Raw genomic sequence first — 57,671 nt, 5'->3', positions numbered from 1 at the left:
GGGCGCGCCATGTCTCGTCGCTCGTCGCCGCCGCGAGGCGTGCCAGCACATCGAGCGTGACGGAATGGGCGTTGGGAATGGCGTCGTCCGACGTCGGCGTCAGGCGGATGACAATATCGCGCGCGTCGTCCGCCGCCATCGCGATGAGACCCGTCTGCGCATCGATATGATGACGGGCGATCGCCTGCGTGAAGGCGATGGCGTCGGCGAGATAATCGTAAGATGCGAGTTCAGCGCCCGTCATATGCCGCGCTTCGTGCAAGGTGAGAGCGGCGCGCGCCATCGCCGCATGATCGAGCGCGAGGCCGGGCTTCACGACGACACCAGCGCGCGTGCTATGGGCGAGACGCCGCGCGCCATCGTCATCGGTGAATTGCAGACGATCGACGATGTAATGATAGGCTCGCGTGGCCAGTGCGATCCAGCGCGGTTCGCCGAATGTCGTCGCCGCATGGACAAGCGCGGCGATCATCAAGCCGTTCCAATCGGCCATGATCTTATCGTCGAGGCCGGGATGCACGCGCGTCTCGCGCACAGCAAAGAGTTTTTGCCGGAGCGGCGCGAGGCGCGCTTCCTCTTCCGCCGTCGGCGGCGTTTTCAGTTCGAGACGATTGAGAATCGTGACGCTTTTGCCATGCTTTTCCTCGGCCCAATTGCCGATTCGCGAGGCATTGTAGAATTTGCCGAAGAAGGCCGCGTCCTCGGCGCCAAGGACTTCGACGAGTTCGGGCCAGGTCCAGACATAGAATTTGCCTTCCTCGCCTTCGCTGTCGGCATCGAGCGAAGCGCAGAAGCCGCCGCCGGCATTGGTCATCTCGCGCGCGAGCCAGCCGACCGTCTCGTAAGCGCGCTGACGAAAGAGTTCGTCGCCAAAATGCTGCCAGGCGAGCGCGAGCAATTCGAGAATCTGCGCGTTGTCGTAGAGCATCTTTTCGAAATGCGGCACGAGCCAGCGGTCGTCAGTCGAATAGCGCGCGTAGCCGCCGCCGAGATGATCGTAGATGCCGCCTTCCGACATTTTGGTGAGCGTCAGACGCACGAGATCGCGGTAGGTTTTGTGGGCCAGACGATCGTCAGCCCGCCAGAGAAATTCGAAGATCGCCGGATTGGGGAATTTCGGTGCGCCACGCAGGCCGCCGTCAACCGGATCGACATAATCGGCCAGCTTCGGCGCCAGAGCGTCGGCGAGGGCCAGGCTCAAGGGAGCTGCGTCTGCCAAGATCGGCTGAACCTGGCCAAGCGATTGCCGCACAGCTTCCGCATTTGAGGTAATTTTACCTCGATCATCGTGAAAGGCTCGGGCGACGCTGCGCAGCACCGTGACGAAAGCCGGGCGGCCGTAGCGCGCCTCTTTCGGGAAATAGGTGCCACCCCAGAAAGGCTCGCCGCGCGGCGTCAGGAACATGGTCATCGGCCAGCCGCCGTGCTCGCCGAACGCATGCAGCGCCTGCATGTAGATATGATCGATGTCCGGCCGCTCCTCGCGATCGACCTTGATGTTCACGAAAAGCTCGTTCATGACCGCTGCAGTCGCAGCATCCTCGAAACTTTCGTGTGCCATCACATGGCACCAATGGCAGGCGGCATAGCCGACCGAGAGCAGGATCGGCTTGTTGGCGCCCTCTGCCTCCGCGAGCGCCGCGGGGCTCCAGAGCCGCCAATGGACGGGATTGTCCTTATGTTGCAGCAGATAGGGGCTGGCGGCCTTGGCGAGTTCGTTGGACATGAGGGGCCTTGAACTGAGCGGCGCAACATCTGCGCCGGAGACGATCTATGCACTCGCCTCGGGAACGGGGCGCGCGGCACTGGCGGTTTTACGCCTTTCCGGTGCCGGAGTTCCGAAGATTTTGGCGGCGATTGTCGGGAAAGTGCCCCCGGCGCGCAAGGCGAGCTTGGCGACATTCGCCGATCCTGCAAGCGGTGAGCCGATCGATCGCGGACTTTGCCTCTATTTTCCGGCTCCGGCGAGCTTCACGGGCGAGGATTGCGCCGAATTCCATGTTCACGGGGGTCCGGCGGTCATCGCCGCTCTGCTGGCGGCGCTGGCCAACTTTCCGAAGACGCGTCCGGCGGAGGCCGGTGAATTCGCGCGACGCGCCTTCGAAAATGGCAAGCTCGACCTGACCGAGGTCGAGGGCCTCGCCGATCTGATCGACGCGGAAACCGAAATGCAGCGCCGTCAGGCTTTGCGCCAGACGCGCGGCGCGCTGCGCCATAAGGCCGAATCCTGGCGGTCTAAGCTGCTGGAGGCCGCCGCGCTCCTGGAGGCGGAGATTGATTTCGCCGACGAGGCGGATGTTGCGCCGCTGGCGCGGGAGGCACTCGCGGGCCTGCTGGCGCCGGTACGGGAGGATCTTGTGGCGGCGCTGGCGCAGGGCCGGGCGGGCGAGATCATCCGGGAGGGCGTCACGGTCGTGATCGCCGGGCCGCCCAATGCTGGCAAATCCACATTGCTCAATGCGCTCGCCCGGCGCGAGGCGGCGATCGTTTCGCCGCTCCCGGGAACGACGCGCGATGCGATCGAGGTCCATCTCGATATCGGCGGCTTCGCCTTCGTTTTGATTGACACGGCGGGCCTGCGCGAGACCGCAGACCCCATCGAACGCATCGGGGTCGCGCGCGCGCGCGCCCGCGCTGAAGCTGCGGACCTCATTCTCTGGCTCAGCGAGACGGGCGCGCCGCCGCCGGCCGATCTCCCTGTAGAGGTGCCGGTCTGGGCGCTGCACAGCAAGAGCGATCTTGACGGCGGCGCGACACCGGGTTTTCTGGCGATCAGTGCTGAAACCGGAGCCAATCTCGGTCTCCTGACGGAGAAGCTCGCCGGTTTCGCGCGCGCCGCTGCGGGGGAGGCGGAATCCGGCGTCATCACCCGCGAGCGTCATCGCCGGGCCTTCCTGGCGGCCGCAACGGCGCTCGATCGGACGCTCGCAGGCATCGGTGGTCCGGTAGAATTGCTGAGCGAAGATCTGCGTGCGGCTATCGAGGCGCTTGAAAGTCTGATCGGGCGGATCGATGTCGAGGACGTCCTCGGCGAAATCTTCGCCCGCTTCTGCATTGGTAAATGATATGTTTCACGTGAAACATTCCTGGATGAGCCTGTGAGCGCGAATACCTTCGACGTCATCGTGGTGGGCGGCGGCCATGCCGGCTGCGAGGCTGCGGCTGCGGCCGCGCGCCTTGGCGCGCGCACGGCGCTCGTCACCCATTCCGTCGCCGGGATCGGCACCATGTCCTGCAACCCGGCCATCGGCGGTCTCGGCAAGGGCCATCTCGTCCGCGAGGTCGACGCGCTCGATGGGTTGATGGGCCGCGTGGCGGACGAAGCGGGAATCCAGTTCCGCGTTCTCAATCGCACCAAAGGCCCTGCCGTGCGCGGCCCGCGGGCGCAGATGGACCGTAAGCTCTACCGCTCGGCCATGCAGGCGGCGCTTGCCGCTGTGCCGGGCCTTACGATTGTCGAGGGCGAGGCGGCGGAAATCCGCACTGGCGGAGGCCGCGTCGCCGGCCTCGCGCTGGCGGACGGGCGGATTCTCGCAACCGGCGCTCTGGTGCTGACCACCGGCACGTTTCTGCGCGGCATGATTCATATCGGTACCGAGCGTATTCCCGCCGGCCGGGTCGGGGAACCGCCGGCGCAGAAGCTCTCGGCCAGCCTGTTGGCGCATGGGTTCGCCCTCGGCCGACTGAAAACCGGCACGCCGCCGCGCCTCGACGGGACGACGATCGATTGGTACATGCTGGAGCGCCAGCCCGGGGACGAAGAGCCGGAGCCTTTCTCCTTTTTGACGCCCGCTATCACGACCGCACAGGTCGATTGCTTCATCACCCGGACGACCGAGGCCGGGCACGAGCTGATCCGCCGGAACATCGGCCATTCGCCCGTCTATTCCGGCGCGATCTCCGGCCGCGGCCCGCGCTATTGTCCATCGATCGAGGACAAGGTGATGCGCTTCGGCGACCGCGAGGCGCACCAGATTTTCCTCGAGCCGGAGGGCCGCGATGATCCGACGGTCTATCCCAACGGCATTTCGACGGCGCTGCCGGCCGATTTGCAGGATGCCTTCCTGCGCACCATCCCCGGCCTCGCCCATGTTCGTATGCTCCAGCCGGGCTATGCGATCGAATATGACTTCATCGACCCGCGCGAGCTGACCCCGGCGCTGGAGACGAAGCGTGTCACGGGCCTGTTCCTTGCCGGGCAAATCAACGGGACGACCGGCTATGAGGAGGCCGCGGCGCAGGGGCTTGTCGCGGGACTAAATGCGGCGGCGCTTGCCGGTGGCCGGCCACCGATCGGCTTCGATCGCTCGGAGGCTTATCTCGGCGTGATGATCGACGATCTTGTCACGCGGGGCGTGACCGAACCCTATCGGATGTTTACCTCACGCGCCGAGTACCGGCTGACCTTGCGGGCCGATAATGCCGATCAGCGGCTTACCGGCAAGGGCATCGAACTTGGCATGGTCGGCAGGGCGCGGTCGGCGGCCTTCAGGGTCAAGGCGGCGGCGCTGGAAGCAGCGCGCGCGCGGCTCGAAAGCCTGGCGCTGACACCCAACGCGGCGGCGCGGCACGGCCTCAAGATCAATCAGGATGGCGTCCGCCGCACGGGTTTCGACCTGCTCGGCTTTCCGGAGATTGATTTCGCCGTTCTGCGCAGCATCTGGCCGGAGCTTGGCAGCGTCGACCCGAAGACGGCGGCACAGATCGAAATCGATGCCAAATATGCCGTCTATCTGGACCGCCAGGCCGAGGATATTGCGCGTTTCCGTCGCGACGAGGCTTTGCGCCTGCCTGATAGCCTCGATTATCGAATGATCTCCGGCCTGTCGGCCGAACTGCGCGATAAGCTGGTCGCCATCCAACCGCAGACTTTGGGGCAGGCCGGCCGGATCGAAGGGATCACGCCCGCCGCGCTGACCCTGCTCGCCGCTCATGCCAAATCCCACGCGAGGCGGAGCCGCGCGCTTGCCGAGTAAGCTGCCGAGCGAGCTACAGCGTGACCGGGACGCGGCGCTGGCGTTCTTTCCGCTGCCGCCCGAGATCGTCCACCGCCTCGATATCTACGCCGAACTGCTACGCAAATGGCAGAAAACGATCAACCTCGTCGCCGCTTCCACCCTGCCGCATCTCTGGACGCGGCATATCGCCGATTCGCTGCAAGTTCAGGCCGCGGTGCCGCAGGCCAGGCTTTGGGCTGATCTTGGTTCGGGCGGCGGCTTTCCGGGCCTCGTCACGGCGATCCGGCTCGCTGAGACACCCGGCGCGCGGATGCATCTCATCGAATCGGATCAGCGCAAATGCGCTTTCCTGCGCGAGGTTTCACGTGAAACATCGGCACCGGCCGTTATTCATAACGCTCGGATTGAGAAGGTCATCGATCATCTAGGCGATCCGATCGAGGCTGTGAGCGCGCGAGCATTGGCGCCGCTGCGGGTTCTTCTGACCTATGCCGAAAATCTGCTCGCCAGGGGCGCTGTCGGCGTTTTTCTGAAGGGACAAGACGCCGATCGGGAGCTCAAAGCCTTGTCCACGACGGGCCGATACCGCATCATGGAGAAATCGAGCGTAACCGCGTCGGTGAGTCGGCTGCTTCTCGTCTATGACGAAGGCGCCAAAGCCGCTTCGGCGCGGCGGGGGTAAGTTGCAGCGTAACCCGCGAAAAATCTTCTAAAACAGACATTTAGAGACTCGCATGGCTGCGCAGGCAATCGGTTTTCGGAGACGGCGCGTGGCTTATTCTCCCGATCTTCGCGTTTTGGTCCTCGCCAATCAGAAGGGCGGCGTCGGCAAGACGACGACGGCGATCAATCTCGGCACTGCGCTGGCCGCTATTGGTGAGCGGGTGCTGATTATCGACCTCGATCCACAGGGCAACGCCTCGACGGGCCTCGGGATCGATCGGAAGAATCGCGCCGTTTCGACCTTCGACGTGATGATTGGCGAGGCGCCGCTGCAGGCAGCGGTTCAGCCGACCGCCGTGCCACGCCTCTCGATCGCGCCCTCGACGCTCGATCTCCTCGGCGTCGAACTTGAGATCGCCTCCGAGAAGGATCGTGCCTACCGGCTGCGGAATGCGGTGAAAGCCTTTGCCGACGCGCAGACGCAGCTCCCCGAACTCAATCGTTTCACTTATGTTCTTATCGACTGCCCGCCGTCGCTCAACCTTCTGACGATCAACGCACTCGCCGCGAGCGACAGCGTGGTCGTGCCGCTGCAATGCGAATTCTTCGCGCTCGAAGGTCTCTCGCAATTGCTCTCGACGGTCGAGACGGTAAGGCAAACGCTGAATGCCGATCTTACGATCCACGGCATCGTGCTGACGATGTACGACCCGCGCAACAATCTCGCGACCCAGGTTGCCGCCGATGTGCGTGGCTTCATGGGCGACAAGGTCTACGAGACGATCATCCCGCGCAATGTGCGGATTTCCGAGGCGCCGTCCTACGGCAAGCCGGTTCTGCTTTACGATCTCAAATGCAGCGGCAGCCAGGCGTATCTGCGGCTTGCCTCGGAGGTCATCCAACGCGAGCGGCAATTGCGCGCCGCGTGAGCGCGCTCAAAATTATGGTTAAGCGAATATGAAGGCGGCGAATATGGCAGAAGAATCCCGGCCACGGCTCGGCCGCGGGCTGGCGGCGCTGATCGGCGACGCCGGCGAGGAAGGGGCGGCGATCGCACGCTCGCGCGGGCAAAAAAAGGTTCCGCTCGCTTTCCTGCGGCCCAATCCGCGCAATCCGCGCAAGGCTTTCGACGATCAGGATCTCGAAGACCTCGTCGCCTCAATCCGCGAGAAGGGTATCATCCAGCCGATCCTCGCCCGCACCATCGCGGGCCTCGCGGACATTTACGAGATCATCGCCGGCGAGCGACGCTGGCGCGCGGCGCAGCGCGCCGGCCTGCATGATGCGCCGGTCATTCTCGTCGAAGCGGACGACAAACAGGCGCTCGAACTTGCCATCGTCGAAAACGTCCAGCGTGCCGATCTCAATGCACTCGAAGAAGCGCTCGGCTATCAGCAACTCGAAAACGAATATGGCTATACGCAAGCCGATCTGGCCAAGGTCATCGGCAAGAGCCGGAGCCATGTCACCAACACGCTGCGCTTGTTGAAACTGCCGGAGAAGACAAAGCAGCTTCTTGCCGAAGGCAAATTATCGGCGGGCCATGCGCGCGCGTTGCTCACCCGCGCCGACGCGGACGAGATCGCTGCGCGGATCGTCGCACAGGGCCTCTCCGTGCGCGACGTCGAAAAGCTGGCACAGAAAGCGGCGCCGCAGACCAAGCATAAACCCGCGGCCGAGGAGAAGGACGCCGATACGCGTGCCTTGGAGAAAGATTTGGGCGAGGCCCTCGGGCTTGTCGTCGCCATCACCCATCAGGGCGAGGCCGGCGAATTGCGTATCCGCTACAAGAGCCTCGAACAGCTTGACGATCTCATCCGCAAATTGAAGCGGTAGGCGCGCTTAACCCGCTTTCCGTTTCGCTTGCATTGCAATCGTCCACAGCGCGCGCATGCCGATCTGATCGGCGAGCTTGGGATCGCGCCGCGCCTTGCCGATGGCTTGGTTGATCGCGGTGATTACACGCGCGAGGCGTTCCGAGGACCAGTTGCGCACATGCTTCTCGAAGGAGTCGCCGCGCCGGCCGCCAAAGCCCGAACCCATACCTCTCCGGCCGGCCTCCGCATCGAGCCGTGCCCGATGCAGCATCGTCGCATGGCGCAGCGCCGCGCCAAGCAGCGCGTTATAATCGCCACCTTCGGAGAAGACGCGCTCGGCTGTTTTTTCTACGGCGGCGAGATCGCCCTCGAAGGCGCCGTCGACCGCTGCATTGAGCGCGAGGCTCGACGCGTCGGCAACGATGGCGGCGACATGGTCTTCCGTGACCGTGCCCGCGCCGCGCGCGTAGAGCGCGAGCTTCTGGATCTCCGCCCGCGTCGTCAGCCGGTCTTCGCCGAGCAGTGAAACAAGCAGCTTTTTGGCGTCGGGATCGATCGCGAGATTGTCGGCGCGCAATTCGGCCTCAACGAGCTGTGCGATGTCCTTGGCGGAATCCGGATAGCATTCGATCGCCACCGCGTGCGCGTTGGGCTCGCAGAGCTTGCGCAAGGGTGCATCGCGTTTCAGTGCGCCGGCCTCGATGATGATGGTGCAATCGAGCGGTGGTTTCGCTAGTACCGGTTCGAGCGCCGCGACGAAGCCCTTGCCCTGGGCGTCGATGGCGATGGCGCGGCGGCCGCCGAACATCGGGATCGTATTGGCCTCGTCGGCAAGACGCAGCGGATCGGCGGCGAGGTCATCGCCCGACAGCCGCAAAAACTGGAACGGGTCCTTCGCGTCATCGACGCTGTGCGCGATGATCTTGCTCGCGCGCTCGGCGACAAGGCCGGCGTCCGTGCCGAAGACGAGATAGATGGAAATATTCGGCGGCGGGCGGCCGATGAAACGATCGGCTTCGCTGTTTTTGACGGCGACCATTCAGTTCCGCGAGGCAAGTTCGGCGGCGACCTGGGTCGTGATCTCGTCGGCCAACCGCCGCGCATCGCGGATTTCCGCGTCGCGGGCGGCGCGAACATTGGTAAAGCGGTTGATGTTGCGGTCATAGCTCGCCGCGACATAGGCCTTGCCGACGAAAACCTTTTCATTGGCGGTCGGCACGAGGCGGAAACGGGCTGTCGTGACGATGGTTGCCGAGGTCGCAAGGCCTTCGACCGTATCGATCAGCGGCGTCTCGGTGCTTTCGGTGAGCGTGATGACGAGATGATATTTCGGATCGGTCGGCTCGCCGGTCCCGTTGAGATCGAGCTTCAGATTGTCGCCAAGATAATGGCCGAGGCGGCCGGAAATCTCATCGACCGCCACCGATTGCATCTTCTCGGCTTGCGCCCCATTGGCGAGAAAGCTGCCTGAGCCGTAGAGCGGGCGCACTTCCTCAATGCAGCCGCCGAGCCACAGCAGCGGCAGCAGCAGGCCGAGGCGAACGAGAACGGGGCGGGGATCAGGCAACGACATTCACGATCCTCTGCGGGACGATGATGACTTTCTTCACCGCCTTGCCCTCCAGGGCGCGCTGAACCCCTTCGAGCGCCAGAACGGCCTTTTCGATTGCCGCCTGGTCGGCATCGCGCGCGACGACGAGATCGGCGCGCTTGCGGCCGTTCACCTGCACCGGCAGGCTGATCGTATCTTCAACGATCAAGCTGCGGTCCGCAACGGGCCATGATGCATTTGCGATCAAGGTGTTGTGCCCAAGCCGCACCCAGGCCTCCTCGGCGAGATGCGGCATCATGGGCGCAAAAAGCTGCACAAAAATGTCCGCCGCCTCGCGAAAGGCATAGCGCAGGTCGGCGCCGATCTCGGGCGTCGCGATAGCGCCGACCGCGGCCGAGAGCTTGTTGGCGAGGTCATAGAGCTGGGCGACGGCGCGGTTGAAGCGCAGCCGCAGAATATCTTCCTCGACCTTGACCAGAGCCGCGTGCGCCAATTTGCGGACTTCGGCCGCCGGAGCGGAGAATTCGGCCGGCTTCACCGCGTCGAGGGGCGCCGCAAGGCCTGCGAGCTCATCGACAAGCCGCCAGGCGCGCTGGACGAATTTCGCCGCGCCCTGGACACCCGCATCGGTCCAGATCACGTCGCCCTCGGGCGGCGAATCCGAGAGGACGACCCAGCGGGCGGTGTCGGCGCCATAGGTCTCGATGATCTCGTCGGGGTCGATCGTATTGCGTTTCGACTTCGACATTTTCTCGATCGGGCCGATCTCGACCGGCGCGCCGTCGGAGAGGCGCGTCGCACGGCGGCCTTCCGTCGTCGCGTCGATCCTGATCTCCGAGGGGGCGACCCAGCCGCCGCTCGCATCGTGATAGGTCTCGTGCACCACCATGCCCTGAGTGAAGAGTCCGGCGAAGGGCTCCTTCAAATCGTCGGCGTGCTTCGTCTGCTGCATGGCGCGGGTGAAGAAGCGCGCATAGAGCAGGTGCAGGATCGCGTGCTCGATGCCGCCGATATATTGATCGACCGGCAGCCATTTGCGCACCATCGCATCGTCGGTCGGCGCGTCTTTGTCCCAAGGGTCGGTGAAGCGCAGAAAATACCAGGACGAATCGACGAACGTGTCCATCGTATCCGTCTCGCGCCGGGCCGGTCCCCCGCATTTCGGGCAGGCGACATGTTTCCAGGTCGGGTGGCGCTCGAGCGGATTGCCCGGCTGGCCGAATGTGACGTCCTGCGGCAGTTCCACCGGCAGGTCGGCGTCCGGCACCGGCACGACGCCGCAGGTCGGGCAATGGATGATTGGGATCGGGCAACCCCAGTAGCGTTGGCGCGAAATGCCCCAATCGCGCAGCCGGTAATTGACCTGCCGCTTGCCGACCGGCGCGCCGTCGAGCCTTTCGGCTTCGAGGCGGCGCGCGGCCTCCTCTTTCGCTGCCGCGATCGTCAGTCCGTCAAGGAAGCGCGAATGGATCAGCGTGCCGTCGCCGTCATAGGCCTTGTCGGTGATGATGAAGCTCGTCGGATCGACGTCCGGCGGACACACGACGGGCGTGTTGCCGAGGCCATAGGTGTTGGCGAAATCGAGGTCGCGCTGGTCATGCGCCGGACAGCCGAAGATGGCGCCGGTGCCGTAATCCATCAGCACGAAATTGGCGACATAGACGGGCAGCAGCCAATCCGCATCGAACGGATGGCGCACCTTCAGCCCCGTGTCGTGGCCTTTCTTCTCCGCCGTCTCGATGGCGGCTTCCGAGGTGCCGCTCCGCTGGCATTCGGCGATGAAACGGGCCAGCGCCGCATCCGTCCCCGCGAGCTTGGCGGCCAGCGGATGGTCGGGCGCAAGCGCGATGAATTTGGCGCCGAAGAGCGTGTCCGGCCGCGTCGTATAGACGTCGATCTCGCGCGCGGCGACTTTGTCGGTCGGCGCGAGTGCGAAGCGCAGATGCAGGCCCTCGGATTTGCCGATCCAGTTCTTCTGCATCAGCCGGACTTTCTCCGGCCAGCGCGGCAGATCATCGAGCGCGGCGAGCAGATCGTCCGCAGCCGCCGAGATTTTCAAGAACCATTGCGTCAGTTCGCGCTGCTCGACCAAAGCGCCGGAGCGCCAGCCGCGCCCGTCGATCACCTGCTCATTGGCGAGAACGGTATGGTCGACCGGGTCCCAGTTCACCTTGGACTTCTTGCGATCGACAAGGCCGCCGGCGAGAAAATCTAGAAACAGCTTCTGCTGATGCTTGTAATAGGCCGGGTCGCAGGTCGCGATCTCGCGCGACCAGTCGAGCGACAGGCCCAGGGATTTGAGCTGCGTCCGCATCGAATCGATATTCGCATAGGTCCAGGCGGCGGGATGCGTATTGTTCTGCGCGGCGGCGTTTTCCGCCGGCAGGCCGAAGGCGTCCCAGCCCATCGGATGCAGCACATTATGGCCGCGCGCACGCCTGAAGCGGGCGACGACATCGCCCATCGTATAATTGCGCACGTGCCCCATGTGGATCCGGCCGGACGGATAGGGAAACATCTCGAGGACATAATATTTCGGCCGCGGATCGTCGTTGCGCGTACGGAAGGTCTCCGCGGCGTCCCAAGTCTGCTGCCATTTGCGTTCGGCTTCGAGGGCGTTGTAGCGCTGTGCGTCCATGCTATCAGATTTGGTGCATCGGGTCCGGGCGGGTGCGGATGTACAGCATTATTGGCCAGACCGGTCAATGATTTGCGAAGATGCAGGAGAAGGCGGCGTGGCGGGAGAAAATGTTGAGCCGCAACAAGGTGCTGTAACGCGGCTCGGGGAAATCCGCGACCGTATGGGCCGGGCAGAAGCAGACGCCGGCCGGGAACCCGGCTCGGTGACGCTCGTCTGCGTCTCCAAGACCTTCGACGCCGAGGTCATCCGGCCCGTGATCGTGGCGGGTCAGCGTGTCTTCGGCGAGAACCGGGTGCAGGAGGCTTTAGGCAAATGGCCGGCGCTGCGGGCCGAGACGCCGGGCATCGAGCTGCATCTCATCGGCCCGCTGCAATCCAACAAGGCGCGTGAGGCGGTCCAATTCTTCGATGTCATCGAAACGGTCGATCGCGACAAGATCGCGGTCGCGCTCGCCAAGGAAATCGCGGCCGTGGGACGCGCGCCAAAACTTTATGTGCAGGTCAATACCGGCGCCGAACCGCAGAAGGCGGGCATCCTGCCGGAGCAAGCGGACGACTTCATCGCCTATTGCCGCAACGATCTGAAGCTCGATGTTTCGGGCCTCATGTGCATCCCGCCAGTCGAGGAGCAGGCCGCGCCGCATTTCGCTCTGCTCAACAAGATCGCCGCGCGCAACGGAATCAAAATCCTGTCGATGGGCATGAGCGGCGATTTCGAAATCGCCATCGAACTTGGCGCGACGCATGTGCGCGTCGGCAGCGCAATTTTCGGCGCGCGTTAGCACGTCATGGCCGTGCTTGTCACGGCCATCCACGCGATGACGCTGCTACGTTATCGCAATGGTTTCAGCGATGTCCCGGCGTGGATGGCCGGCACGAGGCCGGCCATGACGGCGTGATTAAAAGCGACCAACGCCATCGTCTTATGCGCTGAATCGGAATCCGTTTCCGCATGCTCTCAGTGCTGCAGATCGGCCGGCACTTTGCCGCCGTTCTTCACAAGTTCGGCGATCACCTGCTTGTGCAGCCAGATGTTCATTGCCGCCGTGTCGTGCTCGTCGCCGGTATAATGCAACTCGGTGGCGAGCGCGCGGCGCGCCGTCAGGCTGCTGTCGAGATTGAGCACTTTCAAAAGATCGACGATCGAATGTTTCCAGTCGAGCCTCTCGTGATGCTGGGCGGCGAGCGAGGTCAACACCACGTCGATATCGACGGGCGCAGCCGGCGTCGCCGAGGCGCCCGGTGCAGGGCTGGCCGGCGCAGCCTGAGGCGCTGCCGGCGCGGGCGTGGAGGGCGTTGCCTGCGCTGTTGGCGAGGGCGTAGCGGAAGCGCCGCCGTGGCCCAAGATCGTGGAAACGATGCTGCCGAGAATACTCATTCTGTCTCTCCGGTTACGCTGTCCTATCCTGCGTAACGTTTATGACGAAGGAAAGTCTTCAGGCTGTGCCAATCTTCACTTCAGCGGCTTCCAATATTCGCTGAAGAAGCCGCGCGAATCGACCTTTGCGACGGGTGCGCCCGGTGTTGCGATGCCGTTGACACAGCGCCAATTGTAGATCGTGTCATGGCCGGTCGCGACCATCGGGATGAAATCCGAATTCGGATTGTCCCCGCACCAGGCCGTCGCGCCGTCGAGACTCTTGCTGAGATTGGCCTTGCCGCATGGCAGGTTGGCGCCGACGTTGCAGAGCTTCACTTCGCCGTCGGCGCAGCGATAGAACGTCGTTTGCACGGCCTCGGCACCGCTCAAGTTGAACAGATGCTTGATCGCGCCGGCGAGCGAAGACGGCGCCGGGTGCAGCCGGTCGTCGTTGACGATATGCGCACAATACGCGCGCGGCGCGGCGGCGTGTGCGCCAGCGAGCGGAAGAACAAGCGCGATAACGCAGGGCGCTGCACGGAGGCCAATATGAAAAGCGCTCATCTCTCGCTCCTAAAATGACTCTATCTTTTGACGATCAACACGGCGTCGCGTGCGAGGCGCGGCAAGAGTTTGCGCAAATCCTCAGGGCGAAGCGCAATGCAGCCTTCGGTCGGGGCGAAACCGGGCCGCGCGCAATGCAGAAAGATCGCGCTGCCGGCGCCTTTGCGCCGCGGCACAATGTTATAATCGAGCACGATGACAAGATCATAGAGCCCGTCATCGCGCCATAAATCCTCGTGCCTCGCGGTGATCGGCAGATGCACAAGCCTGTTGTAATTCCCTGAGTTAGGATCGTCGCACCAGCCGAGAGTTCGGTTAACGGGGGAAAACCGCAGCGCTGTCCGCGGGCGTCGGCCGATTAACGGCTTGAAAAAGCCGTCAATCAGCCGAAAATAACCGGCAGGCGAAGCATGGTCGCCTTCGCGCTTGCGGTTGCTGATACCGGCTGCCCCAATCGCGCAGGCGATCACCGTTTGACCTGCATGCAAGCGCCCCCGCGCTCCCGCTGCATATCGCGGCACTGCGGTTGCGACGATTCGGCTGATCCGATCCGCCGCGCGCTTTGGCTGTATGAGGCCTTTGTGGGGTTTTGCCAGATGCGTCGAGCGGGACGTCCGCGGTTTCGGGGGCGTTGTCACGAATATTTGTCCGAACGCCGCTGCGGCGGCAGGAAAGCATAGGACCAGCCATGACGCAGGTTCGCAAGATTTTGATTGCGGATGACGACGAGGAACTTCGCGGCGAGCTTGTCGAGCAGCTTGCGCTGCACGCCGAATTCGAACCGGCTCATGCCGCAACGGCCGGCGCGGCGCTCGCCGCGGCGCGCGACGGCGCACCCGATCTCATCATCATGGATGTCGGCCTGCCCGACATGGATGGCCGCGAGGCGGTGCGCCAATTGCGGAACGAGGGTTTCAAGAATCCGATCATCATGCTCACCGGACATGATTCGGAGGCCGAAACGGTCGAAGGGCTCGAAGCCGGCGCGAATGATTATGTGACGAAGCCCTTCCGCTTCTCTGTGCTTCTCGCGCGCATGCGCGTGCATCTGCGCCAGCATGAGGCGAGCGATGATGCGATGTTCCGCATCGGCCCCTTCACCTTTCAGCCCGGTTCCAAACATCTTATCAGTGAGAAGGGCAGCAAGCTGCGGCTCACCGAAAAGGAAACGGCGATCCTGCGCTTTCTTTATCGCGCCCGTCAGTCGGTGGTGACGCGCGACGTGCTGCTGAAGGAAGTCTGGGGCTATAACGCCAATGTCACGACCCACACACTCGAGACGCACATCTACCGCTTGCGGCAGAAGATCGAGCGCGATCCGGCCAAATCGCAGCTTTTGATCACCGAGGCAGGCGGCTATAAGCTCTTGCCCTGATCGCTGATGCGCGAAGCTAATATCGGCCCGGAAAGCTGCAGACTTTTCGGATTGGCTCAATCAACCGGACGGTAATCATGGCCCGTGACGACGATCTCCATGATCTCACCCGCCATCCGGTTCTCGCCGCCCTGGAGCCGGAGGCGCTACGCTTCCTCCTGCGCGAAGCCTCGCAGCGAATCCTGCGCAGCGGCGAAATTCTCTTTCGTCGCGACGAGCCTTCCGATGGCGGTTATTTTCTGCGCTCGGGCTCCGTTGTGCTCGAGGCCACTGAGCCGGGACGCGACGAGAAGATCGTGCGTCCGCCGACGCTCATCGGCGAAATGGCGCTGATCGCGCCGACACGCAGGCCGGCGACGGCGGTGGCGCGCGAGCCGTCGGGTGTTTTGCAGATTCCGCGCAGCCTGTTCCAACGCGCGCTCGCCGAATCGCCGCGCAGCGCCGAGCGCTTGCGCCGGCTGCTTGAGAAGCGCCTGCACGGCTTCGCGCAGGAGCTTAATGCCCTGCGCGAATCCGCCTTTGAAGATCATGATTGAGGCATCGGGTTCGTCCGAAAACCGCTTCGCGCTTTTCGGTCCGATGCTTTAAGCCGCGACGCCGGTGCCGATCTGGCAGGCAACGCCGGTGCCGCCGAGGCCGCAATAGCCGCTCGGATTTTTCGCCAGATATTGCTGGTGATGATCCTCGGCATAGTAGAACGGGCCGGCCTCCCGGATCTCAGTCGTGATCGGGTCCAGTCCCCGCGCCTTCAAGGCTTCGCCATAGCTCGCTTTCGAGGCTTCCGCGGCCCGATGCTGCGCTTCGTTCGTGGTGTAGATGACCGAACGATATTGCGTGCCGACATCATTACCCTGACGCATGCCCTGGGTCGGATCATGCGCCTCCCAGAAGGTCTTCAGCAAAGTCTCGTAGCTGATTTCCCTGGGGTCGTAGGCGACGAGCACGACTTCGGAATGGCCGGTCTTGCCGGAGCAGACCTCCTCATAGGTCGGGTTTGGCGTCACCCCGCCGGCGTAGCCGACGGCGGTGGTGAAAATGCCCTTGCCGAGCTGCCAGAACTTGCGCTCCGCGCCCCAGAAACAGCCGAGGCCGAAAATAGCGAGCTCGATCCCATGCGGGAACGGCGGCTTCAACGCATGCCCGAGGACATAGTGCTTTTCCGCGGTGGGGAGTGGATAGGGGCGGCCGGGCAGGGCCTCGGCGGCGGTAGGAAGAGTCAGGGGTTTGCGGAACGAGAACATAATGACCTCCGCGATTTTGCTTGTTCAGAAATGGGGCGCGGCGAAGCCGGAAACAACACCCGGAAAGCCATACGCAGCACCCGCCCGCGGCGTTACGTCTATTCGCGGTTGGAATAGCCGATTTTGGGCCGCCGCTTCTGCGCCGCCAGCAAAACCAGCGCGCCGAGCGCGCCGGCGACGAGCGAGGTCGGCGCTGTCAGGAGATGGACGATCAACGGGTCCCAGACAAAATGCGGAACGTGGTGCTGCAGCTCGGGCTTCAGGGCGGCATATTTCTGCGGCGAGAGCCAGGCGAGCGTCTGCGCCAGCGGCGTCAGGGCCAGCGCCCCGCCGGCGATGCTGCGCGTGCCGTCGATGACCAGCGCCGCGAAGGCGCCGGCCAGAAGCAGCAGGCCAAGGAGACGAAGAACGAACCGGAACATGAAAGACCCGAGCCGCGAGCCGCGTGGCGGAAAGGTACCATCCTCAAGATGCGCCGCGAATTCGACTGAATTATGCGCGCCACGCCACTGCGGCAACGCTGCTTGCGCTCGGGCCTTTGCCGACTATAGTGCGCGCCAATCGTAATTGCTTGGCGGCTAGCCACCCGCCGCGGGCGAGACGAGAGGAGGGGTGGCCGAGTGGTTGAAGGCGCACGCCTGGAAAGTGTGTATACGGGAAACCGTATCGCGGGTTCGAATCCCGCTCCCTCCGCCAAATTATGTTATTTCACCATATATATCAATTAATTATACATATCGCGAATAGCTATGTACAAATCTGCGCACGTACGGAATGCAGTAAAAGCTGTTTTCCTTGTCGCGGGTTGCTCGACCCCGCGGCGGCCGATTTTAAATTATCGCTCGGAAGCCGGCGCATATTCCTTGAAGCGCCAGCCCGAGCCGAGCCAATTCCCGGAAATCAGGAAGACCGCCGCCTCGCAGCGCTGCGCTGGCGCGGATGCCTCGCTCGGGCGCAGTCTGCTAGTCCAAATCTTCGACGTTTGGGTGTTCGGAGAAGGAAGTGATCGCGTTTCGAACAAGCTGCTTTAATTGTTCATCGAGTCTATTCGCGTCATCCCAAATCTCAGCAACATAGCTGTTCCCTCCACGAGTTCGGCTGAGTAGTCGCAGAACCTTTTGATCAATTCCGGCGTTCAGAGCCGCAAGCATCAGATTAGAGGGCGGCCAATCAGACGACATGAACGTTTCCACGAGCTCTTTCCGCGCGGTTTTTGCTCGGTCCCAATCGGTAAAAAACGTCAATGGCAAGAGCAGCAGTGACGGGATGAGTCCAAAATCGCTCCCGCCCTTTGAGGCTAACAGCTGCCGATAGACAGGCGCGAACGAGACGACAATTAAGCTGCTCAGCGGGCGGCGCGGATGTCGGAGGGCATAGGAGAGAATCTCAATTGATGCTCGAAGGTACGCCTCGGGCGAGTCCGCGCGCGACTCTTCAATCAGACTAGCCCACTGACTATAGGTGCTTTCGCTGAAACCGTGGGTCCCTCGGGAAATGAGCTGATTGGTCAGGCGATCGACGCGAGAGGCCACCTTACGGCGGATCGATATAGACGACGAGGAGACTGCGGCAATGTTCGCGGCAATCCGGTTTACAGTAGCGCGGGGTTGCGTAAGAAGAAGAGCCAAGTCACTAGAATCTACTTCACTTGCCGTATCTGCAAGGATCAAACTTACATCGATAGTGCTGTTGGCAGGGAGTTCGCCGAGACTTCGCCTCAGCAGATCTGCGGCGATCCGACCTTTTTCTGGATACGAGAGGTGTGGATACACCTGCAGCGCACTGGTAACGAAAGTCAGCGCGTCCAGCCTACCAGATAGCAATAGTCGCGCGATTTGAGGGGCGTGCCCGGCGGGTTCGGCAAGAAGAGTATCGAGCGCCATAGAGACAGATCTCTCATCTCGCCGAAACGATTGAAGCGATCCGTCATCCGCTCGGTCCACAATCTGTCCAAGAATGGAGCGTCCCCGCCCAGGCGGCATATTCGACAAAAGCCACGCGACGTCCTTGGCTTCGAGCCGAAGCGTGCCGAGGAGGAATCGGTCCGCGCCAGCTCCGGGCGGCTGGTCAAGGATCGCCTCGCGGAGGTCCCGGAGCGCGTCGTCTCCCCGCGCCGCCGCCGTCAGCGGCAGATCAAACTCCTCGACTTGGAAGCTAGTTACCCTCCCGATAGTACGCACCGCGGCGGCCAATTCGCCGTCCTTCAGTTCCGTCAGAAGGGGCGGAAGCAAAGGTGCGTGCTCTGCTGCGTCGAAAGTTGGAAGGAGATTGCGGCGCGCGCGCCTGATCAGATCCGCATCAGGCGCCTCAAATGCGTTGACGGCTGCCTGGGTCCAGCGTTGAGAACAGTCCCGAATCGCTTTGGCCAATGAAGAAGAGAAGCGCTTGCTGTAGGCGACGAGTTGGAGGAGAGGTAGGCGGCCGACCTCTATCGGTTCAAATGCGGATTTAGAGCAGAAAGGTGAGTGAGAAAGGCCGTCCCCAATACCCGCGGCGAGCACGACGGGAAGTTTCCGTCCCTGATCCTCCAGCTCTTTCAAAAACGAGACCGCCTTGTCGGGGTGAGCAATTGCCAATTGGGCGCTGGAGTCACGCAATTGTCGAAGCAAGGTCGGGCGTGGCGGCTTGTCTGAAAATTTGCCCAGAAGATGGAGATAGAAACGCCATACTTCATCGGGCGCAGGCTGCTTCGACGCGAGGCTGATAGCGTTCATTACCAGCGGTTCGAGGCGAGCCAGCGCCTCGGCGGGACGAACGCTGTGCGAGTTCAAAATATCCAACATTCCAAGAACTGCGTTTGGCGTTGTTCGAGCCCGTGCTTGCAGCTCTCGCCACATCAGCGAGAGACGAAGTGCGCCTTCGTCGCCGACCTGATCGCCGTTGAGAATTTCAAGTTCATCCCACGTTCGCAAACTGGGCCGGGGATCTACAAAGACCTCCTGTACAAGATCGGCTGTCCATCGGTGCCTAGCTTCAGGCGGTCGACTCGCGACTTCAATGCGGCGACCGCCCCAGTCGCTGAATCGATTCCGAGCGTCGCGTGGAGCGAAGACAAGATCGAAATCCTTACCTTTTAGTGTTCGCGGCGCTGAGCACCAGGTACTTGTCGCAAACGTCCGTCGTCGACTTGGCCACAGCGCCGTTAGGACGCGAAGGGTGATGTTTTCAGGATCCGGTGAATCAAACATCACAATGGGGCGTCGGCTCTCCAGAAAGAGTGCTTCGACAAGTTCAGACAAACGTTGGTCACGGACGGCGCCGAAAGTTTCGTTCCCTTCTGGCAATTCGATAGGAAGTAGAGCATCCGGCTGAGACGGATGCTTTATAGCGCGTGCGAAGGCAGAGGCAGAACTCGTCCGCTCCCACATATCCATGGGAATGAAAAGACTACGTGTCCGTACACATCCTGCGCGCGGCGCTTCCAGGTCCTGCCAGGTCCGCGCGACAACATAAAATCGTTCGCTCGGAAGTGGGTAAGTTGTGATATACGGGTCAAAAGTCTCACCGGGCCGCAGCGGGCCCGCGATATCGGAGAGTCGGTCGACAAGATCTTGGTCGTTGCGAGCTAGGTTGACTGTTCTGCCGAGCAGTCCGTGCCCGCTCTGGTAGCCATGCACCTGCTGCTGGATTGCGGCATTACTCATCGTCAGGGCCGGTTACTTCCGATTACCCAGGCTATAGGAGCGGTAATATCCTTTTCTACTCGTTGGTCCCTCCCGGCGCCGGTAGTGACGAAGCCTGACTCTTCCCCCTTAAGAAATCGCTCTTTGAAAGCCGGGTCGGCGAAATCCCCGCCCAGCGCGCTAACACCAAACACTGCCAACTCAAGACGCTCCACATCATCTAGGCGCCCCGCAAACATCGGATATTCATGTCGAAGATAAGCGACTGGGCCTTTGGCCGCAGTCGACGCATCCAGTAAATCCCAAGCAGCTACCACGATCGCAACCCGAGGGCGTCTGCCGCCCTTTCTATTAGGCAAGGTCAATTCTAGAAACCGCAGTAGCTCGCAAAGAGCAACCTGCGTTGGAAGGCTTCTTGCCCTCTTCTCATCGGCGGCGGTGAATCGAGTGACCATCAGCAGGCGATCGGTTGTAACCCAGTCCAGCGGGCTGACATTCTCCTTTGATAGTACCCGTACGAACAGGATTGCGCCGGCGGCGGCATTGAGCTCTTCCATCCACTCGGGAGCAATCTCTGTTGTTTCAACCGCAGTCTTCCAAAGCTCTCCAGTAATATCGGGGACCACAATTTCCAGCAGTGCGCTGTCAGGCGGGTTATTTAGCTTGACCGAAACGGAGAAGTCTCTGCGACTTTCCTCGATGTTCTTATCGGATCGCGGCGCAAACTGCCCCCGCGATTGGAAGGCCAAGGCCTCCTCGACGTAGGTTATTTCGTCAGGAAGCGCAGGTGCCGAGATCTGTCCTTGACCAACGCGGAGGTCGTTCCACAGAGCGGCTAGATAGTTGGTCTTCCCAGAATCTGGCCAGCCAACCATGACAATCGAGCCCTTGGTCATCGAGCACGCCTCATCGAGGTGTAACGAAGGATCGATCGGGCCTCTAGAGACTGATCTATGTCAGGCCAGAGCTTGGGCGGCTGCCTCGGTGCGCCGAGAGTCTCGGAAATAAGATCGGCTATCCCGAAACCGGCTGCGGTCAAGCCGCCCCTGCGCCTGAAGGATGCAATTGAGACGACTGCTAGATCGATCCCCTTCCGGGCGGCGGATGCTTTTAATTCCTCGATATCCCGTGCATTCGGCTCGCCGGAATCGCGGTGCGAAAGAACGAGAAACACGGGTACGGGCCGATTCATAAACGTGGCTGCCCGAGCCAAGAGTAAATCGAGCCGCCGTAAGGTTGTAAGACGGCTCTCAAGGGATGCTAATTGGCGTCCATCCGCCATGATCCAAACGGCATCCGCTGCCTTGAGGAAATTTAGTCGGTCGGTGCGGTTGCGGTCAATGAGGGTGTCGGACCATTCGCCCGGCAGGTCTGGTAAGAGGAAGTCGAACGCCTCGCCATCCTTGCTGCGCAGGCGCAGGTGCAAGAAACCAGCCTCTCGGTCGTCGGCTAACTTCGTGTGCGAAGTCATTTGCTCCGGCGGGGCACCGTCGTTCCAGCGTCGTGCGCCTTGCGAAATCTCGTTTAGTGCCCTGATTGTGCGGCTATCGGCGAAGTGGAATCCCGAAAGCTTGTCTCGTGCCAGCAGCATGAAGAGGCTGGCAATTGAGGCAGTCTTTCCGGCATCAGGGGCCCCGAGGATCCCGACGATATGGCAGTATCGGCCCGACATAAGCTGAGCTGCTTCAGCCATGCTCATGGTAAGGCTAGATGGAAATCGCGGTTTTTCCGCGGGCGCCAAGAGGGGCGGGGCCGTCGCTTCGCCATCGCTCAAAATCCCCATCACCGGAGACTCGAGTCGGTTCGGGCAATTGTCGGGCGGATTATTCTCCAGGCAAACCCCAGTTTCGGCGAAGGTGCACTCTGGAATACGGCATCTTTCTGCCATTTAAACTTTTGCCCCAGGAAGAAGACCGACGATATGGAGCAAGCCGGCTTCAAGAAGCGCGCGAACCGCCCAATCCTCAAGCGACAACTTCTCCGCCGGCCCTTTGGCTGCTTGTCCCTGATCAAGCGCCGCGAGTAGGCCAAAGACTTCGGGAAATTTTCGAACCGAGGCATTCTCATAAGTCGATGCGAAGATCTCACGGTTGGCGCCGATATTTTCGATGAGCCCGCTGAGCGTTAGAGGCGGATGTTGGCGAACGTGCCTAAGGACAATGTGCTTGTGCGCTTCCGCGGGGATTCGCCGAAGTTTTTCAGCCGCTTCGACCCCCGCGGCCAATGCGGCTACAGGCGGAGACAGGGTTGATAGCCGAGCTTCCGCGAGGGTGCTGTAGTCGCTAAGAGCCCACCAAAGAAAATCGATCTCCTCTCGATCCAATATCGCATTCTCTTGCAGCGCATGGATGGGTGGGTTGATCGCCGCCGTCAACTTAGGGGCGGCGTCGGCCGAGTCTTGGGCGAACTTGTCGAGTTTGATATCGTCGACCACTAGCCGTTCCCGCGATCGGGCTGCGCTTCTCAAACAGAGCGACCGCGCGTTGCCGAGTAGCTCCGACCTTAGGGCCTCAATCTTCGGCTCGGCACGAACCGGCTGAAATCCGAGCGCGAGCCAAGTTGAGAAAGCCAACAAATCGTAAATCGAAATGCTGGACCTATCCGGCTCGGCGCCAGCGATGACCTTGTCGAGAGCAAGCATGGCCAAAGCCAGCAGCTGGAGTTCATTTCCAGTTCGGACGAAAGAGGTGCTCTGTTCCCGGACAGCGGCTTCGACCAGCACCGTCAAGCTCTCAGGCATCGATCCACCCTTCAGGCATGCATTCGCAATGCCTTGCACGATCGAAATGAGCGCATCAACGTCGTTGTTTTCGATGAATTTATCCGCGAGATCATCTACAATAGCTAAGCGTTTTGTGACAAAGTCATCCGAAGGGTCCGGTTCAAAGATGCGTACGTGTGTTGCGACGTCAGCCATTCGCTTAGCTTCTCCCATCGTGATCGCTTGAGATCACCCAATCGATTGCCTGTGAAAGTTCATGCAATCTGTCAGCGCTTTCAAGTTGATCGACGACTTGGCGTTCGATGCCATGAGACAGATCCTCCGACCAATCGGAAGGAAGCGCGCCCAACCGAACGAGAACTCGCACCCGCTGGCCGGGGGATAGGTCGCGGAAAAACCGCAACAATACGAGAGCGAATTCGTCAGACATTTGTTCGGCTTCGGCCTTACTAGCTTGCTCCTCATGCGTCGACCTATCTGACAAATCAGGCTCTTGCGCGCCATGGCTGTCGCATGTCGAAACGTCGGCGAGGGGCGCACCAAAATTCGGACAGCGAAGAATAAATGTTGGTCCTTTACCTTGGAGAGGTGAAGAGTCTTCCGTGAAGTTCTTCTTGCTATCCTGCCAAGATCGAGGGTGAACTGTCACAAGCAACTTCTCGCCCGAAGGGTCGAGGTCAAACTCGATGATGTTATAGATATAGCGCAGGGTTTCGGTCGAGGGGGGGACGGTCGCTCCAGCGGCCAAGATTAGGAGATCGCGACCATCTTCAGTAGACTCGGCCGTCACGGCAGGATTGTGCTCGTGGCCAGTGATGAGAACTCGAGCGCGATTTCGGATATAGGCTAGAGCGTCCCGTCCATCTTGGAGCCATGCCATTGGGTGGTGCGCCAAGACAATTATTTCTTCGCCATGCTGTTGAGGTAGAACGCGCTGCTTTGCGCCCACCACCAAACGACCTTCTTCATTTTTGCCTTTCGAGCAGGTTAGCGCGGTATTGAGGCCAATAAAGCGAAGCGTTTTGCCGTCCCTGAGGGGCACAGGCTTGTCGCCCGCGAGCCCGCCTTTGCCATCGAGAGCGCAATTATATGCCTCCGCGAAAGGTATATAGGCAGCGAAGCGGGCGTAAAGTATCTTTCGATCGTTAGGATTTGCGAGGCATTGATCGAGCGTTGGCTCGCCGTCGTCTGCAATTTTTTGAAGCAGCAGTTCGACGGCGTAAGAGATTTCGGAACGGTCGACATCGTGGTTGCCAGGCACCAAATGCACGGATGGCTTCTGGCAACCAACGGCCACCGTCATTCGGTCAAGCCACTTCCCAGCTTCTCTGTATTCTTCGGTTTTTCCTCCATAGGCCACGTCGCCGCTTACCAGTATGCCGTCGGCAGGATATTTATTTAGCGCGCGGAGGACTTTTCCCGCGTCTTCGATAAGTCGCTCCCTGACGTCGTCGTTTACGTACACCTCGCCGGCGCGCTTTTCCTGACCGAAGTGGATGTCGGAGATGTGGACGAAGGTAGGCATCGGCTCCCCAATCAGAAGTTTACCATAGCCGATGTCTAACGGCGCCGCGAGAGCGGAGGCTGAGCCTCAAGCTAAGATCTGGTCTGAATCGGGAAATCCGCTGCCCAGGGCGAGGTGACTGGAGTGCCGCCAGGGCTTGGCAAGCCGAACTCGGCCACTTTCCCGACGCCAAGCGCGGCATGACAAATCGCGTGCGGGCGAACCTGAATTATCTGCTAGGGAGTGGGGATTGGTGCGGAAGGAAGGTGACAGGCTGAGCGCCAAATGGTCGCTTCTAGGGTGGGACTGAGACCAAATCGGCGGCTTCAGCCCTTCGGCGTATCTCGATTACTTTACCGGGGTTTTGCTTCCAATAATCGCAAGCACCCGGCAATTTTGCCTTTGTCATACCGGCATCGGCGGCGGTTCTCGCCAATTGGCTGATATCCCATTCTTGAAACCCCAAAGACTGAGCATCATCCCATAGGAGTTCGCGCTGATCGCCTATCATTCCATCGATCGCACCTTCGTCAGGAAAGACTTTGCAGCCAAGCGCAAAAAAATCGTTGGTGACTTCCTCTGAGAAATTGGCCCGTGCGATCCTGACTTGATAAATCTTCGACTGCTTCGTGCTAGCGGCATATGGGTCGGTCCATCCCGATTGGGCCATCGCTGGCGAAATAGCGAAGAAAAGATAACCGAGCGCGAGATAGCGGCGCATTGGCGACTCCCCTCTGGTGATCGGGGAGTTGAGAAGCCGACACGAGGAAGGCCGCACACGCCTTTAGGCTTTCGCCCTATTGCATAACGTATGCCTCCCCGACCATGGTCGAGGAGTGCTGTTGCGGCCGCACTAAGACGCCGCTCGTGTCGGGGTTCTCACGCCCCAGGACGGATAAGCCGTCCATGAGAAATAGTTCGCATAAGCCGCGGCGTTCTACAATAGGTGAGAGGCCCTCTTGCTCCGGCTCAGAGGGCGATCCCGCCTGACCACAATTTCCTTAACCTCAGCAACTGTGTGCCCGCGCTGACTTTCACGAAAATGGCCTTTTATGTTAATGATTACAACTATTTGGGCTTTAATGGGGAGATACCAAAAGGGCGCGGTTTGGCATTCCGCGTCAGAATAAATCTACATAAAATATTCCCTCTGACAGAGCTGAGGAAAGCTGTCAGCGAATAGTCGTAACCGGCGATGCAAAACATATCGGAATTTTTATGCCTTGAAGCAATTTTGGTCGGCTCGGGCGCATCGCGTACGATTTTCGGAACGCTTCTTGATCATTGCCAGTGATAGCTGCGCCGAGCGCCGCACGCTCGATATAGTGGACGCGCAAGGAACGTTGGTCAGTCGACGCAAATGCCGGAAAAAACGAACAATGATCCGTCAGACATCGTCAACCTGTCTGTATTTAGCAATGCGCGTATAGGGCTACGGTCGATCTAACCAAATGAAATAATTAATAGACACTCGGAGATCATCTCCGCCGTTGGTTCGCGCCGTCAAAATCTTAGCGATCCCCGCATTGCGCGATTCGACTGCGTCGTTCGTGCTGCAAGCATGAAACCTCGTTATGACCGGCTTGGGCCGGAAGCAGCAAGTCCGGTCTGCGCATCTAAAGGTTAGAAGCGGATGCGAAAGATCAGGAAAGAAATCTTACCAGGCTAAATTCCAAAAAAACGATGTCCAAAGTCACTTGCGCGGCCCATGATCCCAGCAAAGGCTGTGCCGGACAGAAAACGAGGCACTTCTTGCTGGATTTCGAAACTGCTGCCTCGAAGAGGGGAAAGGCACCGAAAGTCGGTTGCGCGGACACATGCGCCGAAAGTCCGGCGAAATTTTTTCCCCTAAGCTACTGAAATGAAAAAATTTTCTTGTCGCGTCAAAATCCGGCTGATTGTATGGTACGTCGCAATAATTTACTTTCCGATTTAAGCCTGCGGGGTCTAAGCTTGACCATCGCGGGAGCGCGGATGACGGGCCTTAACGAAAACATTTACCTCGCGGGAGATGATGTCGCGCCAGCCGTGACAATCGATGCTGATATCGCGCACTGCTTTACATACGCATCTTACCAAAACGCTGTCCCTGTTATCCGCTCTATAAGTCTTACTGGATCAGCCGCGGCGAATTTCGAAGGTTGCACACTTGAGCTGACGTCCGCGCCACCCTTCTTAAGGCCAAAGACATGGACCATCGATCGAATAATCGCTGGCGATGTTGTCCGCTTGTCCGATCGAAAAGTCGATCTCGATGCAAGCTATTTGGCAGGTCTTAACGAAGCTGAACGTGGTGAGATAACACTGCGATTCATCAGTAAAGGCGCTGTCGTTGCAGAGCAGCGTAGATCTGTACGTCTGCTCGCGCGCGATGAATGGGGCGGCGTAGCTGACATGGCCCAGCTATTGCCGGCCTTCGTCATGCCCAACGACCCTGCGATCGCATCGCTACTGCGTTCAGCCGCCGATAGGTTATCAGCTCACGGTCAGCCAAGTGCTCTGGATGGCTACCAATCGGGAGATCCAAAACGCGCATTCTTCATTTCGGCGGCGATCTATTCAGCTATTGCAGAGATGTCGCTGTATTACGCTGAACCGCCTGCTAGCTTTGAGAGTCGCGGGCAAAAGGTCAGGCGTCCAACAACCATCGACGCGGAGAAATTAATTACCTGCCTCGATTCGAGTCTTCTCTTTGCTTCCGCGCTCGAGGCGGCGGGCCTTCACCCTGTAATCCTGATGTTTCAAGGCCACGCCGCGGTTGGCGTGTGGCTGGCGCCTCGAACTTTCGCAAACACAATCGAATCCGACCTCATGGAAGTGCGAAAAGCTTTAGCTTCCCGAGAATTGATCGGCATCGAAGCAACCAGCATCGCGCAACGTCCTCCAATGACCTTCGAAGGGGCGCGGCGCGCTGTGGAACACCGCTTTTCTGAAGACCAAACATCGAATTTCATAGCTGCAATAGACGTCCGTCGGTCGCGAAGCACCGGCATTACGCCGCTCGCGTCGCACGAACCAATTCGAAGGGCCGCAACATCCGAGATCGTCAACGCGGATGTTACAGTGCCTTTACCCGGCGCCCCGCCAGTGATCGAATTGCCCATCGAGATCGCTGAAGTCAAGCCAACTACGGCCGCCGGTCGGATAGATCGTTGGCAGCGAAAACTGCTCGATCTGACACTTCGCAACAGGCTCCTAAATTTTCCAGACTCCAAAAAGACAATACCCTTTCTTTGCGGTGACCTGGGTTATCTGGAGGACCGGCTCGCGAGCGGTGCTTCGATACGCATCATTTCCCTTCCAGAACAAAACCCACTGGGAGAGCGAGACCCAACGATATATCGCGAGGTCCATGGGCGCGATCTTAATAGCGGCTTCGCCGCCGAGGCGCTGCAGCGGGACGAGTTATCATCGACATTGGACGCCCGTCAGTTGGAAGCCAGGCTCGTCGAGCTCTATCGTCAGGTGCGCAACGACTTCGCTGAGGGAGGAACCAACACTCTGTTTCTGGCCGTCGGTTTCCTACGCTGGAAGAAGAAACCTGGAGATGTAAAGGCCTATCGAGCGCCCCTGTTGCTTGTGCCAGTTACATTGGTGCGGCGTAGCGCCAGCTCACAATTTACTCTGCAATTCCACGAAGACGAACCGCGCTTCAATGCAACCCTTTTACAGTTTCTAGAGCGCGACTTCGACCTGCGTTTGCCCCAGTTCTCCGGCGCGCTTCCAATGGATGACGCAGGTGTCGACGTACCCCGTCTACTAGTCATGATGCGGCAAGCCGTCCGTGACGTTGCGGGAATGGAAGTGGTGGACGAGACGGCCTTATCGACCTTTTCGTTCGCGAAATTTCTCATGTGGAAGGATCTCGTCGAACGTACAGAGGCGCTTCGAGAGAACCGTGTCGTCCGACATCTTATCGATTCTCCTGAGCAAGCATTTCCGAGTGACAACCAAGAGAACGCGTTCTGCGATGAGCGAGATCTAGATCGGCATTATAAACCAGAAGATATTGTCTGCTTGTTGCCTTCGGATTCATCGCAGACTGCGGCGATCGTCGCCGCAGCCGAGGGGCGTGACTTCGTGATCGTTGGACCTCCTGGAACCGGGAAGAGCCAAACGATCACAAATATGATCGCCAATTGCCTCGCCGTCGGTAAGACCGTGCTTTTTGTTGCCGAGAAGACCGCCGCGCTTGACGTCGTTTATCGCCGATTGTGTGAGCATGGTCTTCGTCATCAATGTCTTGAACTGCATTCAAACAAGGCGGACCGCCGTCGGTTTTTTGCCCAGCTGCGAGGGTCTTGGGAAAGCACATGCGATGCCGGCAATTCCGAGTGGGTCACGATCAACGAGCGTTTGAGAATACGTCGTGATGAACTGAACGCCTACGTCGAGGCGCTGCACAGGCGCTACAACAACGGCTGGACGCCCTACCGGGCAATGGGCATTGCGCTCAAAGGTCGGGACAAGGATGTGCCGCAGCTATCTTGGTTTTCCCTTGATGCCCACGATCAGAACGCGTTCTCCGAACTTGATCGGCTCGCCAGCGACCTTGGATTGACTTTTCAATCGGTAAAAGTGCGTCCCGCCTTAAACATGGTGGACGTCGCGGAATGGACATCGAATTGGCAGGACCGCCTTTTAGCTGGGACTCACTCGCTTAGAGCGGCAGCTGAGACTTTTGGCAACGCGATCGCTGCGTTTCTTGTGAGTGTTGGCCTACCTCCGAAGCAGGACGCATCCCAGGGGGAGATTGATTCACTTTGTTTCTTCGCCGCCACGTTGGTGGAAAGCGCCGGCCACGACCTCATGATCGCGTTTGACCGCGATTTCGAAAAGCTGCGCCCAGCCCTGGCATCCTTGAAACAAACCATAGGAACCGGCCTCGACGCGAAAGAGCGATTGCAGGCCACCTACAACATTTCGAATCTCGGAAGCCTTGATCTGGATTCCGTTGAGCAACAGTGGAAACGAGCAACGAATGCCTACTGGCCGAATTCAATGCTCGGAAAGCAGAAAGTAAAGAAGTGGCTGCAAGCCTTGGTAACGAATGGCCAGCCCGACCCTGATAACGATTTACCGCTTCTTCGCGTGATCCGGGATTGCCAAGCCGCTATCGCAGGTAATCTGCTGGCTACAAAATCAATCCCGATCGCCGGTTTTGACACCAACGTCGCCTACCTGGAAAATATCCTGAATCTTTCCGATCGGATGCGCGCCGCTATTCGACTGCCTAATCGGAATCGGGAGGAAATGAGGCTTGTACTTCAGGCTATCCTCCCCTTGCTGCGCGGTGACATTGATTCCAATCAAATACGTGCATGCGCCGAGAGGTTGGTCGCCGCAAGAGGTAGTTTCGTTTCAGAGCAAGAGGAATTTGCCAAGCTCGCGGGGAAATCTCCTGTCGCAACTGCAGAAGACAGGCCCCTCGCGGCGCTGTTTAGTGCGCTCGACGATCTGCGAGGAGTTCGCCATCTCCTGCGCGATTGGTCGACCTGGTGTCGCATTCGCCGACGCGGCATCCAGTTCGGCCTGGGTTCTATCGTTACGGCGATCGAAACAGGTGTTCTAGCGCCTGGCGACGCACAGGAGGCGTTTCGACTTGCTTATGCTCGTTGGTGGCTGCCGAACGTTATCGACAATGACTCAGCCTTGCGAGACTTCCATCGCTTCCAACACGAGAATGCAATTTCGGATTTTAGAGAGATCGATGACCTGGTTCGAGCTTGCGCAGCACGGCGCGTCATTCGCGCGATTGCTCACGGCTTACCCTCAGTCCAAAGCGTGCCCCGGAACTCAGAACTCGGGCTCCTGCGCCATCAAATGGAACTTCAACGGCCCAGCCGTTCGATCCGTGAGATGATCAGCGCATTGCCGAACGCCTTTCCGAAGCTCGCGCCCTGCATGCTGATGTCTCCAATTTCGATCGCGCAATATCTGCCTCCGGGCCAGGCTTTGTTTGATGTCGTTATTTTCGATGAGGCGTCCCAGATCACCACTTGGGATGCGGTCGGGGCGATCGCGAGAGGGCGCCAGACGATTATTGTCGGCGACCCGAAACAATTACCGCCAACAAACTTCTTCGGAAGAAATGACGAGGACGATGATGCCATCGAATACGAGAAAGATCTTGAGAGCATTCTGGACGAAGCCAAAGCGGCAGGCATTCCTCTGAGAGATCTACGTTGGCATTACCGTAGCCGGAGTGAATCCCTCATCGCTTTCTCAAACTATTATTATTACCAGAATAGACTTATTACCTTTCCCTCACCGTCGGTCGACGACCGCGCCGTTCATCTCCGGAAGCTCCCGGATGGTGTCTACGACAGAGGCAAAAGCCGAACTAATCGCATTGAGGCCGAGGCGGTTGCGGCGGAAGCCGTCGCGCGGATGAACGCATGGTTGAAGCTCGGTGAAAAGGCCCGTCCGACACTTGGCATTATCACTTTCAATGCGCAGCAGCAGTCACTCATCTTGGATCTTTTGGATCAGGCGCGCAGGGCTCAGCCAGAGTTAGAATGGTTCTTCGCCGAAGAGCAACGGGTTGAACCGACGATCGTCAAGAATCTTGAGAACGTTCAAGGAGATGAGCGCGACGTCATCTTATTCTCAATTACATTCTCGAAGGACCAAGCCAACAAGCGCCTCATGGATTTTGGTGCGCTGAATCGCGAGGGAGGTGAGCGGCGTTTGAATGTGGCCATCACCCGAGCGCGCCAGGAGCTTATCGTCTTTTCCGGCTTCACAGCCCCACAGATCGATCCTGCGCGAACAAAATCCACTGGTGTTCAGCACCTTAAGGCATTTCTGGATTACGCCGAGCGAGGCGCAGTGGCGCTTCCCGCCCAAAGCGAGGGATCGGTTGGGGCGTTCGATTCACCTTTCGAAGAGGCCGTCGCCTCCCAGCTCGAGCGAAGGGGCTGGATGATAGTGCCCCAAGTTGGCATTTCAGGGTTTCGCATCGACATCGGCGTACGCCACCCTGATCTCGCCGGCGCCTATCTCGCGGGCGTTGAGTGCGACGGTTTCACCTATCACAGTTCAGCCACGGCCCGTGACCGGGATAAGCTCCGCGAAGAGGTGCTACGGGGCTTGGGATGGAACATTTTACGCGTCTGGTCGACCGACTGGTGGTTCGACTCAGATTCCTGCGCGCAGCGCCTGCACGGAGAACTGCAGGAAATCCTTCAGAAAAGCAGGGAAGACATATCCTTGGAGAGCTTCGATGGCGCAGCAGCTGAAGCCGCGGCGGTTGAGACATTCGGTCCTTCAGAACAACCCACCGCCGAGGCCTCGCCGACTCTAGTTAGGACTGAACTGATCAAGGCCTCACCGATATCAGCTGCAACATCCGAGAATGACAGAGAGCCGGTCGCGCCTCCGCCCGAGCACTCTGTCGAGGCCCAGGCAACAAATGTGTATCGAATTACCGATCTTTCAAGCTTTCGCGCGGAGCCCGAACGATTTCACGATTTTGATTATCGCGCGACGCTCAGAGCGATGATTCAAGCAGTCATCGATCAGGAAGCGCCTCTAAGAGCGGACGTCCTTGCTCAACGCATCGCGCGGGCGCACGGCTGGCTACGCACGGGAGGCAAGATACGCGACCGAATCGACCTTCATTTACGTGAGGTCGATCTCACTTCGGAGTCTAGCGGGGATTTCGTCTGGAAGAAGGGAAGTGTCACAGAATTATTGGATTACCGATCGCCGGCGAGCTCCTTGGCTCGCCGCGCGATTGCCGACATCCCGCTCGCAGAACTCACTGCAGCTATCCTGGCCAACAGAGAGGTCCTCGATGAGCCCGATCCGGCGATCGAGCTGGCACGCCTTCTTGGCGTTGAGCGGCTCGCAGCCGCGTCACGCGCACGTCTTGAGGAGGCTCTAGGCCGCGCTCGCGCGCACGGGAAAGGGACGGAGCGAACGAGATAGCCATGGTCCGATTCATACATGCGAGCGATCTGCATCTCGGACGACGCTTTGGCAACATGCCTGAGGACTTGCGCGGCCGCCTGCGTGAGGCTCGCCATACAGCAATCGGAAAGTTGGCCGCCTGCGCCCGTCAACACGACGCGGCCCTCGTCCTGCTCGCCGGAGACACGTTTGATACCGAGACGCCCACACCGGCTATCCGGAGGCAAGCCATCGCGGAAATGGGACACAGCGCTCCCCTCCGGTGGGTGCTTTTGCCAGGCAATCACGATTCATTGCAGGCTGCACAGCTTTGGAACGCGCTCCGGGATGAACTTCCCCCGAATGTCATTCTCGCAACGGAGCCTAAGGGCATTTTGGTCGAACCAGATGCCTTGCTACTGCCCGCACCGTGTACGACTCGACGGCCTGGGCGCGACCTCACCGAGTGGATGAGCGGGGCTGAAGCGAGCGAAGGCGCGATTCGAATTGGGCTTGCTCACGGTGCCATTCAGAGCTTTTCGGAAGACGCTATTGCTGCAGACATCATACCGCCGGACCGAGCGGCACGATCTGGCCTGGATTATTTGGCGCTCGGAGATTGGCACGGAACGACCGAGGTCAATGCGCGCACCTACTACAGCGGCACACCAGAACCCGATCGCTTTAAGCATGACAAACCGGGCCAGGTTCTTTCCGTAGCCATTTCCGCACGGGGAGCGCCGCCGGAGATCACCGTGGTGCAGACGGGAACATTTATGTGGCAGACTCTTGCCGTCCGCTTCCTCTCTCAGGAAAATAGTACAGCAACCCTGGCGGGGCTACTTCCTCACGGGCCGCAGCGGCGACAAACCCTGCTTCGAATCCTCGCCTCGGGGCGCACGAAATTGGAGGAGCGCACCGCGCTCAGCGCCTCCGTCGAGCAAGTCAGCCCGGAATTTGCGTATCTGGAGTTGAACGACAGAGATCTCTCGACGGATTGCGAGGCTACCGATCTCGACCTGATCGACCGTACCGGCGCACTGCGCGAAGCGGCGAACGCGCTCATGGTGGAAAGCGTCGACGAAAATTCGTCCGCTTCCGACAGGGAGATTTCGCAAGCAGCCTTGATACGACTATTCTCTTACTGCCAGAAGGTCTCCAGATGAAAATCTCCGCCCTTCGGCTGTACAACGTCAAGCGGTTCGCGAAACGTGGCGTCGCGATTGAAGGGATTGGCGAGGGCATAAATGTCCTTTGCGCCGAAAACGAATTTGGCAAATCGACCAGCTTCGAAGCTCTACATGCCTTGTTCTTCCAGCCGCATACGGGTGTCCCGAAAGAAGTGCGACGTATGCAGCCCTATAGCGGTGGAAATCCCCTCATAGAGGCTGATATTACCACCGGGACAGGTCGATACCGCCTGAGCAAACAGTTTATCGGAGGCAAACGCGCGACGGTTATCGATCTTGAAAACGGACGTCTTGTCGCGCAGGCCGACGAGGCCGAGAACTTTATTGCCGGTCTGATTAACGGAGGAGTGGCTGGTCCAGCGGGACTCCTGTGGGTTCGCCAAGGCGTAACCGGCATCGAGGATCGCGAAAAAAAGGAGGAGGAAGGCGAACGAAAGATTCGCGAGAGCCTTCTGACGTCGGTTCAAGGAGAGGTCGAGGCGATTACCGGCGGCCGCCGTATGGCTGAAATCATCGAGGCCTACGAGGATGAGTTGTCTCGTCTCATCACCGCTGGTGGCAAGCCCAAAACCGGTGGTCCCTATTGTGCGGCGGTCGACGAACGCGACCACCTGACCGGCGAGGAAAAACGTCTCCGTGCTGACGTTGTGGCATTGCGTGACGCACTCGACCAACGGGCAATCGCACAGAGACGCCTCGTCGAATTAGAGGATCCGAACGAGCGAGCGGCTCGTCACGTTGCGGTTAAAGATGCCGAAACGGCATTCGAGGCGGCGAAGGCCCACCGGGGCACGTTGAACGCACGAGAGGCTGAGACTGCTCTCGCTCGCAACGAGCTTGATGCGGCCGGGTTGAAACTTACGGAATTTCGCAGCTCTTTGAACCGTGTGAACGAACTTCGCGCAAACTTGGAAAAGGCCGAGCAACACCGCGTGGATGTCGTTGAGCGTCGAGGCAGGGCTCTATCCGAAATCGAAAAGGCCACGGCTGATGTGCGCGTCGCGGAAGATGCCGAGCAGGCAACGCGTGATCTGTCTATCCAGTTAGATACGGTTGCCAAGGCGCGGCGCGCACGGCAGGAGTTGGCCTCTTTGCAAGGACGGCTCGAGCAGGCGGAAGGAATTCGGAAAAGCTTGGAAGTGGCAGAGGCCGAGCTAGCGCTCCTCGCTGTGTCGCCGGATACCGTTGAGCAATTGCAGGCGTTGGAGATCAAGATCGCCACTCTGCGCGCCGCCGAAACAGCCACCCGGCCGACAGTCCGGATGGCGTACAGTACGCCCGGCGGACTCGGCCCACTGATTATGGACGGAACACCGCTGCTCAACGATAAGAGTCGCACTTTTAAGGACCTTGCCAATATTCAAATCCCCAATCTGGGGACTTTGACTTTGCTGTCGAAATCGCCGGACCGCGGTGATGATTCTTTGGAAGTAGCGGAGGCGAAGAAGCAAATTCTGCTTTCCGCCATCGGCGTCAAAAGCCTGCTTGATGCGCGTAATCGGCAGGCAGAGGCACAAGCAAAGTCCGCTGGACGCGACGGCATCCGATTGCAGCTAAATCAGGTGGCCCCGGACGGGATTGCTCGCCTGCGCGAGCAAATAGCATCCTGCTGCAATCAGCAACTTGACGTTCCAGAGATTGATGGGGACCCCGAAGAGGTACGTAGAGAACTCGCCGCCGCGAGTGATAAAGTGCGGGCCGCTCGAAACAGGCTCGCAGAACTTGATCCGGAGCGTAAGCATACGGACGGGGAAGTCATAAAGGTTGAAGCCCTGTGCGCCACGCTTGGGGCGGAACTTTCGCGTTTTGAAGCCTTGGTCGGGCTCGAGGGGGAGCGCGCCGCAAAGGAGCAGGCGCTTGTCGCCGTCCGGAATGAGAAACAAGAATTATCCGATAAGCTCGAAGGCATAGCCGCACAGCTGCGTAGCAATTCTCCCGATCTTGAGTCTGTCGAAGCGACACTGCGCCGTAAGAGATCCGTGGAGGAAGCGGCCACCGAGGAGGCCGCGCAACTTCGCGAGACGCTTGCCGAGTTTAACGGCAGAATCCGTACGCGATCCGAAGACGCCGTTGAGGAAGCATGGCGCGAGGCTGTCGACGCATTGGAGGCCGCATCATCCCGCGTGACAGCGTTCGAGACAGAGATAAAAATCCTTGAGAAGCTCAAAAGTACGCTGCAGGCCTCACGGTCGGCTGCTCGAGATCTATACTTAAAACCCATACTGACGGAGTTGCGGCCCTTGCTCGGCTTGCTCTTCAGTGACGTCTCGATAGTTTTTGACGATAAAACCTTGCTGCCTCAGAAGATTCAGAGAAACGGTCAGGACGAGGATGTCGACCGGCTGAGCGGCGGAATGCGAGAGCAATTGTCTATCTTAACGCGACTCGCATTCGCGAGGCTTCTGGCGCGGGACGGGCGTTCCGCTCCGGTTATATTAGATGACGCCCTCGTTTTTTCAGATGATGATCGTATCGAGAGAATGTTTGACGCTTTGCATCGTGAGGCTCGGGATCAACAAATTATTGTCTTCTCGTGCCGTCAACGCGCGTTTTCCAAGCTTGGGGGGAACGTTTTGCGCGCGACGGAATGGCAACCCGAATGAATGCGAGAGAATGACTTTCTCCACCGCTCCTCCCGGTGCGCTCTTAATTGGAAACGTCCTCTAAAAAGGGCCATGAGCCCGTTCAGAGGGCGCCCGCGACTCGGCTTATGGCGGACTATATTGGGAGAAAGCCGCTGTTTGATTAATTGAAACTAAATCGGAAACGCACTCAGTCACTCAATGTCCGCTTTTGGATTTCGCATTTGATGTTTTGTGTCGGCAACGGGCGCGAAGTAGGCATCAGTACGCGAACCGGGGAACTTTAGCGAACTTCGGCGAACTTTTGTTCGCCAAGTTCCAGCGAACGAACGCGAACTCCCCCTTTAGGGAGGTCGCAAGTTCGCATACTGGTTTGCATCTTAAGAGTTCGCTAAAGGCCAGACGTAGGGCTCCCATACGGCGACCTTTCCTCTGACCGCCAACGCCTCGCGGGCTTGCTTAAAGGCCTTTTGCCGGGCGCGAGGTTCGCAGGAGCCACTTACACCGCTCCCGTAGGCATAATCGGCCCAAAGCTTAAGGGAAACGACTCTTTTACCCGTTGGCACATGGCCGCATTCAGGCGCGAGCTCCCCTTTGTCAGCGATGGCGCTGTGTAACGCGCGCAGCGCGATGACTTGCGGCCGGCTGAGCGTATTCGGCTCGCCGTTGGCCATTGCTGCCTCTTCGTCGGTAGGGACCGCAATTGGCGCCCAAGTTTCAGTGCCAGTTGATGGGTCGGTCGAAAGCAATACACTCTCCAATTTGAAAGCGATTTTTTGGCCCTCGGCACCGTCGTTATCCTTGATCACAGTGGCTACCCGTGCTTTTCCGGTCCTCTCAATACTAATCGTCGTGTCTACCGCCCCTAGCAACGCACCGTGACCACGCATCCGGTTACTCCCGTCCTGCGGGATGTGGTGGATGATGCAGATATGTGCGCCTGTCGTTTCTTGCAGGGACGACAAGGCGCTTACGAAAGCACCCATATCCTTCGACGAGTTTTCGTCGCCGCCAGCGAGTACGCGCGAAACCGTGTCAATAACGATCAAGCGAAGCGGCAGGGCGGTGTCCTCCGCAAGGTTCTTGGCATAGGCGGCGATCAACGAGGCGTGCTCTGGGGACGACCGAAGATCAATCGCGCCAGAAACAATCGCCAGAGGTAGATCAGCTTCCCCATAGTGAAGTCGAAACGCTGCCATGCGGCGCTCCACCAGCTTCGCGCGTTCGGCAGCGACGTAGAGTACGGCGCCCCTGAGTACGCTCCGCCCAAACCATGGGCGGCCGGAGGCGATATGGCATCCCATGTCACTTACGAGGACCGACTTGCCAGCCCCAGGCTTAGCAAAAAAGCAAGAGATCTCGCCGGCCCCAAGGAGCTTCTGCACCAAGAATTCCTTCATGGGTCGCGGATCAATGTCTCGGAATCGCGTAAAGTGCAGCGGGTTTGGAGAGGGAGAAGGCGCGTTCATTTACGCCTCCGGGCCGGGCGTTCTATCCCGCCATTTGCGAACCACGGAACGGATTTCAGATGAGCCAACGCTTCGCTTGCATACGACCCAGCGATTTGATGTTGCGGTTGAGTTGTCGCTGAGATATTTTGGTTATTGAGCCGGCCGCCAAGCTGCTCATTTTTGCGGGCCAGTTCATCCTCGGGGTGGATGGCCCGCTTTGCTTCCGAGACCATCTGTCAAACGGCCTCCGCATCGCGCTCAACAACGCCTTTTTGCCAAGCTTCGACCTCATCCTCGAACCAAACGACAATTCGCCCATCTGGATCAAGCTTCGTCGGTTTTGGGAATCTGCCGGCAGCGATTCGACCGTACAACGTCGAATTAGAAAACCCGGTAGCCTTCAAGACCTCGGGTTTTCGCATAACCTTCCGAACCATTGATTCCTCCTACATCCGGCTACATCGCTTAGGATGAAGAGAAATTGGCGTAGCAAAACGAATCTGTCCGCCGATAATGGCCCGCAATGGCCAAGAACTATTTGTTGGCCTTCTGGGCGGCAATCTCCTTGAGCATACGGCCAACCCGTCCTTTGAGCGTTGATTCGGCGGGGCCGTCGTCCATCCATTCCTTTCCCATTTTATCTCGGACAGCTCGGATCGCGTCCGCTTGGCTTCGCCACTCTTGGTCCGGGTGATCACGGGAGGGCACTCCATTCCAATGTTGGCAAGCTTCAACAAGCACGCTCTTTACGGACGCCCAGTCGTATTTATCGGGAGCACCTTTGGGCCGCTTAGAACCAGGCTCCGAAAAGCTCGAGAGATGGCTTTTGAGACTGATTATGTCGATCTCAAAAAACTTCAAAAAATCGATATCAAATAAATTCGCCATTGCGGCTTGGGGGACTGTCACCTTGACAGGCCCTACTAGGAGCTTTCCGGTCTCAACATTTCTAGCCTTGACGCTATTGTCTTTTACCCAAGCTTTAAGCGCTTCGGTGGCATCGCTTTGGCCGGATCTAGTCCGCTCGCAAATAAGCTTTATCGCATCTTGTGGTGGCCGCCAGCGGACGCCTCCGGAGGCTTCGATAAGGGCGTTCATCACGCCGTCCCACGCATGGTCACGACGTTATCGGCCCGCGCCACGACCGATCGTTCACAATAGGTCGCCCAATCATCCATCAAACGATGGCGCTTCTCCAACAACTCGCCGCGCCGATAGGCGGCCTCAACTTTGTCGCCGATCGCGTGGGCCAGGCTCATCTCGACGACGTGATTTGGATGGGCAGTGCGCTCCGCCGCCCAATCGCGGAATGTGCTTCTGAAACCATGCACCGTCGTTCCCTGGCGCATGCCACGTAGCAATTCCAGCATCGCCATGTTGGAAAGCGGCTTGTCGGCTTTAGCGCCCGGGAAAACATATTTTCCTTCACGCGGGAGCGAAGCGATCGCCACAATCGTCCGATCGGATAGCGGGACGCGGTGTTCTTTGCCGGCCTTCATTCGATCGGCAGGGATAGTCCAGACCTTGGCATCGAGATCGAATTCTTTCCACGTCGCGCCGATCGATTCGCAGGTACGTACCGCCGTCAGAATTGTAAATTCGAGAGCGCGGGCCGAGACCCCTTCCCTGCTGCGCAGATCAGCCATGAACGCCGGCATCTCCGCGTACGGAACTGCAGGATGATGTTTGACTCTCTGCACTTTGCCCGGCAGCGGCAGCACATTATCGAGATGGCCGCGCCAGCGGGCCGGGTTTTCACCGCTGCGGTAATTGCGCACCGCGGCCCAATTCAGCACGGCCTCGATACGGCCGCGGACGCGCGAAGCGGTTTCCGGCGTCTTATGCCAGATCGGTTCAAGAGCCTTCAGAATGAGGCCCGTATCGATGGCGACCACCGGTAGATCATTGATTGCCGCGGTCGCCGCCGGAAAGGTCTTCTTGCCTCGCTTCGTCTGATTGAAGGTGGCATGCCACTGGTCTCGGTGCTTAAGATTCTTCCAGGTCGACTCATTCGCCTTGATGTAGGCCTCGGCACATTCCTTGAAAGTAATTGCCTTCGCCTTTTCGACGCGTGTCGCCGCCCGGGCCGCCGCTCGCATCTCTATCGGATCCTCGCCATCATGCACCGCTAGGCGAGCCGCCGCGGCACGTTTTCTGGCGTCGCCCAAAGATACGGTGTGAAGGGCGCCGAGCCCCATTTTGCGGGCGACCCCGTTGCGCATGAAGCGAAACAGCCATGACTTTGTGCCGAATGCACTGACTTGGAGATAGAGTCCATGGCCGTCGCCATAGAGGCCGGGCTTATCGGCATTCTTGATCGTCAGAGCTGTTAGCCTGTTCCCGCTTCGCATTGGGATTCGAACTCACCGTTGCACAAATCTACGTACAAACGTGGGTCGGCTGTCCTCGGATGTCAATGGCCTTTATTGGATTATATTTTAGGCCAGATAATTGACTCTATTGATATTTCTGGATTGTCTAGGGTTCTCTCGGACTCCGTATTAACAGACGCTCCCTCCGCCAGAAAAATCATCGATGGATGCTGAGAGTTCCATCGCCGGCTCAGGGGCCGGCGATGGCTGATTGATTCGTGGAGGCGTCCGAACCGGGACGCCGAGGCATTGGCTAGCGCACGAGTCCGTCGCAGCCCGAGACGCTGTCGAGGGCGCTGTTGGCAGCCTGGATGGACGGGTAGCCCTGCGTGCCCACGACTGTCATGCCCGGATAGCCGGCGTCGGAGGACACAACGGCGGAGCAATTTCCGACCGTGTCCTTCACGAGGCTATATTGATCGTCGGCGAGAGCGGGCGTCGCAACCGCGGCGACGAAAATGCTCGCCATAAGCAGCTTCTTCATGCGTTTCCTCCGGGTTTTTTTGCCCCCCCGTGAGGGAAAGATTCCATGAAATCCGGCATCAGGCAAATGCGTCTGCTCTTATGGGCGCATGCTTGGAATAATCTTCCCGACCCGATCGCGAAGAGCTTGGGCAGCGTTCAGCCCGGATGGCGGCTCGGGTTGCCGTCCTTGTCGCGGAAGGGGAAGAGGCCGGAGCTGAAGCTCTGGCCCATATGGCGTGCCTTGGCGATGGCCTGCGCGGCATAAGCGGACGGCAGCGTTGCTTGCGCTGCCGCGGTGAAGAGTTCGACCCAGCGCGTCATATGCGCCGGAGTCAGCGGCATGGGGACATGGACCGGATAAGGAAAGCCCGAATAGCGGTCTGTCCCGAGCAGGCTCTTCGACCAGAAATTCTCGATAATCCGCAGGTGATCGTCCCACTCGGTGATATGCGCCTCGAAAATCGGGCCCAGCAGCGGGTCAGCTCGGCCGGCGCGATAGAATTCCGCGACGCAGCGCCGTATGGCGGATTCGACGGTCTCGTATTCGGCTTCTGTCATCGGACTCACCAAAAGCTATTTACACCCGTATACAGCTTGGCGGCGGATATGGCCATGCGGCGGATCAAACACGCGCCGGATTGCCGTCTTTCGATCTGGCAATGAAGAGTCAAGGCCGTGAATCGTCTAGACGAGCGGCCACGCCAACATCGCCGTGCGGCATCATAAGCATCTCAACAAAATGGTTAAGTAGAATAGCGTCTAGCGCACACCGGGGGTGTCTCGTCGAGGCAATATGACCCAAATCTGGCGGCGCCGACACATTTTCCTGCGACGTTTTGACCAATCAAGGGGGTCTCTATAACACACTATCGCCCCATACGCCGCAATCTATGAACACATTATGACAATCAATACACGCCCATCTGCAACCACAGAAAGGGTGATGTGTTGAAGGTATCAAAAGTAATGGTGTCAGTAATTGCGTTTACCGCCCTTTGTACCCAGGCTTCCCACGCACAATCCTTCCGCCATACCTATTCTGCCGGCGGGTCCATGATTTACGCGTCTTATTATTCGTCCGGTTACCGGACGGCCTCGGGCGAACGTTTCAATCCGAATGGACTCACCGCCGCCCATCGCACGCTGCCGTTCGGCACGCGGGTCGCGGTGACCAATCCCCGCAACGGCCGCAGCGTCGTCGTGCGCATCAATGATCGTGGTCCCTTCGTGCGCGGGCGCAGCCTCGATCTCGCGCGCGGCGCTGCGTTCGCCATCGGCATGCGCGGCACCGGCCCGGTGAGGATCGCCATTCTCGGCCGCGGTCGCGCGATTGCCGCGGCTGACCTGCCGGGCGCCGCCCCCGCCGCGAGCGGCTGGTATGCCGATCAATGGTCGGCGAATGCCACGCACAGTCATTATCGTGTTCATACGGCTTCGCGCGGCGCGCATTGGCGCAAGGTCGGCGGCGCGGGTCTCGATCGCGTCCTCGCCGAGAGCACGCCGCTCCAATCGGCCCGGCGCGACTGATCCTCGGACGTTCGTCCGTCCGACTTTGGCAACGGCCGCGTAGAGCGGCCGTTGCTTTTTGCGGCAGCGGAGCGCCGTTTAAAAGACCCACATAATAAACGCCAATAAGCTGGCGGCCTGGGGCGGGACCCAAGGCCTGCGCAATTGCCGGTCCGCCGCCATTCCGTTAGGCTCGCTGGACCGCAGTTCTCGCAACCTTCGGGGAAATGTCGGCAATCTCGAGTCGAAGAAAGCCGCGAGGCCGGTCTTGGGCGACCATCTGCAAGCCGGCATCGAAAACCTCGGCCAGATCTCCGACCTCCTCTCGCGGATTGAGGATTTTGGGGCGCGCCACGGATTGCCGGCCATGGCAATATTTAACCTTCAGCTCGCCTGCGACGAGATGCTGACCAATATCATTTCCTATGGGTTTCCCGACGCGAGGCCGCGCGACATCCATGTTTCAATCTCGTTCAGACAGGATATGATCGAGACAGAGATCATCGACAACGGCATCCCGTTTAACCCGCTTGCGCAGCCGGAGCCCGACCTGACCCTGCCGCTTGAAGAGCGGAAGATCGGCGGCCTCGGCATCCATTTCATCCGCACCGTGATGAACCATTTGAACTATCATCGTTCGGATGGCCGCAACCGTCTCACGATGGTGCTGCAGCTTCCGGACGATCCGGCCAAAAAAGGCGATACGTCATGGCAAACCCGATCCTGATCGTCGATGATTCCGGTTTCATGCGAAACATCATCAGGCAAATTCTGAGCGTGGACCCGGATCTCGAGATTGTCGGCGAGGCCGAGGATGGCCAGGTCGCGCTCGAGAAGGAGAAAGCCCTGAAGCCGGCGGTCATTCTGCTCGATATCGAAATGCCCCGCCTCGATGGGCTCAGTGCATTGAAGCGGCTGAAGCTCACCAGCAAGGCCAAGGTCGTCATCCTCTCCTCGGTCGCCCAGCTCGGTTCTCCCGCGGCGCTCGAAGCGCGCCGCCTCGGCGCTTTCGACGTGATCGCCAAGCCGTCCGGCGCAATCAGCCTCGATCTCAAGGCGAAGCGCGGCCACGAGATATTGACCGTCGTGCGTGGCGCGCTCGGCCTGCCGCCGCTCGATGTCGCCGCTGTGGCGCGCCGCGCGCAGGCACGTGAACCGGGCCAATGATCTTCGCCCTCGGCCCACACCAATGACCACCCCCGATCGCCTCCGCCAGGCCGCGCGCTCTCTCGCCGGGATTTTGGAAGCGGGTCCGCGCGCAAAGTTCCTCGCGGCGCTGAATGATCCGGATGGCGACCCCGTAATGGTGCTTGAAGAGATCGCGCAGCGGTTAGGCGCGCACGACGCGGAGCAGGCGAAGTCGCTCGATGACCGCACCCTGCAGCTCAATCTCGCGCTCGATGTGTTGCGTACCCGCGACCGCACGGCGGCCGAGCAGGCGGAATGGGACTTCGCCGCCAACCTGCAATATTCCGGTCTGCCGCACGATTTTCCGCCCTTCCCGGACCGGCGTGAGTTCGATCTGCACGCCGGCATGGTGACGGCGAAGGAAGTCGGCGGCGATCTTTATGATTTCTTCTTGCTCGCGCCGGGCCGGCTCGGTTTCGTGGTGGCCGACGCGGCCGGCAAGGGGCTGCCCGCGGCCATCTTCATCACGCTGACGCGCACGCTGCTGCGGGCTACGGCGGAGAAACTGGAGCAGCCGGGGGAGTGCCTGCGCATCGTCAACGCGATGCTGTGCATCGATAATCCGTCGCTGATGTTCACGACCGCCTTCTATGGTGTCCTCGATACGCAGACCGGCGAGATCATCTATGCCAATGCCGGCCACAATCCGCCTTACATTCTTACCGTCGGCGGTGAAGTGTATGCGCTCCCGCGTGCGGGCGCTGTCCCGCTCGGCGTCATCGAGGATGCGTTTTATGAAACGCAGCGCGTCACGCTGGCACCGGGCGACGCCCTGGTCTGTTACTCCGACGGCGTCACCGAGGCGGTCGATGCGTTCGGCGCACTTTATGGGGAGCCACGGCTTGCCGCGGCGCTGGCGTCATACCCGGGCGAACATCCGACCGAAGTCCTGACGGCGATCGTTGCGGATGTCGATGCCTATATGGCGCTCACGCCCATGGCCGACGATGTGACGCTTCTCGTCGTCCGTTACAACGGCGCCGCAGCCGGTGCGGCGAGCGGCTGAAGCCGTAACCGCAACGGATGCTGCCCGTCGATGGGGCGGCGGCAGGCGCCATCGAAAAGCGAACGGGCATGTTCGAATGCCGGTGGCAACGGCGCGAAGGCGCTGTCCGCGATTGTTTCGATGCGCGCTACGGTCTCGACGATGAGTGAAATATCGGCATCGTCGATCCGCAGGGCTACGACGACGCCCGGTCCGTGGACGGGAACCTGCAAAAGGGCGCGCAGATCAATGCGCGCCGACGACAGCGCACGATCAGGCGGCGCCGAATCTGTCCCGCCGATGTTCCGCACGGCGTCGACGCCAATGGCGATGGCGTAACGTTCGACGCGGCAGAGAAGGTAGCGTTCTTCCGGCATCGAGCCTGCCTTAATGGGGTGCGCCGGCGCCGTTCATCTCGGGATTTGCCAGCGGCGCCGGATCGAGAACCAGCACCGGACGGCCGTCGCCGAGAACCGATGTGCCGGCGACGCTCGGGATCGTTGCGAGGACCGGGTGCAGTTCCTTCAAGAACAGGTCTTCGAAACGCAGCACGCGATCGACGGCAAGACCAATCACGCGCGCCCCGGCGGCGACAATTACCAGATACCCTGTCGTGGCCGGCGCCGCGGCGCCGGTTTGGAAGCCAAGCTCGCCCCCAAGATCGCGCACTGGCACGGCTGTCCCGCGATGGAGAATGAAACTCTGGGCTGTCACCTGTTCGATTTCACTTGCCACCAGCTCCCGCACCGAGATGACCTGGCGCTCCGGCAAGGCGAAGACTTGTCCGCCGACCTCTACGAGCAGGGTGCGCAGCAACGCGGCGGAGATCGGCAGTTTCAAGATGAATTTTGTGCCCGCTCCGGGTGCCGTCCGGACCTCGATCGTGCCGCCAAGCCGTTGCAGCGTCGTTTCGACCACATCGAGCCCCACGCCTCGCCCGGAAATCTCGGTCACGGCGGCGGCCGTCGAAAACCCTGGCCGGAAGATCAGCGCGCTGATCTCTTCTTCGTTCATGCGGCTGGCGTTGGCGGCGGAGATCAGACCGAGGTGAATCGCCTTCGCGACGATCCGCGAATGGTCGAGGCCGTGTCCGTCATCGGCGATGACGATCTCGATGCGGTTGCCGTTCTCCGACGCCGCGATGGTCAGCGTCGCCCGGCGCGATTTGCCGGCAACCTCGCGTGCCGCCGGCGTCTCGATGCCGTGATCGACCGCGTTGCGGACCATGTGCATCAGCGGATCGATGAGCACGTCCACCATGCTCTTGTCGATGCGCACTTCGCGCCCCTCGACGACGACGCTGATCTCCTTGCCGAGCTTCTCGGAAAGGTCGCGTGCAGCGCGCGACAGCCGGCCGAACAGCCCGTCCACCGGAATGACCCGCAATTGCAGGCCGACGCTCCAAATGCGTCGATGGGCGCTCTCAAGTGTGCTGTGCAGATCGCGCAAGTGGCGCAAATCCGCGTCGATCGCATCGCGATGGTCCTGCCAGTCTATGCCTTCGTTCGTGCCGCGGGCGCCGTGCCGGCGAACCTCACGCTGGGCGGTGGCGAGCGCACCATATTGCAGGATGTCGGCGAAGCCCGCGAGCGCTGAGCGCATTTCGCCGATCTCGGCCATCAGATCATCGACCTTCTCGCTCGACACGCGCACGAGCGGCGTCCGCAGCGGCGCGGCCGGAGCTTCGCCCGCCACGGCGCCGCCGCCTTGCGCCGATGGCTCGCCGAGCAGTTTGACGCCGCGCAGGCACACCTGCTCGGGGTCGAGCGCGGCGAGCTGCGCCCGAACCCAGTCCAGCGGATGTTCCGAGACGACGAGGAACTCGAAACAGCCGGCGCCGCGCCGGTGCGCGGTATGACTGGTGATCGCCTGCACCGCAGACGAAAGCCACGCCAGCACGTCGCCGGCAACCTCGGGGTGGCTCTCGAGATCCAGCAGCAGTTCGAAGGCCCGCTGGCCGTCGGCGATGGCACGCTCGAGCTTTGTCAATTGCTCGGACGACAGCGTCGCCAGAAGCTCGCGGCTGAGGCGCGTCATCGCGGCGGGCTCCGGCACGGCCTCCCGCTGCGCGCCGCTGAGACTTGTGTCCCAGCGCGATGCCAGCGCGTCGGTCTGGTGCGCCGCAATGTCGGTTCCCGTGTCGGCGGCGTGCCGTAACTCGGCGACGGCCTCATGGACGAGGCCAGGCAACGCCGCATTGTTGGACGGGTCCGAGTCGCCGCGGCCGCGGATTTTCTCGCCGAGCAGAATGAGAAGCCGCTCGGCCTGCGCGAAACCCTGGCAGGAAGCCAGCGTCCGCACGGCCTCGGCGGCGGCCAACAAGCCGGGTGCATCGGCGGGATCATCCGGCCCCGCTGCGGCCGCGAGCGCGTCGAGAGCCGCCGCGTAATCCGTTTTCAACTGCTGCGCCAGCGCGGCCGCGAGCACCTCGGCGCCGGAGCGATGGCCGGTCAATTCCTCGATGATTTTCGCCTGTTCGTGGATCTCGCCGCAGAGGCCGACGATCAGCGCCCGCTCCGGCAGATCGACAGCCGCCAGCTCGGCCAGCCTATCCAGGTGCTCCGACAGAGACTCAAAGCCCATCATCTGTGCGCCATAGGCAAGCTCGGAGCAGGCTTCGGCCGCGCCGGCGCGGTCGGGGATACTGTCGGAGAGCGCCTGCGCCGTCGTTGCAAGCCGCTGTTCCAGAAGCTCGCAATAGATGCCGAGCATTTCCGGGTCTTCGCCCAGCGCGGCGCTTTGGGCATCGGAGGCTGTGTCCGCAGTTACCGGCGGTGCGTCGACGCGGCTGTGCTTTTCAAGTTCCGCGAGAATGTCCGTTGCCGGCCGGGCGTCCTGCCGCGTCGCCAGCACTTCATCGCGCATGTGCTTGAGCCGATCGACGGCGCGCAGCAGTGCCTCCGCGAGGATGGGATCGAGCGGCGCCTTGCCTTCCCGCACGAGCGCCAGAATGTCCTCGCACCGGTGTGCAACGGCCTCGACATTGCCAAAACCCATCGCCAGGAACGTGCCCTTGAGCGAGTGAAAATAGCGAAACAGCACGCCGATTTCCGACATCGGCCAGGTGGCGGAGGGGTCCGACAAAAGCCGCTCGAGACTCTCGAGATGGTCCTCGGTCTCGGCGGCGAATTCGTTCCACAGGGCGTCGAGTTCGGAAGCCATTGGGCGCCTAGAGGTTGCGGGTGAGGCTGGCCGGCGTTTCGGCGCCCGCTTTTTTGAACCAGGCCTCGATCCGCGCGGAAATCCGCGGGATCGACAAGACCTCGCATCCCGCGGCGGCGGCGTAGGCCGCCTGCGGCATCCCACCGACGATGCAGGTCGCGGGGTCTTGCACGAGGACGGGGACGCCTTTGCGCCGCAGGGCGCTGGCGCCCTTCGCGCCGTCGTCGCCCATGCCGGTCAGGACGATGCCGGCGGGCGCCGTGGCGACGAGCGCGGCGGATTCGAACAGCGCGTTGGCGCTGGGATGCAGATTGCCCTCCATCTGCACCAGACGCAGTTCGTAGCCGCCCGATCGGCAGGGCGCGACGATGCCGTCGCGGCCGCCCGGAATCAGAGTCACGCTGTGCGGTGTCAACGCTAGGCGATGCGATCCTTCCCGCACCTCATGACCGGTGTCGTGGGCAAGGGCCTGTGCCAGGCTGGCGGTGAACAATTCCGGCATGTGCTGGGCGATGACAATCGGCGCGGCGACGGGGGTATGACCGGAGAGAAGCGCGGTCAGCGCCTGCGGGCCACCGGTCGAGGCGGCAATGACGATGATGTCAGGCCGCCAGCCCGCAGCTTCGCGGTGCGGCGGGGGCAGATTTGCTCCGGCTTGCGGGACCGCGCGGGGCTTTACCCAGGCGCGCAGTTTGCGGCGCAGCTCCGAGTCGATATGGGCGAGATCGGTCTTGGCAAAAACCGACGATTTCGAGACGAAATCGGCGGCGCCGAAACGCAGCGCCTTGACCGCTGCGTCCGCCCCCGCCTGGGTGTGCGCGCTCACCATGATGATGACAGGGCGCGGCTCAGCACCGCGCGCTATCTCTGCGCAGGCCTGCAGGCCGTCCATCTCCGGCATTTCGACATCGAGTGTGATCGCGTCGGGCTTGAGCTCCCCCGCCATTTTGACGGCTTCGAGGCCGTTCTGCGCTTCGCCGACGACCCGGATGTCGCCCTCGGCCTCCAGAATCTGACGTAGCGCGATGCGCATAAAGCTCTGATCGTCCACGACCAGTACGCGGATGGGCGTCGTCCGCCTGTCGTCGGCCGGGTCTGGTTCAGGCCGCATGCCGCCCCCATCCCGCATGTTCGGCCATCATCGGCGGCTCCAGCACCCAGACGGTCCTGGCGTCGATCCGCGCGAGCGCGCTGATTGCGCTGCCCTCGGGCGGCCGCATCAGCGCGTCCGGCATCAGCGCGACGATGCCGAGGATTCGATCGGCCGCGACGGCGAATGTCCCGGCCTGCGGCAGTTTCAGCTCGACAAGGCTTCCCCCTATCTCTGCCCGCGTTAGCCCGAACGCTTTGCCGAGATCGAGAACCGGAAGAATCTGATCGCCCGTCGCTGCGATGCCGGCGAGCAATGTCGCAGCCATGCCCGGCACGCCGACGAGCGGCGAGCGGGCATGAATGTGCGCGACATATTCGAGCGGGAACGCGCAAGCCTGCGCGGCATGTTCGATGAGAAGATATCGCCGCGCCGCCTGCACTTCCGTCGCCACCGGCGGCTTCGTCGCCTCGGCCGGCGCTTCCTCCGGCAGGATATTGGCGAGCAGCGCGGCAAGATCGACGATCTGCTCCGGGTTGGCGTCGCGGGCGATTCCGGCAACACGCTTCACCGCGAAGATGCAGCGGCGGCCGGCCGCCGTCACGATGACGAAGGCGCCTGCGGGCTCATTCGCCGCCGTCCCGCCCAGCAAGGCGGCGAGCGAGACGATGGGCAGAAGCTCGTCGCGATGAAAGCCGGCTCCGGTGAGGAAAGGGCGCGAGTCCGGCAACGGCACGATCGCCAGGCTCCCGCACAGCTCGATCACGCAATCGAGCGGCAGCAAATAGCTCGCGTCGGCCGTCTCGACAATGATGGCCGCCGATTGCAGCGGGGCTGCCGGCGCGGCGTCAGCCGAGTCCTCTATAAGCTCCGAGAGTGGGCCTTCGTCGCGCTGCGCCACGCTTGCAGCACCCGCGGCCGCGGCAGCTCTCAGGCTGGCGACCAGCGCGTCGACATCGACATACTCTGCGGCGGAGACTTCGGCGGTGGCATCCGCCAGGCGCAGCACGCGATCGGCACGCAGGCCGTAATCCTCGCCGCCGCAAGTCACAAGAATGAGTTCGCGTCCCTCGCCCCTTTCGGGGAGCGCCAGAATCGGGACAACCTTGCCGGCGATCGCCGCGACGCCATCGATGCCGTCGGGCAGGAGCGGCGGAAAGATAACGGGCGGCATGGCAACGACTTTGGCGACGCGCTCCGCCGCGACGGCGTAAATCCTGTCGCCGCGCATGAAGAGCACGTCGGATCTGGCGGCCTGCGGTCCCGGCTCAGGCATCGCCGCCTCTTCGGCGGTAGGCGAGCGCACCCGGCGCCCACAGCGTTTCGAACGCGGCGGTATCGCTCAGCGTGTCAGTCGGGCCGAGCAGCAGCAAGCCGCCGGGGCGCACCGCGCCCGCGAGCCTTTGCTGCGCCTCGCGGCGCGCGCGCTCGCTGAAGTAGATGAAGATATTCCGGCAGAACACCGCATCGAAGGGCTCGGCCGGCAGCGCGTCGGCGATGATGTTGAATTGCGAAAAACGCACGACGCGCTTTAACGCCGGCGTGGCGGCCCGCATCGGGGGCGTGTTTTTGTCAGTGGCGGCGAGCAGCGGGAAATGATGCAGCAGGGCCGCTGCCTCGCTGCGAAAGGAGGAGAGCGGCCCGGTCTCATAGACGCCCGCCTGTGCCCGCGCCAGGGCAGGGCGTGAAATGTCGGCGCCGATAACTTCAAGCCGCCACGGCGGGAGAAGCGATATTCCGTCTTCTGTGACCTCCGCCTTGCCCGCTTTCGTGAGCACGTCCAGGGCCAGCGCCGCAATCGAATAGGCTTCCTCGCCCGAGGCGCAGCCGACCGACCAGAACCGAAGGAGACGCGAACGCGTAGCGGCGCGCGCGATCATACCGGGCAGCAGCTCCGCGAAAAACGCGAGCTGCGTCGCGTCGCGCATGATGTAGGTCTCATGCACCGTCAGGCTCTCGATGAGTGCCAGCCACTCCGGATCGCTCGCCGGCAGGGATTCGAGCCGCGCGACATCGGCCTCGAATTTGGCGAGAGCAACAGGCGCGAAGAGGCGCAGCAGTTTCTCTGCCGCCGATTGCGTGACGCCGAGCCCGGTGCGCTGCTCCGCGCCGGCGAGCAGCCGCAGGACAAGCTCCTGACGGCGATCTGGCGGCGCGGCGAAGCGGAACGATGAGCGCGCCAGCGACTCGCGCGTTAGCGCGTCACGATGCGCGGCCATTGCATCCTGCAGGATCGCTAACGTGTTTTCGATCGGGCGCGCCACGGATCTCCTTGGGGCCTCAGGCCCAGATTTCCTTGTACTTGTCGAGCTCGCCGCGCGAGTGGCCGGCGAGCTTGCTGAGGTCGAGCATGGTTGCGGTGATCTCTTCCGCCGCCGTAGCGTTCGACTGGCCAATCCGTGTCAGTTCGTTGAGGCTTGCGTTGATTTCGGAAATCGACGCCTCCTGCTGCGCCATCGCGGTGGCGATCGAGCCGATCAGCTTGTCGCTCTGCCGCACGGCGTCAGAAATGCGGCGCATCTTGTCGCTTACCTCGCCGGCAAGCGCGACGCCTTCGCCGGCCTGCGCGGTCGAGCGGCCGACGAGTTCGCCGATCTCCTGCGCCAGAGAGGCGGAATTTTCGGCAAGCTTGCGGACCTCTTCCGCGACGACCGCGAAGCCCTTGCCGTGATCGCCGGCGCGCGCCGCCTCGATCGCCGCATTGAGGGACAGCATATTGGTCTGGCTGGCGATGCGCGCGATGGCGTCGGCGATATAGCGGACCTTGCTGCTGCTCTCGGCGAGGACATTGACGATGTTAACCATGTCGGACATGCGCGTCATGCCGTCGGCTGCCAGCGTTGCGGCAGCGGCGGCCTGCTCGCTGGCGAGGTGGGTGTTTTTAGCGACATCGGAGATGGCAAGCGTGCTTTGGCTGACGCCGCCGGCCGTTTTGCGCAGCGAACTGAGCTGCAGATTCGAGCCATCGGAGACCTGGCTGACCGCATTGCTCGCCTGTCCCGCGGCGACGGCGATGCGGCCGACATCATTGGTGATTTCGGTCGTCAGCGAATCGGCGGCGACAGCCTGGTGCTGAAAGGCCTGGATCGCCTTGGCCATCTCGCCGATTTCGTCGTCACGGCCGGTCGGCACCGGCGCTTTGACATCCCCCTTGGCAAGTCTCTTGATCGCCTCGGCGACCATGTTGAGCGGCTTGACGATGAAATGGTTGATCGAGAAGAGCACCAGCACGGTGACGATGGCGGCCGCGACAAACCCGCAGATACCAAGGATGCGCAATGTCGGCTCATAAAAGGCCGCGGCGATGCTGATGCCGGCGATTGTCGCCGCCAGAGCGAGGAGAGCCATTATTGCGAAGATCTTAAGCCCCAGCCGCATTGCGCTCAGCTCCCGGAAATAGATTTGCGACAAGTGTATACTGGCGGCGAAGGAACCGCACGCACTAGTTGGCGAATTCAGATCGCGGCGTTACTTGGCCAATTCCGCCGCGCCGCCCGGCGTTTCGAGCGCCGGTGCGGCCTCCTCCGCGTGGGCCTCGACGAGCAGCGCTGCGAAGCGGCGCAACATCCAGACGATGCGCTCGAACAGGCTGGTAATCGCATAAAGCGCCTGCTGGTCCTGTGCCGATACGGATTTGTCCGCGGAGACGACACGCCGGCGCATCTGATCGACGAGGCTGTCGCGGTCGGCAGCCATTTTCTGCAGCAGCGCGAGATCGTCGGCATCGCCGTCGCGGACCGCCTCGTAGGCGACCATCAGGAGAGCGGCGAGGCCCTCGGAAAGATTTTCGGCGAGCGAGCGGAGCGCCGGCAATTCGAACGGTTTGGCCAGCACGCCACCGAGCTCGTGCATGGCCTCGTGGAGCGATTGCAGGAAGCCGTTGCGGGCCTGTCGATTGGCGATCGCGACCAGCACCTCGCGGCTTGCCCCGGCGTCGGACAGATCGGTGAGAAAGCGGCCGATCACCTCGTCGAGGGTTGTCGCTGCGGCGAGCACTGTACCGCGCTCGCGGATTGTCTCGCCGCCTTCGAGCAGATCGGCGACGCCGAGATAGAGTGGCAGGAAGCTGAAGACGCGGGCCTGCTCGCGATCGACGAGAACGAGGGCGGTTTCCGGCTCCGCGAGTGCCTGATCGTAGAGATAGCGCGGCTTCGAGGCGGTCTCCTCGAGCGACGGCGGCGCCATGTAGGCGAGGAGCGGATTAAGGGCGCGGTCGAAGACCGCCTGCACCGCGACGGCGGCGATCTGGCAGGCGAGATAGACGAGTGCCACTTGTTTGCCGATATCGCTGGTGATCAGGCGGATGAGCGCCTCCAGCAGCGGGACATGGAAGGTGCGCTCGACGATGACGAACGGCAGCAGCGCGGCGACGCCAAGGATCTTGACGGCCGCTTGCAGGATGGCGAGCTGGCGCGATGAGCCCTCCATGCCGGCCGACACGATATAGGTGCTGAGCCCCGAGCCGACGCTCGCGCCAAGGACCGTCAGCAGCGCCTGGCCGAGGGTGAACAGGCCGGCCGCCGACATCGAGATCGCGATGACCGCCACGGTCGAGGAGGATTGCAAGGCGACGGCCAGTACGACGCCAACGCCGAACGCCAGAATGCTCCAGCGCGCCGATATCTGGAAGAATTCACGCACCCACTCGATGCTACGCAATTCGTGGTTGCCGTTGTGCATCAACTGCAGGCCGAGAAAAAGCAGGCTGATCGCCAGCAGGGCCGCGACGAAGGGGCGCCAGCGCGGCGAACGATCGAGATTGAGGTAATAGAACAGGCCCGTTGTCGCGGTGAGCAACAGGACGAAGAGATGGATGTCGATAGCCACCGCCAGCACCAGCACCGAGGTGCCGACATTGCTCCAGACGAGAATCGGCCGGGCCTGGCGCGGCGTGATCATCTCCGCCTTCGCCATGCTCATCAGAATAACGGTGATGGCGTTGGTACTCTGGACGAGCGCGCCGGCGAGCGTGCCGATGGCGGCGCTCATCGCATAATTGCCCGTCGAGCGGGCCACCCATTGCCTCAGGCTCCGGCCGGCGAGCTGGCTGAGATTGGCGGCAATGCCCTTGGTCCCGACGAAAAACAGGCCCAGACCCGCAAGGATCGAAGCGAAAATATCGAGGGTCTGCATCTAGCTTGGCTAGTCAGCCGACGTGACAGTTTTACGACAGCCGCGAAGACGGCACGGCCGCTCCACAGTTTCGGCGCTTCACCTGGCCGGAAGAATCACGTTGCCGAGAGATTGGAGAGCGCCGCATCGCGCGAGGGCAGAATGTCGAGAATGCGGTTGAAGCCGCTGATGTCGAACACTTCGGCGATCTGGGGGTTGAGCGAGCAGAGCACGAGGCGGCCGCCGGCGGATTTCATCCGCTTTGCGGCGAGAAGAACGATGCGAAGACCGGCGCTGCTGATATAAACGAGATCGGCGAAATCGAGCAGCAGGCGGCGCTGGCCGCCGTCGATCTGCTGCAGCACGTCGCGCTCGAAGGCGGGCCCGGTGACATTATCAATGCGCCCCGTGGGTCGCACTTCGCAAATATCGTCCGCCATGTTCCGAAAGTCCCGTACCCGATGTTTTAGGGATCGCGTCAGATATAGCTTATTGCGCCGCCCGCAGCAACGCCAGTGCGTTCGCCGTAACCACGCGGCGCGCTATTTAAGATTTTAAGTATAGTCAGATTTCGCAGAGGGCCACTTTTGGGAAGAGGCGCGGCGATTTGCCAAAACGCAGCTCTCGGTTTGCCCCGACGTCATGTCCCTGATGCCGCGTTCGGCGAGCACTTGTTTCGGTACTGCAGCCCGCCAACAACCAAGCGGCGTCACGCGTGCGATTGCGCCGGCGAGCGAAGACTCGCCAACCCACTTTGGACGCCTGGCCAGCCAAAAATGCCCTTTTGCCCGGATCAGCCCAGACCAGGTCCGCTTCGCGAAGGCATTGAACTTCTGCGGGTGGGACCGGCAGTCGCGCGATAGACGAAGCCCTCGATCTACAAATGCTATCCGAGCTGGTTGAGTTTTCACCCTAGCCCGCCCTGAAACTAATGCTCTGCCCATTTACATTGATGTTTAAAACATCTATAAGCATGTTCCATGCTCAACCTCTGAGGCAGGCGCATGATCACAGCGGGGCAGATGCGGGCGGCGCGGGCTCTCCTGGCGATGGATCAACGCGATCTCGCTGAGCGCTCCGGCCTGTCGCTGCCGACGATCCAGCGGATGGAGGCGAGTGAAGGCGTCATCCGTGGCAATGTCGATTCGTTGATGAAGCTGATCGCCGGGCTCGAAGCCGCCGGCGTCGTGCTGATCGGCGAAGGGACGACGAGTTCGGGCGGGGGCCGCGGCGTCCGGCTGAAGGACTGAGCCGATGCAACGCCGCCGCCAAGCCTGCAGACCAGGAGAGTCATGATGGCGCTCCTGTTGTCGTGCGTTGCCGGCGATCTCATCCTCTCGGTGCTGGCGGTGATCCTGAGCGGCTGGCGCTACGCGACGCCGATCGTCTATGGCGGCACGCTCGTCATCTCGGCGATCCTGAGCGGCATCGCGCTCTTCGCCGTCGCACAAAGCCCGATGTCGATCACCTTGCCGCTCGGTCTGCCCTGGCTCGGCGCGCATTTCCGCCTCGACGCGCTGGCCGCGGCCTTTCTGCTTATCGTTAATTTCGGCGGCGCGGGCGTTTCGCTCTATGCGCTCGGCTATGGCCGGCACGAGCCGGAGCCCGGCCGCGTGCTGCCCTTCTACCCGGTCTTTCTCGCGGCGATGAATCTCGTCGTCATCGCCGCCGATGCCTATAGCTTTCTGCTCGCCTGGGAACTGATGTCACTCGCCTCCTGGGCCCTCGTCATCGCGCGCCACCGCACAAACGGCAATCTGCGAGCCGGCTACATCTATCTGCTGATGGCGAGCGCCGGCACGTTCGCGCTGCTCTTCTGTTTCGGCCTGCTCGCCGGCGCGCAAGGCAATTACGCCTTCGCGGCGATCCGCGCGCATCATCTCGCTCCGAGCCTTACGGGACTCGCGCTGGCTCTCGCCCTCATCGGCGCGGGCTCGAAGGCGGGCCTCGTACCGTTCCACGTGTGGCTGCCGCTCGCCCATCCCGCCGCGCCGAGCCATGTCTCGGCGCTGATGAGCGGCGTCATGACCAAGGTCGCGATCTACGCCTTCATCCGCATTGTCTTCGATCTGATGGGCCCGCCGCAATGGTGGTGGAGCGTCGCGCCGCTGCTGCTCGGCGGCGCAACCGCCGCGCTCGGCGTGCTCTACGCGCTGATGGAAACCGACATCAAGCGCATACTCGCCTACAGCACGATCGAGAATGTCGGCATCATCTTCATCGCCATCGGCCTCGCGCTGGCCTTCAAGGCGAGCGGCCTTGCGGGTGCCGCGGCCCTGGCGCTGACCGCGGCGCTGTTCCACGTGCTGAACCATATGCTGTTCAAGAGCGTGCTCTTCTTCGGTGCCGGCACGCTGATCGTTTCGACCGGCACGCGCGATATCGAGAAGCTCGGCGGGCTGATCAATCGTCTGCCTTATTCCTCCGCCGCCGTCCTCGCTGCGAGCATCGCCATCTCCGCGCTGCCGCCGTTCAACGGTTTCGCCTCCGAATGGCTGGTCTTCCAGAGCATTCTGGTGAGTCCGCAATTGCCGCAGATGGGACTGAAGCTCATCGTCCCGGGCGTCGGCGTGCTGCTGGCGCTTGCCGCTGCACTCGCTGCCGCCTGTTTCGTCCGCGCCTTCGGCATCACCTATCTCGGCCGCCCGCGCACGCCCGCCGCTGCGGCAGCGCGTGAAGTCGACCGCTGGTCGCTCGCCGCCATGCTCGGCCTTGCCGCACTTTGCCTTTTCGTCGGCCTCTTTCCCGGCCTCGCGATCGATTGGCTGCAGCCTGTCGCGAGTGCCATGGTCTCGGGCCGGATGCCGCCGCAGTCCAGCATCGCCTGGCTCTCGATCGTCCCCGTGTCTGCCTCGCGCAGTTCCTACAACGGCCTGCTCCTCTTTGGCTTCATGGTCGCGGCGGCGACCATCGCCGCGGCGATGGTGCATCGCTTCGCCTCGCGCGCCGTGCGCATCGCGCCGTTCTGGGATTGCGGCTATCCGAATCTCGGCCCGCAGGTGCAATATTCCGCCACCAGCCTGTCGCAACCGATCCGCCGCGTCTTCGGCAGCGTCACGTTCGGCGCCCATGAAACGGTTGACATGCCCGCCCCGGAAGATCCGCGTCCGGCGAAGCTCGTGCGCACCATTCGCGATCCGGTCTGGGACTTTCTCTATGCGCCGATCGCCGTCTTCATCGACCGCGCCGCCGGCTTGCTCAATCACATCCAGTTCCTGACCATCCGCGTCTATCTCGCGATGGTCTTCGTCGCTCTTGTCGCCCTCCTGACGGTGCTGGCGCTATGGGGTTGATCGGCGAAATCGCGCTGCAATTCTGCCAGATGGCGCTCGTCGTCATCCTCGCCCCGGCAGTGGTCGGTCTCGTCCGCAAGATGAAGGCGCGCCTGCAACGGCGGATCGGACCACCGGTCTTGCAGCCTTATCGCGATCTGCGGCGCCTCTTCGGCAAAGAAGTCGTACTGCCGGAAAATGCGTCCTGGCTGTTCCGCGTCGCGCCCTATGCCATCTTCGCGCTCACCTGGGTCGCGGTGGCCTTGGTGCCGACGTTCCGCACCGGGCTGCTGTTTTCCTGGTGCGGCGATCTCATCGCCATTGTCGCGCTGCTCGGCGCCGCACGCTTTCTCCAGGCGCTCGTCGCGCTCGACACCGGCACCAGCTTCGGCGGCATCGGTTCCAGCCGCGAGGTGATGATCGCCTCGCTCGCCGAGCCGGCGATGATCATGGTCGTCTTCACCGTCGCGCTCGCCGCTGGTTCCTCGCAGCTTTCGACCGTCGCGGACTTCATGGCGCATGTCGGCGGTCTGCGCGTCTCCTTCGCCATGGCGCTCGTCGCCCTTATCATCGTCGCGCTGGCCGAGAACGCCCGCATTCCGGTGGACAATCCCGCCACCCATCTTGAACTCACCATGATTCACGAGGCTATGCTGCTCGAATATTCCGGGCGGCACCTCGCCATGATCGAATGGGCGACGGCGCTGAAGCTGCTGCTCTATATCTCCGTCATCGGCTGCATCTTCTTTCCCTTCGGCCTCATCACCACCGGCGGCGGCGGCCCGCTGGCCTATGTCCTCGCTATCGCCGCCTATCTGTTCAAAGTTATCGTCGCAAGCCTGCTGCTCGCCAGTCTCGAAACGGCGATCGCCAAGATGCGCGTCTTCCGCGTGCCGAACCTGACCGGCATTGCGCTGATGCTCGGGCTGCTCGGCACACTGCTTCTCTTCGTTTCGGGGGGCCTGTGATGACGCAAGCCTTCGCCTTCGACGTGGCGCATATGTTCGCCGGTCTGCTCGTGCTGGTGAGCTTCATGATGCTCTATCAGGACCGGCTGCTGCCGCTGATCGACGCGCTCACGCTGCATTCGCTGCTGCTGGCCTTTTCGGTCGCCTGGCAAGCCTATGTGCAGGACAAGCCCGACCTCTACGTAACAGCCTTCATCGCGCTCGCCTTCAAGGCCATCATCATCCCCATGGCCTTTCGCCGCATGGTGGTGCGGATGAACCTGCATCGCGAGATCGAGACCGCCGTCGGCACCGGCATCACCATGCTGATCGGCATCGGCCTCGTTGCCCTTTCGATGGACCTGATGCTGCGGGTGACGGCCGGCGCCAACGCGCTGGTGCGCGAGGATGTCGCGCTGGCGCTCGCCGTCGTCCTG

General features: G+C 61.2%; 47 protein-coding genes, 1 tRNA gene and 2 pseudogenes (2 of these 50 only partly in view). 20 read left to right on the top strand and 30 right to left on the bottom strand.

The features are described 5' to 3' along the window. Positions 1–1,726 carry the 5' portion of a thioredoxin domain-containing protein gene (locus CWB41_RS05005; protein ID WP_115835295.1) on the bottom strand. 341 nt of this gene lie to the left of the window's left edge, so 1,726 of the gene's 2,067 nt are visible here — the first part of the coding sequence; it begins with the start codon at positions 1,724–1,726; its stop codon lies off the left edge, out of view. Here CWB41_RS05005 and mnmE point away from each other — a divergent pair. The 5 genes from mnmE to CWB41_RS04980 all read left to right on the top strand — a co-directional run bounded on the left by mnmE (position 1,725) and on the right by CWB41_RS04980 (position 7,457). Further along, the gene (mnmE, locus tag CWB41_RS05000) at positions 1,725–3,065 is read left to right on the top strand and encodes a tRNA uridine-5-carboxymethylaminomethyl(34) synthesis GTPase MnmE (protein WP_115835296.1); all 1,341 of its coding nucleotides are present in this window, start codon (positions 1,725–1,727) and stop codon (positions 3,063–3,065) included. The genes CWB41_RS05005 and mnmE overlap by 2 nt on opposite strands. Positions 3,066–3,098: 33 nt before the next feature. After that, positions 3,099–4,976 carry a tRNA uridine-5-carboxymethylaminomethyl(34) synthesis enzyme MnmG gene (gene mnmG, locus CWB41_RS04995; RefSeq protein ID WP_245411143.1) on the top strand — a complete coding sequence of 626 codons (1,878 nt, stop codon included), beginning with the start codon at positions 3,099–3,101 and terminating at the stop codon, positions 4,974–4,976. Further along, positions 4,966–5,640: a 16S rRNA (guanine(527)-N(7))-methyltransferase RsmG gene (gene rsmG / locus CWB41_RS04990; RefSeq protein ID WP_245411144.1), complete on the top strand. Its 675-nt coding sequence runs from the start codon at positions 4,966–4,968 to the stop codon at positions 5,638–5,640. Before mnmG ends, rsmG begins: the two co-directional genes overlap by 11 nt. Before the next feature lie 88 nt (positions 5,641–5,728). Continuing rightward, positions 5,729–6,550, top strand: a complete 822-nt coding sequence (locus tag CWB41_RS04985; RefSeq protein WP_245441069.1) for a ParA family protein — start codon at positions 5,729–5,731, stop codon at positions 6,548–6,550. Positions 6,551–6,593: 43 nt separating this feature from the next. Next, positions 6,594–7,457, top strand: coding sequence for a ParB/RepB/Spo0J family partition protein (locus tag CWB41_RS04980; protein ID WP_115835517.1), 864 nt, complete (start codon positions 6,594–6,596; stop codon positions 7,455–7,457). 6 nt (positions 7,458–7,463) lie between these two features. On the opposite strand, the gene holA is transcribed toward CWB41_RS04980, so the two are convergent. From holA to leuS, 3 genes are read right to left on the bottom strand one after another with little or no spacing between them, the layout of a single operon-like run. After that, positions 7,464–8,477 (bottom strand): DNA polymerase III subunit delta, encoded by a 1,014-nt coding sequence (holA, locus tag CWB41_RS04975; RefSeq protein ID WP_115835300.1) that lies wholly within the window; start codon positions 8,475–8,477, stop codon positions 7,464–7,466. Beyond that, the gene (locus tag CWB41_RS04970; protein ID WP_115835301.1) at positions 8,478–9,011 is read right to left on the bottom strand and encodes an LPS assembly lipoprotein LptE; all 534 of its coding nucleotides are present in this window, start codon (positions 9,009–9,011) and stop codon (positions 8,478–8,480) included. After that, a complete protein-coding gene (leuS, locus tag CWB41_RS04965) occupies positions 8,998–11,628 on the bottom strand; it encodes a leucine--tRNA ligase (RefSeq protein ID WP_115835302.1) in 2,631 nt (876 codons plus the stop codon). The genes CWB41_RS04970 and leuS overlap by 14 nt, the downstream gene beginning before the upstream one ends. A gap of 163 nt (positions 11,629–11,791) precedes the next feature. Between leuS and CWB41_RS04960 the strand changes: the two genes are divergently transcribed. Then, positions 11,792–12,412: a YggS family pyridoxal phosphate-dependent enzyme gene (locus CWB41_RS04960; protein ID WP_245411166.1), complete on the top strand. Its 621-nt coding sequence runs from the start codon at positions 11,792–11,794 to the stop codon at positions 12,410–12,412. Positions 12,413–12,588: 176 nt separating this feature from the next. On the opposite strand, the gene CWB41_RS04955 is transcribed toward CWB41_RS04960, so the two are convergent. The 3 genes from CWB41_RS04955 to CWB41_RS04945 all read right to left on the bottom strand — a co-directional run bounded on the left by CWB41_RS04955 (position 12,589) and on the right by CWB41_RS04945 (position 14,042). Further along, on the bottom strand, positions 12,589–13,008 hold the full coding sequence (locus tag CWB41_RS04955) for a DUF3597 domain-containing protein (protein WP_115835304.1): 420 nt from the start codon (positions 13,006–13,008) through the stop codon (positions 12,589–12,591). A 75-nt stretch (positions 13,009–13,083) separates the two neighbouring features. Continuing rightward, positions 13,084–13,554 carry a hypothetical protein gene (locus CWB41_RS04950; RefSeq protein ID WP_115835305.1) on the bottom strand — a complete coding sequence of 157 codons (471 nt, stop codon included), beginning with the start codon at positions 13,552–13,554 and terminating at the stop codon, positions 13,084–13,086. A 20-nt stretch (positions 13,555–13,574) separates the two neighbouring features. Continuing rightward, positions 13,575–14,042: a L,D-transpeptidase family protein gene (locus CWB41_RS04945; protein WP_245441068.1), complete on the bottom strand. Its 468-nt coding sequence runs from the start codon at positions 14,040–14,042 to the stop codon at positions 13,575–13,577. A 200-nt stretch (positions 14,043–14,242) separates the two neighbouring features. Here CWB41_RS04945 and CWB41_RS04940 point away from each other — a divergent pair, with 200 nt between their 5' ends. Both CWB41_RS04940 and CWB41_RS04935 read left to right on the top strand, forming a co-directional pair. Then, a complete protein-coding gene (locus CWB41_RS04940) occupies positions 14,243–14,929 on the top strand; it encodes a response regulator transcription factor (protein WP_115835306.1) in 687 nt (228 codons plus the stop codon). A 77-nt stretch (positions 14,930–15,006) separates the two neighbouring features. Beyond that, the gene (locus CWB41_RS04935) at positions 15,007–15,465 is read left to right on the top strand and encodes a cyclic nucleotide-binding domain-containing protein (RefSeq protein WP_115835307.1); all 459 of its coding nucleotides are present in this window, start codon (positions 15,007–15,009) and stop codon (positions 15,463–15,465) included. 48 nt (positions 15,466–15,513) lie between these two features. Here the strand turns inward: CWB41_RS04935 and msrA are convergent, their stop codons facing one another. Together msrA and CWB41_RS04925 are read right to left on the bottom strand one after the other, a co-directional pair. Next, a complete protein-coding gene (gene msrA, locus CWB41_RS04930) occupies positions 15,514–16,170 on the bottom strand; it encodes a peptide-methionine (S)-S-oxide reductase MsrA (RefSeq protein WP_115835308.1) in 657 nt (218 codons plus the stop codon). A 98-nt stretch (positions 16,171–16,268) separates the two neighbouring features. Beyond that, a complete protein-coding gene (locus tag CWB41_RS04925) occupies positions 16,269–16,592 on the bottom strand; it encodes a hypothetical protein (protein WP_129396409.1) in 324 nt (107 codons plus the stop codon). Between the two features lie 184 nt (positions 16,593–16,776). Between CWB41_RS04925 and CWB41_RS04920 the strand changes: the two genes are divergently transcribed. Further along, positions 16,777–16,866, top strand: a tRNA-Ser gene (locus CWB41_RS04920). A gap of 266 nt (positions 16,867–17,132) precedes the next feature. On the opposite strand, the gene CWB41_RS04915 is transcribed toward CWB41_RS04920, so the two are convergent. The 6 genes from CWB41_RS04915 to CWB41_RS04890 all read right to left on the bottom strand — a co-directional run bounded on the left by CWB41_RS04915 (position 17,133) and on the right by CWB41_RS04890 (position 24,740). Further along, the gene (locus tag CWB41_RS04915; RefSeq protein WP_129396408.1) at positions 17,133–19,814 is read right to left on the bottom strand and encodes a GAP1-N1 domain-containing protein; all 2,682 of its coding nucleotides are present in this window, start codon (positions 19,812–19,814) and stop codon (positions 17,133–17,135) included. A gap of 2 nt (positions 19,815–19,816) precedes the next feature. Then, on the bottom strand, positions 19,817–20,689 hold the full coding sequence (locus tag CWB41_RS04910) for a TRAFAC clade GTPase domain-containing protein (protein ID WP_207206630.1): 873 nt from the start codon (positions 20,687–20,689) through the stop codon (positions 19,817–19,819). After that, positions 20,686–21,576, bottom strand: coding sequence for a TRAFAC clade GTPase domain-containing protein (locus CWB41_RS04905; RefSeq protein WP_245441091.1), 891 nt, complete (start codon positions 21,574–21,576; stop codon positions 20,686–20,688). Before CWB41_RS04905 ends, CWB41_RS04910 begins: the two co-directional genes overlap by 4 nt. Positions 21,577–21,681: 105 nt before the next feature. Beyond that, entirely contained in the window at positions 21,682–22,710 is a 1,029-nt protein-coding gene (locus tag CWB41_RS04900) for a GTPase-associated system all-helical protein GASH (protein WP_129396407.1), read from the bottom strand. A 4-nt stretch (positions 22,711–22,714) separates the two neighbouring features. Next, the gene (locus tag CWB41_RS04895) at positions 22,715–24,040 is read right to left on the bottom strand and encodes a metallophosphoesterase (protein WP_115835314.1); all 1,326 of its coding nucleotides are present in this window, start codon (positions 24,038–24,040) and stop codon (positions 22,715–22,717) included. A gap of 274 nt (positions 24,041–24,314) precedes the next feature. Further along, positions 24,315–24,740: a hypothetical protein gene (locus CWB41_RS04890; protein WP_115835315.1), complete on the bottom strand. Its 426-nt coding sequence runs from the start codon at positions 24,738–24,740 to the stop codon at positions 24,315–24,317. Between the two features lie 1,253 nt (positions 24,741–25,993). Here CWB41_RS04890 and CWB41_RS04885 point away from each other — a divergent pair. Genes CWB41_RS04885 through CWB41_RS04875 form a run of 3 tightly spaced genes read left to right on the top strand, consistent with a single transcriptional unit; the run spans position 25,994 to position 35,705 of the window. After that, positions 25,994–31,951, top strand: coding sequence for a DUF3320 domain-containing protein (locus tag CWB41_RS04885; protein WP_115835520.1), 5,958 nt, complete (start codon positions 25,994–25,996; stop codon positions 31,949–31,951). A 2-nt stretch (positions 31,952–31,953) separates the two neighbouring features. Continuing rightward, positions 31,954–33,078, top strand: a complete 1,125-nt coding sequence (locus CWB41_RS04880; protein WP_115835316.1) for a metallophosphoesterase family protein — start codon at positions 31,954–31,956, stop codon at positions 33,076–33,078. Further along, a complete protein-coding gene (locus CWB41_RS04875) occupies positions 33,075–35,705 on the top strand; it encodes an AAA family ATPase (RefSeq protein ID WP_115835317.1) in 2,631 nt (876 codons plus the stop codon). Before CWB41_RS04880 ends, CWB41_RS04875 begins: the two co-directional genes overlap by 4 nt. Positions 35,706–36,064: 359 nt before the next feature. Here the strand turns inward: CWB41_RS04875 and CWB41_RS04870 are convergent, their stop codons facing one another. The 6 genes from CWB41_RS04870 to CWB41_RS04845 form a co-directional block, all read right to left on the bottom strand. Next, a complete protein-coding gene (locus CWB41_RS04870; RefSeq protein WP_115835318.1) occupies positions 36,065–37,153 on the bottom strand; it encodes an AAA family ATPase in 1,089 nt (362 codons plus the stop codon). Between the two features lie 218 nt (positions 37,154–37,371). Further along, positions 37,372–37,557, bottom strand: a complete 186-nt coding sequence (locus tag CWB41_RS16545) for a helix-turn-helix transcriptional regulator (protein ID WP_425373908.1) — start codon at positions 37,555–37,557, stop codon at positions 37,372–37,374. 112 nt (positions 37,558–37,669) lie between these two features. Beyond that, positions 37,670–38,233, bottom strand: a complete 564-nt coding sequence (locus CWB41_RS04860) for a hypothetical protein (RefSeq protein ID WP_115835320.1) — start codon at positions 38,231–38,233, stop codon at positions 37,670–37,672. Further along, positions 38,233–39,486, bottom strand: coding sequence for a tyrosine-type recombinase/integrase (locus tag CWB41_RS04855; protein ID WP_115835321.1), 1,254 nt, complete (start codon positions 39,484–39,486; stop codon positions 38,233–38,235). The genes CWB41_RS04860 and CWB41_RS04855 overlap by 1 nt, the downstream gene beginning before the upstream one ends. Before the next feature lie 274 nt (positions 39,487–39,760). Beyond that, entirely contained in the window at positions 39,761–39,991 is a 231-nt protein-coding gene (locus tag CWB41_RS04850; protein ID WP_129396406.1) for a hypothetical protein, read from the bottom strand. Between the two features lie 137 nt (positions 39,992–40,128). Further along, positions 40,129–40,530: a group III truncated hemoglobin gene (locus tag CWB41_RS04845; protein ID WP_115835323.1), complete on the bottom strand. Its 402-nt coding sequence runs from the start codon at positions 40,528–40,530 to the stop codon at positions 40,129–40,131. A 408-nt stretch (positions 40,531–40,938) separates the two neighbouring features. Between CWB41_RS04845 and CWB41_RS16265 the strand changes: the two are divergent. The 4 genes and pseudogenes from CWB41_RS16265 to CWB41_RS04825 form a co-directional block, all read left to right on the top strand. Further along, positions 40,939–41,286, top strand: a pseudogene (locus tag CWB41_RS16265) (septal ring lytic transglycosylase RlpA family protein); the annotation flags it as partial. A 460-nt stretch (positions 41,287–41,746) separates the two neighbouring features. Continuing rightward, positions 41,747–42,205, top strand: a complete 459-nt coding sequence (locus tag CWB41_RS04835; RefSeq protein WP_165204012.1) for an ATP-binding protein — start codon at positions 41,747–41,749, stop codon at positions 42,203–42,205. After that, entirely contained in the window at positions 42,187–42,645 is a 459-nt protein-coding gene (locus CWB41_RS04830; RefSeq protein ID WP_115835326.1) for a response regulator, read from the top strand. The genes CWB41_RS04835 and CWB41_RS04830 overlap by 19 nt, the downstream gene beginning before the upstream one ends. 22 nt (positions 42,646–42,667) lie before the next feature. Further along, the gene (locus CWB41_RS04825) at positions 42,668–43,672 is read left to right on the top strand and encodes a PP2C family protein-serine/threonine phosphatase (protein WP_165204009.1); all 1,005 of its coding nucleotides are present in this window, start codon (positions 42,668–42,670) and stop codon (positions 43,670–43,672) included. Here CWB41_RS04825 and CWB41_RS04820 read toward each other — a convergent pair. The 9 genes and pseudogenes from CWB41_RS04820 to CWB41_RS16330 all read right to left on the bottom strand — a co-directional run. Continuing rightward, positions 43,636–44,028: a hypothetical protein gene (locus CWB41_RS04820; RefSeq protein WP_115835328.1), complete on the bottom strand. Its 393-nt coding sequence runs from the start codon at positions 44,026–44,028 to the stop codon at positions 43,636–43,638. The two genes, CWB41_RS04825 and CWB41_RS04820, sit on opposite strands and share 37 nt — an antisense overlap. Positions 44,029–44,038: 10 nt before the next feature. Next, a complete protein-coding gene (locus CWB41_RS04815; protein WP_115835329.1) occupies positions 44,039–46,813 on the bottom strand; it encodes a chemotaxis protein CheA in 2,775 nt (924 codons plus the stop codon). 7 nt (positions 46,814–46,820) lie between these two features. Continuing rightward, positions 46,821–47,924 carry a chemotaxis protein CheB gene (locus CWB41_RS04810; RefSeq protein WP_165204006.1) on the bottom strand — a complete coding sequence of 368 codons (1,104 nt, stop codon included), beginning with the start codon at positions 47,922–47,924 and terminating at the stop codon, positions 46,821–46,823. Beyond that, positions 47,914–49,179: a chemotaxis protein CheW gene (locus CWB41_RS04805; RefSeq protein WP_129396404.1), complete on the bottom strand. Its 1,266-nt coding sequence runs from the start codon at positions 49,177–49,179 to the stop codon at positions 47,914–47,916. Before CWB41_RS04805 ends, CWB41_RS04810 begins: the two co-directional genes overlap by 11 nt. Further along, on the bottom strand, positions 49,172–50,167 hold the full coding sequence (locus CWB41_RS04800; protein ID WP_115835332.1) for a CheR family methyltransferase: 996 nt from the start codon (positions 50,165–50,167) through the stop codon (positions 49,172–49,174). The genes CWB41_RS04805 and CWB41_RS04800 overlap by 8 nt, the downstream gene beginning before the upstream one ends. A 16-nt stretch (positions 50,168–50,183) precedes the next feature. After that, positions 50,184–51,251 carry a methyl-accepting chemotaxis protein gene (locus CWB41_RS04795; protein WP_165204003.1) on the bottom strand — a complete coding sequence of 356 codons (1,068 nt, stop codon included), beginning with the start codon at positions 51,249–51,251 and terminating at the stop codon, positions 50,184–50,186. Positions 51,252–51,371: 120 nt separating this feature from the next. Then, entirely contained in the window at positions 51,372–53,036 is a 1,665-nt protein-coding gene (locus CWB41_RS04790; RefSeq protein WP_115835334.1) for a Na/Pi cotransporter family protein, read from the bottom strand. Between the two features lie 95 nt (positions 53,037–53,131). After that, entirely contained in the window at positions 53,132–53,455 is a 324-nt protein-coding gene (locus CWB41_RS04785; RefSeq protein WP_115835335.1) for an STAS domain-containing protein, read from the bottom strand. Between the two features lie 231 nt (positions 53,456–53,686). Further along, positions 53,687–53,892, bottom strand: a pseudogene (locus CWB41_RS16330) (GTP-binding protein); the annotation flags it as partial. A 127-nt stretch (positions 53,893–54,019) separates the two neighbouring features. On the opposite strand from CWB41_RS16330, the gene CWB41_RS04775 reads away from it, so the two are divergent. The 4 genes in view from CWB41_RS04775 to CWB41_RS04760 are tightly spaced (at most 45 nt apart) and all read left to right on the top strand, a layout consistent with a single transcriptional unit that may run on beyond the window. After that, the gene (locus CWB41_RS04775) at positions 54,020–54,265 is read left to right on the top strand and encodes a helix-turn-helix domain-containing protein (protein WP_115835337.1); all 246 of its coding nucleotides are present in this window, start codon (positions 54,020–54,022) and stop codon (positions 54,263–54,265) included. 45 nt (positions 54,266–54,310) lie between these two features. Then, positions 54,311–56,308: a hydrogenase 4 subunit B gene (hyfB, locus tag CWB41_RS04770; RefSeq protein WP_115835521.1), complete on the top strand. Its 1,998-nt coding sequence runs from the start codon at positions 54,311–54,313 to the stop codon at positions 56,306–56,308. After that, positions 56,299–57,255 carry a respiratory chain complex I subunit 1 family protein gene (locus tag CWB41_RS04765; RefSeq protein ID WP_115835338.1) on the top strand — a complete coding sequence of 319 codons (957 nt, stop codon included), beginning with the start codon at positions 56,299–56,301 and terminating at the stop codon, positions 57,253–57,255. The genes hyfB and CWB41_RS04765 overlap by 10 nt, the downstream gene beginning before the upstream one ends. Beyond that, positions 57,255–57,671: the 5' portion of a hydrogenase-4 component E gene (locus tag CWB41_RS04760; RefSeq protein ID WP_115835339.1), read on the top strand. Its footprint extends 249 nt past the window's final position; 417 of the gene's 666 nt are visible here — the first part of the coding sequence; its start codon is at positions 57,255–57,257; its stop codon lies beyond the right edge, outside the window. Before CWB41_RS04765 ends, CWB41_RS04760 begins: the two co-directional genes overlap by 1 nt.

It is taken from the genome of Methylovirgula ligni, from assembly GCF_004135935.1.
Taxonomy (GTDB): domain Bacteria; phylum Pseudomonadota; class Alphaproteobacteria; order Rhizobiales; family Beijerinckiaceae; genus Methylovirgula; species Methylovirgula ligni.
This window is presented reverse-complemented; position numbering and strand designations above follow the sequence as displayed.

Excerpts from the sequence above, each read along its gene's own strand:
- mnmE (WP_115835296.1), top strand. The coding sequence starts at position 1,725 with ATGAGGGGCCTTGAACTGAGCGGCGCAACATCTGCGCCGGAGACGATC.
- CWB41_RS04980 (WP_115835517.1), top strand. The coding sequence starts at position 6,594 with ATGGCAGAAGAATCCCGGCCACGGCTCGGCCGCGGGCTGGCGGCGCTG.
- holA (WP_115835300.1), bottom strand. The coding sequence starts at position 8,477 with ATGGTCGCCGTCAAAAACAGCGAAGCCGATCGTTTCATCGGCCGCCCG.
- CWB41_RS04970 (WP_115835301.1), bottom strand. The coding sequence starts at position 9,011 with ATGTCGTTGCCTGATCCCCGCCCCGTTCTCGTTCGCCTCGGCCTGCTG.
- leuS (WP_115835302.1), bottom strand. The coding sequence starts at position 11,628 with ATGGACGCACAGCGCTACAACGCCCTCGAAGCCGAACGCAAATGGCAG.
- CWB41_RS04960 (WP_245411166.1), top strand. The coding sequence starts at position 11,792 with ATGGGCCGGGCAGAAGCAGACGCCGGCCGGGAACCCGGCTCGGTGACG.
- CWB41_RS04955 (WP_115835304.1), bottom strand. The coding sequence starts at position 13,008 with ATGAGTATTCTCGGCAGCATCGTTTCCACGATCTTGGGCCACGGCGGC.
- CWB41_RS04950 (WP_115835305.1), bottom strand. The coding sequence starts at position 13,554 with ATGAGCGCTTTTCATATTGGCCTCCGTGCAGCGCCCTGCGTTATCGCG.
- CWB41_RS04940 (WP_115835306.1), top strand. The coding sequence starts at position 14,243 with ATGACGCAGGTTCGCAAGATTTTGATTGCGGATGACGACGAGGAACTT.
- CWB41_RS04935 (WP_115835307.1), top strand. The coding sequence starts at position 15,007 with ATGGCCCGTGACGACGATCTCCATGATCTCACCCGCCATCCGGTTCTC.
- msrA (WP_115835308.1), bottom strand. The coding sequence starts at position 16,170 with ATGTTCTCGTTCCGCAAACCCCTGACTCTTCCTACCGCCGCCGAGGCC.
- CWB41_RS04925 (WP_129396409.1), bottom strand. The coding sequence starts at position 16,592 with ATGTTCCGGTTCGTTCTTCGTCTCCTTGGCCTGCTGCTTCTGGCCGGC.
- CWB41_RS04915 (WP_129396408.1), bottom strand. The coding sequence starts at position 19,814 with ATGAGTAATGCCGCAATCCAGCAGCAGGTGCATGGCTACCAGAGCGGG.
- CWB41_RS04910 (WP_207206630.1), bottom strand. The coding sequence starts at position 20,689 with ATGACCAAGGGCTCGATTGTCATGGTTGGCTGGCCAGATTCTGGGAAG.
- CWB41_RS04905 (WP_245441091.1), bottom strand. The coding sequence starts at position 21,576 with ATGGGGATTTTGAGCGATGGCGAAGCGACGGCCCCGCCCCTCTTGGCG.
- CWB41_RS04900 (WP_129396407.1), bottom strand. The coding sequence starts at position 22,710 with ATGGCTGACGTCGCAACACACGTACGCATCTTTGAACCGGACCCTTCG.
- CWB41_RS04895 (WP_115835314.1), bottom strand. The coding sequence starts at position 24,040 with ATGCCTACCTTCGTCCACATCTCCGACATCCACTTCGGTCAGGAAAAG.
- CWB41_RS04890 (WP_115835315.1), bottom strand. The coding sequence starts at position 24,740 with ATGCGCCGCTATCTCGCGCTCGGTTATCTTTTCTTCGCTATTTCGCCA.
- CWB41_RS04885 (WP_115835520.1), top strand. The coding sequence starts at position 25,994 with ATGACGGGCCTTAACGAAAACATTTACCTCGCGGGAGATGATGTCGCG.
- CWB41_RS04880 (WP_115835316.1), top strand. The coding sequence starts at position 31,954 with ATGGTCCGATTCATACATGCGAGCGATCTGCATCTCGGACGACGCTTT.
- CWB41_RS04875 (WP_115835317.1), top strand. The coding sequence starts at position 33,075 with ATGAAAATCTCCGCCCTTCGGCTGTACAACGTCAAGCGGTTCGCGAAA.
- CWB41_RS04870 (WP_115835318.1), bottom strand. The coding sequence starts at position 37,153 with ATGAACGCGCCTTCTCCCTCTCCAAACCCGCTGCACTTTACGCGATTC.
- CWB41_RS16545 (WP_425373908.1), bottom strand. The coding sequence starts at position 37,557 with ATGCGAAAACCCGAGGTCTTGAAGGCTACCGGGTTTTCTAATTCGACG.
- CWB41_RS04860 (WP_115835320.1), bottom strand. The coding sequence starts at position 38,233 with ATGAACGCCCTTATCGAAGCCTCCGGAGGCGTCCGCTGGCGGCCACCA.
- CWB41_RS04855 (WP_115835321.1), bottom strand. The coding sequence starts at position 39,486 with ATGCGAAGCGGGAACAGGCTAACAGCTCTGACGATCAAGAATGCCGAT.
- CWB41_RS04850 (WP_129396406.1), bottom strand. The coding sequence starts at position 39,991 with ATGAAGAAGCTGCTTATGGCGAGCATTTTCGTCGCCGCGGTTGCGACG.
- CWB41_RS04845 (WP_115835323.1), bottom strand. The coding sequence starts at position 40,530 with ATGACAGAAGCCGAATACGAGACCGTCGAATCCGCCATACGGCGCTGC.
- CWB41_RS04830 (WP_115835326.1), top strand. The coding sequence starts at position 42,187 with ATGGCAAACCCGATCCTGATCGTCGATGATTCCGGTTTCATGCGAAAC.
- CWB41_RS04825 (WP_165204009.1), top strand. The coding sequence starts at position 42,668 with ATGACCACCCCCGATCGCCTCCGCCAGGCCGCGCGCTCTCTCGCCGGG.
- CWB41_RS04820 (WP_115835328.1), bottom strand. The coding sequence starts at position 44,028 with ATGCCGGAAGAACGCTACCTTCTCTGCCGCGTCGAACGTTACGCCATC.
- CWB41_RS04815 (WP_115835329.1), bottom strand. The coding sequence starts at position 46,813 with ATGGCTTCCGAACTCGACGCCCTGTGGAACGAATTCGCCGCCGAGACC.
- CWB41_RS04810 (WP_165204006.1), bottom strand. The coding sequence starts at position 47,924 with ATGCGGCCTGAACCAGACCCGGCCGACGACAGGCGGACGACGCCCATC.
- CWB41_RS04805 (WP_129396404.1), bottom strand. The coding sequence starts at position 49,179 with ATGCCTGAGCCGGGACCGCAGGCCGCCAGATCCGACGTGCTCTTCATG.
- CWB41_RS04795 (WP_165204003.1), bottom strand. The coding sequence starts at position 51,251 with ATGGCTCTCCTCGCTCTGGCGGCGACAATCGCCGGCATCAGCATCGCC.
- CWB41_RS04790 (WP_115835334.1), bottom strand. The coding sequence starts at position 53,036 with ATGCAGACCCTCGATATTTTCGCTTCGATCCTTGCGGGTCTGGGCCTG.
- CWB41_RS04785 (WP_115835335.1), bottom strand. The coding sequence starts at position 53,455 with ATGGCGGACGATATTTGCGAAGTGCGACCCACGGGGCGCATTGATAAT.
- CWB41_RS04775 (WP_115835337.1), top strand. The coding sequence starts at position 54,020 with ATGATCACAGCGGGGCAGATGCGGGCGGCGCGGGCTCTCCTGGCGATG.
- hyfB (WP_115835521.1), top strand. The coding sequence starts at position 54,311 with ATGGCGCTCCTGTTGTCGTGCGTTGCCGGCGATCTCATCCTCTCGGTG.
- CWB41_RS04765 (WP_115835338.1), top strand. The coding sequence starts at position 56,299 with ATGGGGTTGATCGGCGAAATCGCGCTGCAATTCTGCCAGATGGCGCTC.